The organism is Delftia sp. GW456-R20, from assembly GCF_001622915.1.
GTDB lineage: Bacteria > Pseudomonadota > Gammaproteobacteria > Burkholderiales > Burkholderiaceae_C > Comamonas > Comamonas acidovorans.
Genome location: NZ_LWCN01000004.1, coordinates 1 through 54,729, shown reverse-complemented (window position 1 = coordinate 54,729; position 54,729 = coordinate 1). Strand labels below are relative to the sequence as shown.

The window sequence follows — 54,729 nt, the reverse complement described above, 5'->3', positions numbered from 1 at the left end:
GCCTTCATCATCTCGCCCCGGCCGCGCTCGCGCGTGCCGCTGCGTGAGCAATGGCTGGCTGCGGGCGCGGCCCTGGGCAACTTCCTCAACGCCGCCCACCATTTGGGCTTTGGTGCCATCGTGCTCAGTGGCGAGCGCTGTTTTGACCCGGCCCTGCATTCAGCGCTGGGTTTGCGCGAGGGCGAGCATCTGGCCGGCTTCATCAGCCTGGGCACCATCACCAGCCAGCCATCCCCGCGCGCAACGGTGGCGCCCTCTTCCATGCGCACGGCATGGCAGGCTGAGCAGGCAGCAGCGGTCACGGCACAGGCCCTTCTCCAGCCAGACGGCAACCACGACAGCCACGGCAGCGATCTTTGAAGCCGCAGCCAGCGCGTGCAGGTTGGCGCACAAGTGGCGCACAAGTGGCGCATGAGTGGCGCGCAGGTGGCGCACTGACTGCGCGGGGCGGTTAGAGTTGCGGGGCTGCTGCGCCCTCTTGCACCCTCTTGCGCCCTCTTTTCCATCACGGAACAAGCTTTCATGATCATCCGGCCCCGCCCCCACTGGCTGCGCATGCTCTTCGTGCTGCGCGGCTCGGTGCTGCCCGACATCCTGCCGCAGTTGATGGCTGCCACCTTGTTCGCCGTGCTGGTCACGGCACTGCACGGCCAGCTGTTCGCCTGGAAGGTGCCGCTGAACTTCGTGCCGTTTTCGCTGATCGGGCTGACGCTGGCCATCTTCCTGGGCTTTCGCAACAGCACCAGCTATGCGCGCTATTGGGAGGCGCGCACGCTGTGGGGCACCCTGCTCAACGAGACACGCACCCTGGTGCGCCAGGCCCGGACCTTGACCGATGCACCGCAGCACGCCCCGGCCCTGGCCATGGTGCTGGCGGCCTTTGTGCATGCGCTGCGCCACCAGTTGCGCGGCACCGATGCCGCGGCCGACATGCACCGCCTGCTGCCCGCCGCCGACTGCGAGCGCCTGGCCACGGCGCGCTTCAAGCCTGCCGTGCTGCTGCTCATGGCCGGCGAATGGCTGCAGGCGCGCCGCCAAGACGGCAGCCTGCAGCCGGTGCTGGTGCCCGCCATGGAGGCGCCGCTGTGCAAGCTGGCCGAGGCACTGGGCGGCTGCGAACGCATTGCGGGCACGCCGATTCCCTTCACCTATGCGGTGATCATTCATCGCACCATCTATCTGTACTGCCTGCTGCTGCCCTTCGGCCTGGTGGATTCCATCGGCTTCATGACGCCGGTGATCGTGGCCTTCATCGCCTACACCTTCTTCGCGCTGGAGGCGCTGGGCGCCGAGCTGGAGGAGCCCTTCGGCACGGCACCCAACGACCTGGCGCTGGACGCCATGTCGCAGATGATCGAGGCCACGCTGCGCGAGCTGACCGGCGAGGTGCTGCCGCCTGCGCCGCAGCACAAGGATGTGCTGTTCCTGACCTGACCCTGCCTGCCGGCCCGGACAGCGCCAGCGCCAGCGCCAGCGGCACAATCTGCCACCCGCATCACAGAAAAAGGACAAGCGCCATGACGGAGACAAGCAAGGTCAAGGGACCGGCCTCGTATTTCCCTTCCATCGAGAAGACCTACGGCCAGCCGATCGCGCACTGGATGGACCTGCTGCAACAGCAGGACACCCGCAAGCACATGGAACTGGTGGGCTGGCTCAAGGCCCAGCACCAGATGGGGCACGGCCATGCGAATGCGCTGGTGGCCGTGTTCCTGGCGCAGGCCTGACCTGCAGCCAGCAACCCTCAGCCGATGGCCGTGCCGAAAGCCTGGCGCACGGCAGCACCCGCTTCGTCAAACAGGCGGCGTGATGCCGGCGCCAGCCCCAGCATGTGCATGCAGGCGTGCACCATGCCGGGCAGGCGCACTAACTTCACCGCAACACCTGCCTGGGCCAGCCGCTGCGCATAGGCTTCGGCCTCGTCGCGCAGCGGGTCGTATTCGCAGCTGATCACCGTGGCAGGCGGCAGGCCTGCCAGGTGGTCCGCGCGCAGCGGAGAGACAAGTTCGTGCCGCCCCGAGGCCGCATCGCCCAGGTACGCGCCATAGCAGTACTCCATGGCCGCACGCGTGAGGTAGTGGCCCTGGCCGAACTGCTGGAACGACGGCGAGTCCATGGCCGCGTCCAGTGCCGGGTACAGCAGCAGCTGGTGGGCGATGGCCGGTGCGCCCGCCGCTCCCCAGCCTTCTTGCTGCCGCGCCAGCAGGCAGGCGGCGGCCGCGAGGTTGCCGCCCGCGCTGTCTCCGGCCACGCCGATGCGCCTGCGGTCCAGGCCCAGCGCATCGGCCTGTTCAAAGGTCCAGGCAATGGCATCGCAGAAGTCATGCAACGGCACGGGAAAGCGGTGCTCGGGCGCCAGCCGGTAGTCCACCGAGACCACGACGGCGCCCGTTGCCGCGGCCAATGCGCGGCAGGGGTTGTCGTAGACCTCCAGCGAACCCAGGCACCAGCCGCCGCCGTGGGCGAAGACCAGGACGGGCTGGGGCGTGGGTGTGTCCGAGGCCAGCGGCCGGTAGATGCGCACGCGCAGCGGCGCACCGTCGCGCGCGGGCAGCGTGAAGTCTTCGGTGCGGGCCACGGCCTCGGCCGGGCCGTGCAGGGCGCGCAGCCCGGCGTCGGTGGCCTCGCGCAGCGCTGCCAGCGTGGGCGGGGCCACGGCCTGGGTTGCCTGCGCCAGCTCGGCGAGATAGCGCGCAATGTCAGCGTCCAGGCCCATGGTCACAGCGTCCTTTGCAGGAACGGCAGCAGCTCGGCGATGAAGGGCTCGGCGGCTTCCTCCATGATGAAGTGGCCGCAGCCCGGCACGATCACGCCCGACAGGTCATCGGCATGGCCGCGCAGCGTGGCCAGCGGCGCATCGGCCGTGGCATGCTCGGCGCCAATGGCCAGCACGGGCATGGCCAGCGGGCGCAGCGCACGCTCGCGGTTCTGGCGGATGGTTTCGGGAATGGCGCGGTAGTAGGCAAAGCCGCCGCGCAGGCCACCGGGCGCCGCATAGGCATCGACATAGACGTCGACGGCCACGCGGTCGCGCCGCAGCGACCAGCGGTTGAACATGAATTCCAGGTAGGCACGCTCGCGCCCCGCGATCAGGGTCTCGGGCAGGTCGGCCAGCTGGTTGAACATGAAGTGCCACAGGAAGATGTTCTGCTCTGGCGGCGCAAAGATGCTGGGCTCGGGCGCCAGGCCGGGGATCACGGCCTCGGTCAGCGCCAGGGACTGCACGGCCTGCGGCTGGTCGCTGGCCAGCGCATAGGCCACCCACATGCCCACGTCGTGGCCGGCGACCTGGTAGCGCTCATGGCCCAGCGCCAGCATGGTGCGGTGCAGGGTCAGCGCGATGGAGCCCGTGTCGTAGCCGGTGTCGGGCCGGTCCGAAAAGCCCGTGCCCGGCGGATCGACGGCAATGGCCTGGAAACCCTGCGCAGCCAGCGCCTGCATGACGTGGCGCCAGGCATACCAGGTCTGGGGCCAGCCCGGGATCAGCAGCACGGGCGCGCCCTGCCCGGCCGTGATGCAGTGGATGCGGCGGCCCTCGATGCGCACGTAGTCGTGCGAGAACTCGTGGGCCTGGTCTTCCTGCTTGCGCAGGGCGTTCGATGTGAAAGCGTTCATTGTTGGATTCTTTTTGAGGTTCTTTGGCTGCGGGCGTGCTCAGGCGATGCCGAGCATGGCGTTGATCTGGCGCTGGTCCACGGGGGCGCCGGCGAAGTCGTCAAAGATCTTGTCGGTCACGCGGATGATGTGGCGGTTGATGAAGTCCACGCCCTCGCGCGCACCGTCTTCCTGGTCCTTGAGGCAGCACTCCCATTCCAGCGAGGCCCAGCCCTGGTAGTCGTACTGGGCGAACTTGGAGAAGATGGCCTTGAAGTCCACCTGCCCGTCGCCCAGCGAACGGAAACGCCCTGCCCGCTCCAGCCACGAGGAATAGCCGCCGTAGATGCCCTGGCGCCCGCTGGGCAGGAACTCCGCATCCTTCACATGGAACATGCGGATGTGCTCGCGGTAGATGTCGATGTAGTCGAGGTAGTTGAGCTGCTGCAGCACGAAGTGGCTGGGATCGAACAGGATCTTGCAGCGCGCGTGCTGGCCCACCAGTTCATGGAAGCGCTCGAAGCTGGTGCCGTCGTGCAGGTCTTCGCTGGGGTGGATTTCGTAGCACAGGTTCACGCCCTGCTCGTCGCAGGCGTCGAGGATGGGGCGCCAGCGGCGCGCCAGCTCCTCGAAGGCGGTTTCGATCAGGCCGGCCGGGCGCTGCGGGAACGGGAACAGATAGGGCCAGACGAACGAGCCCGAGAACGTGCCCATGTCGCTCAGCCCCATGCGGCGCGATGCACTGGCCGACAGCTTGAGCTGCTCCAGCGCCCAGGCCGTGCGTGCGGCCGGATTGCCGCGCAGCGCCTCGGGCGCAAAGCTGTCGCACATGGCGTCGTAGGCCGGGTGCACGGCCACTAGCTGGCCAAAGATGTGCGTGGTCAGCTCGCTGGCCACCAGGCCGTGCGAGGCCAGCATGCCGTTGACATCGTCGCAATAGGTCTGGCTGCTGGCGGCCGTGGCCACGTCGAACAGGCGCTGGTCCCAGGCGGGAATCTGCAGGCCCTTGAAGCCCACGCCGGCCGCCCAGCGTGCGATGTCTTCCAGGGAATTGAACGGTGCCTTGTTGTCGGCGAATTGCGCCAGATGAAGGCTTGGGCCCTTGATGGTCTGCATGTGTTTTCCTTGCGTTGAGCTATTATTTGTTGATCGACAAAGAATAGTATCACGCCAATGCGGCTGCTTTTGCGAAGCCGATGCAAGACAGCATCACGGCGCCGCTAAGATGCCGCCCTGACTGTTGAGAAGGATGAGGAAGATGGCCGGAAGACCCAGGGAATTTGACCGAGACCAGGCGCTGGAGCGCGCCATGCTGGCGTTCTGGCGGCGCGGCTACGAGGGCACGTCCATGGCCGACCTGGTGCAGGCGCTGGGCATTGCGTCAGCGCGCATCTATGCGGCCTTCGGCAGCAAGCAGGACCTGTTCCGCGAGGCCGTGCAGCGCTACGAGGCCGGTGATGGCGGCTTTGCCGACCGCGCCATGGCCCAGGAGCCGCGTGTGCGCGACGCCCTGGCCCGCGTGCTGCGCGATGCCGTGGCCACCTACACGGACGATGCCCATCCGCTGGGCTGCATGGTGGTCACCGCCGCCACCAACTGCGCCGAGGAAAACGAGGCAGTCGCCGCCTGGCTGGCCGAACACCGCCGCCAGCGCACGCAGTCCCTGATCGACCGCCTTCAGCGCGCGCTGGATGAAGGCGAGTTGCGCGCCGGCACCGATGTGCAGGCGCTGGGGGATTTCTATGCCACGCAACTGCACGGCATCTCGGTGCAGGCCCGCGATGGCGTGCCGCGCCAGCGGCTGCTGGCTGCAGTGCAAACCGCCTTGCTGCTGCTGGACACGGCGCTGGAGCCCGCTGCCAAGGCGGGCTGAGCCGTCAGGCGCCGAGCTTTTGCAGTTTTTGCAGCTCGGCGCGCAACTGGATCACGCTGGGTGTGACGATGGGGATGAAGGCCGATTCACGCCAGCGGCGGGCAAAGCCATCGTCCGCATCCAGGCTGTAGGCACGGCCGCCGGCCGTCTGCAGCTCCAGCTGCATGGCCTGCTGCACGCAGTCGTGCAGGGCCAGGCGCAGCGCGAAAAGCCGCTCGGGCGCCTCCACGAAATCGCCGGCCTCGACACCGGCCTTGAGTGCCGCCACCGCCTGCTCCAGATGGCTGCGCGTATCGTCCAGCGGCTGCTGCAGCACATGCCCGCCCCGCCCCATGCGCGAGGCGGCCTGCGCACAGGCCGCGCGCGCCAGGCCGATGGACAGGCCGCATTGCATGCCCAGGAAGGCCGGCCGCACACGCGGCAGGAATCCGCCGGCGCGCTCGGCCAGCAGATCGTCTTCGGTGATGGCCACGTTCTTGAGTTGCAAGGCGGCGGTGTTGGTGCCGCGCAGGGCAATCAACTCCAGATCCGGCGAGCGCTCCAGGCCGGGACGATCGGACGGCAGGGCCACGATCATGGGCGGCGCGCCGTCGTCGCGCGCCACGGCAATCGCGGCCAGAAAGCGGGGGCCTCGCAGGTTGGTGCACCAGGGCACGCTGCCGTTGAGCAGCCAGCCGCCGCCTTCCCGGGCCGTGGCGCGGATGTTGAGAGCCTCCAGCCCGCTGAGGAATTTCATGATGTTGGACAGCCCCGAGGCACCGGCCGCATCGCCCGCCAGCAGCGCGGGCAGCCAGCGCTCGCGCAGGGCCGCATTGCCGGTGTTCGCCAGCATCTCGATCAGCACGCGCTGGCCCCAGAAGGCAAAGGCGGCGGACATGGAGTGCGTGGCCACCTGGGCAATCGCCTCGATGGCATCGCCGGCGCTGCCGCCCTGCCCGCCCAAGGCATCAGCCAAGCCGTGGCCCAGCAGCCCGGCTTCGGCCAGGTAGGGCACGACGGCGGCCGTGGCCTCGCCGTTGCCGGCATCCAGCGCCTGGGCACGTGCATCCAGCCATTGGCGGTTGGCGCCGGTCAGCAGGGGGAAATCGGGTATGTGGCTTGTCATCTTGCGGGTCACCATAAAAAAAGGGACCGCTGTGGGCACAGCGGTCCCTTGCCATCCTAGCGCAGCGCACAGGCTGCGCAGATGACGCAGCGCAGGCTCAGTGCGCCGCCACCTTGCCGGGGCGTGTTTCCTCGCGCAGGGCCTTGACCTTGTCGCTCAGGCCGGGCCATGGCTGCAGGCCGTACTGGCTGCGCATGGTGTTGAGCAGCGTGGCGATCTGATCGTCGCTGAGGTTGTGGCGGAAGGCAGGCATGGTGCCCAGCTGCGGGCGCGCCGGTTGCGTGATGCCGTTGAGCACCACATGGATGGCGTTGGTCGGCGAATCGCTGTACAGGTTGGTGTTCAGCGACAGCTGGGGGCGCACCCCGAAGCTGCTGCCGGCCAGCACGCCGCTGGGGTCGGCGCGGTGGCAGGCCATGCAGGCGCCCTGGTACAGGCGGTAGCCCTGGGCGTCGACCGGCAGCTTGGCAACCTCGGTCTTTTCCTTCACCAGCGCCTGGGCGTCCCCTGCGCCAGCGGCGTCTGCCACGGGCTTGCGGTACGACATCAGGTAGGTGGCCATGGCGTTGATGTCCTCGGCCGACTGGTGGGACAGGCCTTCGATCACGGGCGCCATGGGGCCGGCGGCCACGCCGTGGCGCTCCGAGAAACCGGTCTGCATATAGCGGACCAGGTCTTCTCGCGTCCAGGGCAGCGGAGCCACGGCCTTGTCGTTGAGCGCGGGCGCATCCCAGCCGTCGATGAAGGCGCCGGCCAGGTGGTCGGCACCCTTTTTCTCGGCGCCGAACTGGTTGCGCGGCGAGTGGCAGGCAGCGCAGTGGCCCAGGCCTTCCACCAGGTAGGCGCCGCGAATCCACTCGCCCGACTGGTTGGCGGGCGCGGGCTGCTCGCCCGGCTCCAGGTACAGCGCATTCCACAGGGCCAGCCCGCGGCGCACGTTGAACGGGAAGTTCAGCGCGGTCTTGGGTGCCTCGTTGGAGACAGCCGGCTCGGTCATCAGGAAGGCATACAGCGCCTTCATGTCCTCATCGGTCACGCGGGTGAACGCCGTGTACGGGAAGGCGGGGTACAGGTAGTTGCCCTCGCGGTCCACGCCATGGCGCATGGCGCGCTCGAAGGCCTCGTACGACCAGCGGCCGATGCCGGTTTGGGCATCAGGCGTGATGTTGGTCGAGTAGATGGTGCCGAAGGGGCTGGGCATGGCCAGGCCGCCTGCGTTGCGCTGGCCGCCCGGGGCCGTGTGGCAGACAGCGCAGTCGCCCATGTGCGCCAGGCGGCGCCCCTGGTCGATCTGCTGCTGGCTGAATTCCTGCACCGGGATCTGCTGCAGGGGCACGATCTCGCTGCGGCCCGTGGCCAGCCAGAAGGCGGCGCCGGCCACGGCGGCCAGGCCGACCACGCCGAGGGTGATTTTCTTGAGTGTGTGCATGTTCCGGTCCTCCGCTCTCAGTTCTGTGCCTTGTCGGCCGGGGCTGCATCGGCAGCCTTTGCCTTGAGTGCGGCCAGCACGCGTGCCGGGGTGAATGGCACTTCGCGCAGGCGCACGCCGGTGGCGTCGAACACGGCGTTGGAGACAGCTGCGGCGCTGGGCACGGAGGCGGATTCGCCAGCGCCCATGGGGTCTTCGCCCGGGCGCTCGACCAGTTGCACGTCGATCTCGGGCAGCTCTTCAAAGCGCAGGATGGGATAGCCGCCCCAGTCCAGCGAGGTCACGCCCTTGCTGTCGAAGGTCACGTACTCCTTGAGCACGCGGCTGGTGGACTGGATGATGTTGCCGTGCACCTGGTGGCGCACGCCGGCCGGGTTGACCATCTCGCCGCAGTCATGGGCCACGAAGACCTTGTCCACCTTGATCACGCCGGTCTCGCGGTCCACGGTCACGTCGCAGATCCAGGTGGCCCAGGCCGCGCCGTAGCCAGGGAACTTGCTGTGGTAGTAGCGGGCATAGGCAAAGCCGCGGCCCTTGACCAGGCGCTGGTCGGCCGGCGCGGGGTTGCGGTGGGCCGGGCCGTCCTGCCAGCCGGCCTGCTTGTGCGCAGCGTGCGTCAGCGCCACGGCGCGCGGGTCCTTCAGGTAGCGCAGGCGGTAGGCCAGCGGGTCTTCACCGGCCAGGTAGGCACATTCGTCGATCCAGCACTCATGGGCAAAGACGTTGGGCAGGGCCGAGACGCCGCGCATCCACGACGCGCGCACGATGGGCGCCGCATCCTGCGAGACCACGCGCATCTTGGGGTACTCGTACTGCGGGATGGCCGTACGGTCGCCCATCTGCAGCACCTTGGGCTTGTTGGGCACCTTGCCCGTCAGGATCAGGGCCAGGGCTGCCGCGTCGTTGGACGGGTAGCAGGTCTTGAGCTCGTAGCCCAGCACGGCATGGTTCTCGTCCAGGCCGCCGCGCACGCGGATCAGCTGGCCCGTGCCCTTGGGCTCCCAGGCGGCTTCCTGCTCGCGCATCAGCTGCACGCGCACCGGGCGGCCCACGGCCTGCGACAGCAGCACGGCGTCGGATGCCACGTCGTCCGCGCAATTGCGGCCATAGCAGCCCGAGGCTTCCAGGCGCGTCACATTGATCTGGTCGGCCGCCATGCCGGTCAGCGTGGCGATGTCCTTGCGCACGTCGTGCGGGTTCTGCGATCCGGTCCAGACCTGGATCTGGCTGGCGGACACCTCGGCCACGGCGCAGGACGGGCCGATGGAGGCATGCAGGTGGTAGGGCCAGACGTAGTCGGCCTCGATCACCTTCTTGGCGCCCGAGAAGGCCTCGTCAATGCCCGCGTCCTCGCGCAGCATGCGGTCGGTCTTCTCGTGCTTGACCAGGGTGTCGTGCATGGCGTTCAGCGACAGGTCGGGCACGCCGGCCCAGTCCTTCCACTTCACCTCCAGCTGGCGCATGGCGGCAATGGCCTGCTCTTCGCGCTCGGCCACGATGCCCACGAAATCGCCCTGCACCACCACCTTGACGATGCCCGGCAGATGAGCGACCGACTGCTCGTTCACAGAGATCAGGCTGCTGCCCAGCGGCGCCGACGCATCGGCACCGCCATAGGGCGGGCGCACCACGCGGCCGTGCAGCATGCCGGGCACGCGCACATCGTGCACATAGGCCAGCGCGCCCAGCACCTTGGCCGGAATGTCCACGCGCTGCACGGACTTGCCGATGTAGTTGAAGCCGCCGGTGCGCAGCGGCACTTCCTTGTCCAGCGCAATGTTCAGGTCCTGGCCCTGGGCCAGTTCGCCGTAGCCGATGCGTCGCCCGCCCTTGGCCACCACCGCGCCCTTGGACGTGGTCAGTGCGGACACGGGCTGCTGCAGCTTCTCGGCAGCCAGGCCCAGCAGCAGCTGGCGCACCTGCGCGGCGGCCTTGCGCATGGGGATGGCATCCACCTGGATGGTGTTGCTGGCAATGGTCGGGCCCTGGTTGGGCGTGCGGCCCGTGTGGCCCAGAACCATGGTGATGCGTTCGAACTCCACATCGAGTTCATCGGCCACCAGCTGCGCCAGCGAGGTACGGATGCCCGTGCCCAGGTCCACGTGGCCGTGGTAGGCCGTGACGCTGCCGTCCGCGCCAATGGCGATGAAGCTGCTCACCCGGTCGATGGGGGGAATGGGGAAGGCGCCGGCCACGGCGGGCGCCGTACCCGTGCTTTCGGCCACCAGGCCAGCGGCCGCCACCGAGCTGACCATAACCATGCCGCCCAGCTTGAGCAGGTTGCGGCGCGTCAGTTGAAGGGGGTTGGATGCACTCATGCTGCACCTCCCTGGGCGATCAGCACGCGGGCGCGAGCAGCCGCACGCATGATTTCCACATGCGTGCCGCAGCGGCACAGGTGGCCGGACAGGGCCTGGGTGACTTCCTCGTCGGTGGCCGTGGGCTTGTGGTCGAACAAGGCCACCAGGGCCATGACCATGCCGTTGGTGCAGTAGCCGCACTGGGCGGCCTGCTCGTCGATGAACGCCTGCTGCACAGGGTGCAGTCGGTAGACGGCCTTGCCCTGTGCATCGGCTGCCGGCTTGCCGGCAGGCATGCCCGGCACGGCGGCCGGATGGGCTGCTTCCCAGTCACGCGCCACGCGGGCGTGCTCGGCCTGGGTCGCGTCCTGGGACAGGCCTTCCAGCGTCGTGACCTTCATGCCCTGGACCACGCTCACGGGAACGGAGCAGGAGCGGGCCACCTTGCCGTCGATCAGCACGGCGCATGCGCCGCATTCGCCCAGGCCGCAGCCGAACTTGGGACCGTTGAGCTGCATGTCGTTGCGCAGCACATAAAGCAGCGGCGTCTCAGGGCTCACGCCCTGGATCTCGACCTCTTGTTGGTTGAGAGTGAATTTCATCGTGTGCAAACCTTGTGGTTGACAACAGGTGCAAACCATAGGTGCGCACTGAAAAATCAGGCGACGGGCTCGCCGTGGCCAAGCCCGAAAAAGAAAGCCCACCGCCAACGGGGTGGGCTGTTTTCACGTGGTTTTTAGAGGCAACTCTGATAGATGACTGCCTGTTGTATGCAAACGATTCTATGCCTCGGACTTGCCCATCACTGCCAGCCAGCGTCCATCCAAGGACCTGCACAGACCCGCAAACTCCGTGGCTTTTTGCTCACATAACTCACCATATAGATCGGAAATATCCACAAAAACACAGCGCTACCAGCCGATCCGGAAACCTGCACCAAGCCCCGAAAGATGTGCACCACCACAATGCACAAAGGGCAGAAATCCTTGCATCACGGCCCCGGCCCAGTCTTGCAGCCATGCACGGCTGGGCATAAAGACAGCAGGCCACCCTGGCAGCCGGCGCATCGGCCCGGCCATCACACCAACCAAGCAAAACACTCGGCTTTTATCTGCATCAAATTCCAGTGAGAACGCTTGAAATTCCCGAGCACGCCATGCACAGCACCCGTAAAACACGCGCCCGCCTGCAGCATCGATGAACACAAGGCGCGGACCAGCGGCCCAGCCGTCAACGGGTGCCCGGCGTGATCTGGATGGTGCCCAGGCCCGAGCCCACGGCCTCACGCCGACGAGGTGCCAGCCAGTGCACCCAAAGCCCCTTGAGCCAGCCCAGCGCAAAGGCGCCTGCCAAGGCCAACATGCCCCACTGCCCGGCCAACAGGGCCACATATATCCAGTAAGGCATGCATCCCAGGCCGAGAAGGCAGGCCCACCGCCGCAGGGCAACGGAACGGGACTGCGACAGCCAGACGGCAAGGACTGCGGGGAGTGCGAAGGCGATCTGATCGATGCTCATGGCCGCATCATACTGTATGAATAAACAGTTTTGTAGGCAAAAACGCGCGTCTTTCGCGAAGGATGTCACGGGACCACCAGCACCCTCATCTTTCGCTTGCAGTCCGCTCGCCACCCTCCCCACAACCCCACGCAAAAAACCGTTGGCAAACAGCGTACAGACTGGGTTTCAAGAATTTCCAATGTGCGGTGCAGTTTGATCACGGCATCGCCTTTCACATCCCCTTCAATAAGCCCAAACTCCTTCGCAGCCGGTCACTCACTCCTGTGAACCACCGCGCTTCAAACCTGAAAGCGAGGGCATACAGGATTTTGAAGGGCTCCGGAACATACAGCACCCCATAACTACCGGCTCTTTACATGGCCTTTACCTGGCGTTGATCGGTCATTTTGAACACGGTCAGGACGGCCAATGGCAGTCATAGGAGAAAATGATCGAAAGCATGCAAACTTGTTCTTAAAAAACCGTTAATATTCGCGCTTCAATCCATGAAAGGCAAACTACCGTGAACACCACATACAAAGAACTTCTGGCACAGCGCGAGGCACTCGAGGCCCAGATCCAGACAGCACGCAAGCAAGAAGTCAGTGATGTGATCGCCAAGATTCGCGGTCTGGTTCAGGATTACGGCCTGACTGCAGACGACATCTTCACGGCACGCCGCGCCCCCTCCACCGTGGCCCCCAAGTTCCGCAATCCCGAAACCGGTGACACCTGGACCGGCCGTGGCAAGCCCCCCGCCTGGATCAAGGACAAGGATCGCGCCCAGTTCGCCATCTGAAGCCTGGATAAACGCCTCCATGAAAACAGCCTGCAGTTCTCTGCAGGCTTTTTTCATTCTGGCGGCACTTGCTGCCACACCTGAATTCCCGGGCTTGGGCTTCCAAGGCCAGGCGCCGCGCAGGTGAAACAAGAATGCTCTATGGACATGTCCTTAAACATGCACCATGGATGGATGCCGTGGTCCAATCTTACAGCCGGATCTGAAGCCTCCAGCGAGTGACTGGCTGCAGATGCCGGCTCCAGATGCTCGGCCACCCATGAAAAAACAGACATCCACCTTGGACAGTGCACCCACACCATACCGTTCTGAAAAGTTCTCGACTGCCGCCGAATCGATAACCACCACAGAAGAGCCCCTCTCCTCCGCTTTGTCATTTTCAGGCGAGCAGGTTTTGTTCATCTCGTCATCCGATGAACTGCACGCCCATCTGCTCCCGCACCTCAAAAGTTGGGGCCTGGCGACCACGGCCTGCCACCATCCCATGGCCATTCGCCAGGATCGCCTCCAGAAGTTCCAGGTTGTTGTGCTTTGCGGATCGAAAACGTCCTGGAATCCCAAGGATGAAAACCGCCTGGTGGCAGGAGCTGCAAGCATCATCGAATGCGAGGCTGATCACCCCCTGCAACCCAAGGTGATCAACGCCCGCATCATCGAAGTCTCCTGGCGTTCGCTGCAGGGCCTTTTTGATGCACTGCAACTGGCCGTTCAGCCCCGGCCTGCCAACAGCGGCCGCATTTCGTCGACCGATGACGTCGCCCATTTTCAACAGATCCCGGCCCCCATCAGAACGGCCTTTCTGGAGTCTGCACGTTCGTCGCTGGCGATCATCAAATCCAGCAAAAATCGCAAGGATGTGCAAAGAGAGCTGCACAATCTTTCCGGTTCACTGCGATTTTTTGACCTGACTGAGCTGTCAATACGCTGCGCCGGCCTGGAAAACGGCATCAACCATGATGGGCTGATGCACCATGCGCATTCGCTGCTGGCGCTGGAACTGCAGCTTGACCAGCTCCTGGAAGAAATCCAGACCTTGAACGGCAGATAAAGAACCGGCCGTTATTGAGATCTCGATGAGGTCACCCATCCGCATTCAAGGGCATACTTCATCAGATCAATGTCTCGTTCAATTCCAAGCTTGTGCATGGCCTTGACTTTCTGGGTACTGATGGTTTTCTTGCTTCTGTTCAGCTTGGCCGCGATCTCGTCGATACGCAAACCGGCCGCATAAAGCCTTACCACCTCCGATTCCTTGGGACTGAGCACCCCCGGCGATTTTCCTTCGCCTCCCATGACACCCGCATTCATTTTTTCCAGTCGCTCGGAAATGGCGGGAGAGAAGTAGGTCCCTCCTGTATAGGCTGCGTGGATGGCCGGAACCAGATGCAGGACCGGGTCCGCCTTGCTCACGATGCTGATGTTCGACACCTTGCCCAGCGCCTGGAGAATGGCCGAATTATCCAGCATGGTCAGAACCACCAAACCCAGGTTCGGAAATCTTCTGGATATATAGCCAAACAGATTCAAGCCATCTCCGTATTGACCCGTAGGCATGGAGTAATCCGACACAAGCACGTCAAAGCCACCCTCATCCAACTTTTTCACCAGATCGGTTGAATTTGAAACGCTGGCTTTCAACAGAATTTCCAGCTCGGAAGACAGTTCATGCCGGATGCCTGAGATGATTCCAGGATGATCATCGGCCAGCAGTACGGATATATTCAAATCTTTTCTATGATTCATATTGGAAAACATGATTTGGCACCATCAACGGAACAAACACAATCGTTCAGTGCAGCATCATTGCACCATGGCTCATCAGATATCTTTCAGGTTCTCCAGCAGGTCAGTCAGGGCATCATCCACTGCATGGAGGTGCCGCATATTGACAAGAGATGACAATCGGTCCATATCTTCCACTCTATCCTTCAGGCCAGCCACCGCAAATGACCCTTTCATGGCATGAATTTCACGGTGAACAGCCATCAGATCACCTTGCAGCAAATGCTTTTTCAACGCAGCCAATGAGTTTTCGGTTGCTGAAATCAATACATCACGATAAGGCAATCTGCTGCCCGGAACTTCCGCAGCTTCAGCGACACCCTTGCCAGACTTTCCTATATTTTTTCCAATGAATTCCTTGAGGTTTTTCAAGGAGGCCGGCTTGACAATAATATCTGCGATGCCAAATTTTGCACATTTGAATTTTTCCTGCTTGCCTGCATGTGCCGTTATTGCTCCCACAGGAACTCCCGGATAACTCTGCTTGATGCGCTGAGCAAGCGCATAACCGCTCATTCCAGGCATTTGCAGGTCCGTAAGAACCAGGTCATAGATATTCTGCGACATCATTCGCAATGCGGATTCCCCGCCTTCTGCAGATTCCGCCTCGAAGCCGAGGATTTTCAGCTGATCCAGAAGCAGCAGCCTGTTGACCGGGTGATCATCGACGATGAGAATCCTTGCGCAATAACCTGCGCTTTCATCGTCTGCAAGCATGACATCGCCATCGTCCCACCCCAAGGAAGCAGGAACAGGCTGGGCGTGACATGCGGGCAAAGTCAATTCGAAAATGCTGCCCTTTCCCGGCACGCTGAAGAACCGGATTTCCCCGCCCATGAGATGTGCCATACGCTGACACAGCGTCAGGCCCAGCCCCGTACCACCAAATTCCGCCGCTATATCCGAGCCTGCCTGCTTGAATGCGTCAAAGATGAAGGGGTGCTGTGAGGGATGGATGCCTATCCCGGTATCTGACACTTTGATCTTGAGCTCACCGGCCCTGTCTGATGCAAATACGTCAATCTTGCCAGCCTTGGTGAATTTCAAGGAGTTGCTGAGAAGATTGTTGAGGATTTGCTTTATTCTCTCGCCATCTCCTATATATCCCTCCCTCAACGAATGGTCAATGATCAGGGAAAATCCTATACCTAATTCCGCAGCCAGCGGTTTGTAAATGGCAGCCACCTGCCGGATTACAGACTTGAGATCAAAGCTGGCCAATTCCACACTCATCTGACCAGACTCGATCTTCGAGAAGTCGAGAACATCATTCAGCAGCGTTAAAAGAGAATGGGATGAAGATGATATGGTGGTTAGCCTGGTTTGCTGCTCTTCTGACATGGAGCTTCTTCCCAGTATTTCCAGATTGCCCAATATTGCATTCAGTGGCGTGCGTATCTCGTGGCTCATGGCAGCAAGAAAAGAAGATTTTTCCTGGTTTGCCTCTTCTGCCGCCTTTTTGGCATCTTCCAGATTTCTTTGCACCTGCTTGTGCGCAGTGATATCGGCAAATCCACACAGCAGGACATGCCGCCCCTGATATTTGGCCTTCACCATGATCACTGAAAGCTCTGCAACCGTTCCGTTGTAAGAGATCACGACTTCGCTGACTACCGGCAAATATTCAGTCTTTTTTCCACTCAGATATTTCTCACCGTAGAATCTGAGAAAATATTCAATCAACCGCTCACCAGCAGACTTATCATCCAACACCATGCTTTCTTTGTACTTGTACATCATGCTGTTTTCCAACAGCATCTTCTTTTCCTTGAAATCAAGAAGACCAAGTCCATAAGGCGCCATGGCAATGATGGTGCGGCTCAGATGTTCCGTGTCGAACACATTCTTGGCTTTCCCATATATTGGAATAAAAACCCTATCATAAAAATATATCAGAAAACACCAGAAAAAAATGATGAATATCAATGAAAACAGCAAATATACAAGAGACTTCCCATTTAAATACACAGCATCTTTCCAGGAAAACACCTGGAGAAGTATCATGTTCGTATTTGATATCCTCGAATAGTAATAAAAATGTCCATTTCTATAGACTGCACCATACTTGCTCAAAATATATCTACTTATCAGACCTCCGTGAAATTTCGACGCCTCGATATCAAAAAAATCCCCTATTGCATCGCCGATCTCCCCCCACCCAGCGCAACGTTGCCTTGAGAATCAATAATAAACAAGGAGTTCCTGCCTTCACCTTGCTGCATAAGGCTCTCAATATATTGAGTCGGCATGTCGCTCACCACCGTGAGAAATGGCTTTCCATCTTGGAAAGCCGAGACAACAATCTGAAATGACATCTCCCCGGTCAGAATGCTTTTACTCGGAGGCAGCCATATGGGATGACGCAGCTGGACGGACGGAATGATGGTGCCGCTATCCTCAGGCAAAGTCGAAATCTGTTCCCTGAGTTTCAAGAGCATGTCTTTTCGCTCATGCTCGTTTGGCACCTGCGGCACAAGGACGCCTATGAACGATCTGTCCGGACTGAAGACATAGGCAGATATTGCTCTTCCATTTTGAAGAAAGCTGGAATTTGCCAAATATGCCAGCTCTCCCAACATATCTCTGTAGTGCTTGTGTACATTCTTGTTGATCTTATTCTCAAGCAATACTACAGGGCTCACCCCTGCCATCACAGCATCTGTCCCGGCAAAGACACCGGGATGAGATGTGTGCGTCTGCCCCAAAGCAACTCTGATGCAATGATTCCTCGCATCATAATGACTTGCTTTGTTTCTATTTCCACCAGAACCCGGGTTCTCTTGCTCTGGAATACTGCTCTTCTTTCCTCCATGAAGTCATTGAGCTCGAACAGGGCCGCAAGCATTGCCAAAACAATGATAAGAAGAGAGAAAACCAGGCCACCGCCAAAAAGCAGTGTCTTGTTGTATTTGGTCAGAAGGTGGAGCTCTTCCTTTTCTCCAGCCTCTTTTTTATATATTTCCATCTGGGCATCAAGATACAACCATCGATCAGGCTGTGGATCTCCTCATGTAATAAAAGAAATCTTTGCAAGAAAGCTGCGGATGGCATGGAGCTTGGTCGGATCGTCTGCGGCAATGACGATGCATTTCTGCACCTATTTTCTTACGTCAATCCAGCCCATCTCAATTCCATAGCGAATGAGATCAATGTCCTTGCGTATACCCAGCTTGTTCATGACAGCCACCTTGTGCGTGCTGACCGTCTTGATACTGCGATAGAGCTTTTTTGCTATCTCGGACACCGTCATGCCAGAGATGAAAAGAAGCAGAACCTCTTCCTCCCGCTTTGAGAGTTCTATCGATGTCCGCACCGCACCCAGCCATTCTCCTCCCAGCAGCTTGCTTGCACTGGGAGATATGAATTGACCATCCGTGTATGCAGCGTAGATGGCGGGCAGCAGACTTCCCAAGGAATCCGTTTTATGGACAATTCTGTAGATTCCTTGGTTGGTAAGAGATTTGATGATTCCAATATTCTCGATCATTGTCAGCATGACGATCTTGACACTTGGAAATCTTTTACGAATGACATTCAGCATCACCAGACCATCACCGTAGGTTCCACCGGGCATGGAGTAATCAGTTACCAGAACATCACATTCGTTTTTCTTCAGAAAACTTATGATTTCCGTGGAGTTTTTCGCTCGACCTACAATCTCTATTTCATGCTTATCCTCCAAAACACTTTCTATGCCTGCCAGAACTGCCGGATGGTCATCGGCAATTAATATCCGCAAGACGAAATTTTTCATGACTCAAAAAATTAAAATAAGTCGCACGAAGAACATTCCTATTCTAGGCAGCCGGCTACTAGGATTTAATTGGATTTGTCTGATTTTTCAATCCAAAAATCTAAGATTTGTCTGATTTGCAAGATTTATTGCCGAAAAATCGGGTATCAGTCCTAGGGCCCACTCCTAGAATTCAACAGACAGTTGAACCAATGGTTGAATGGATTCGGGCTAGATGCCGCCGGGACCTGAAGCGCCCGATCTGCGGGAAGGCGCGAGACCTGTGCGGGAGGAGATCACCGAGGCGCTTGGCGGGCGGCTGAAGAGATGGCGGAATCCCGGCACAATCGAGGGATGCGAATCCTCCACACCATGCTGCGCGTTGGCAACTTCCAGCGCTCCATCGATTTCTACACACAGGTTCTTGGCATGCAGCTGCTGCGGACCTCCGAGAACCCGGAGTACAAATACTCCCTGGCCTTCCTGGGCTTCGAGGGCGGCAACCCGGCCCAAGCTGAGATCGAGCTGACCTACAACTGGGGCACCGAGGCCTATGACATGGGCTCGGCCTATGGCCACATCGCCATTGGCGTGCCAGACGCGTATGCCGCCTGCGAGAAGATCAAGGCGTCCGGCGGCAACGTGACGCGCGAGGCAGGCCCCGTCAAGGGCGGCACCACGGTGATTGCCTTTGTGACGGATCCGGACGGCTACAAGATCGAACTCATACAAGAGAATTCGCGAGCCCATGCCGGGACCCAGCCTGACGGCGACGCGAAGTTCGACCCGCTGCGCAATTCCTGATCCACGCAGCCGTCAAAAGAAAAGGCCCGGAGCGATTGACGCTCCGGGCCTTTTCTTTTTGGCCGTTTACAGCGGCAAGGCTGAGGCTCAATCCACCAGGATCACTTCCACGCGGCGGGCTTCGGCGTTGCTGCCGTCAGCCTGCAGCTGCTCGGGCTTCTTGAGTTCGACCTTTTCCTCAGCCACGCCCAGCGCGGACAGGGCGGCCTGGACTGCCAGGGCGCGCTTCTTGGCCAGTTCGGCGTTGAGTTCGGCGCTGCCCGTGGCGTCGTGGTAGCCCGAGATCACGGCGCGCTTGCCGCCCTTCACACCGGCGACCACGTCGGCCAGCGCTTCATTGGCGCCCGCGGCCAGCTCGGCCTTGGCCGATGCGAAGTAGAACTTGACCACGCCGTTTTCGACAACGACGCGGGCCACATCTTCCTCCAAGACCACGGGCACCATTGCTGCCACAGGGGAAGCGCCGCCAGCCATCTTCGCCGGGCCATGCGCAATGCCGCGCTGGTAGACGACGACGCCAACGACCGTGGAGACGACGAGCGCAATCAGCGCGAACAGGAAACCCAGGGCAAAACGTTGTTGGCTGTCGTCGTCGGAATGACTGAAGGACATGAAGCACTCTCCGTGAATGAGCTGTTGGATGAAAACCAGAAAGACTGCGAAAAACCGGTGGATTGTAGAGGGCCACCGTCGAGGGCCCCGTGCCACGCCCAAACCCCGCGCTGACGGCCGGCAAAAACTGTGGTGCGGCGGAGACAGAAGACCGGCCCTGCAAGGGCAAAGCACGCGCTTGTGCACCGTTTGGGCGTCCAGGCGTTAAAACGTCATTGTTCTTTCATGCTGTCGCGCCCATGTCCGCCCTGCCAGAATTTTCATTCGCCCGCCGAGAGTCACAGCCCATGCTGGACGAGGCGCTGCACCGATGGGGCGGGAGCGATGACCTCTGGATCTTTGGCTACGGCTCGCTGATCTGGCGGCCGGATTTCGATTTCTGCGAACGTCGCACGGCGCGTGTCTTTGGCTGGCACCGGGCGCTGAAGATGTGGAGCACCATCAACCGCGGCACCCCCCAGAACCCTGGTCTGGTCTTTGGCATGCTGTCCGGCGGCAGCTGCCAGGGCATGGTGTTCCGCATTCCCCGGCACCACGGCCATGACGTCATGAGAAAGCTGTGGCAGCGCGAGATGGCCAATGCCGTCTACGACCCCCGCTGGCTGCCCTGCCGCACCGGCCAGGGCACGGTCCAGGCCCTGGCGTTCACGCTGTCCCGTCAAAGCCCCAATCACACGGGCGAGCTGGCGCCCGAGGACTATCGCCGCATTTTCAGCGAGGCCAAGGGCATCTACGGCAGCACGCATGACTATGCGCGCGCAACCTTCGATGAGCTCAAGCGCCTGGGCATCCGGGACCGCGCCTTGCAACGCCTGCTCAGCTACGCGGGCCAGCCCGACGCAGGCGCGCGGCAAGGCTCCGTTTGACGCCATCGCCGCGCACGGCCACAGAACGCTGTGCTCTCCGACATGGCCGCCGTATCGCACGCTGCATGATGGCGGCTGCGCGCCATGCGCCTCCGTGACTTTTCAGTTCCCATTCCAACCAGGAGATTGCCGCCATGCCTTTGAACGCTTCCCAATCCAGCCACGCCGCCACTTCGCAGCCCTCCACCCCGTCCACCGCCGTGAAGCTGTTGATGGCTGCCGGCATGGTGCTGGCCCTGGGCGCCTGTGGCAGCCAGCCCAAGCCTCCTGCCGCAGCCTCCGCCGCGACCCCGGCAGCCGTCACGACAGCGCCCGCCTCCCGCAATGTGGCCATGGCACAGCTGCAGCCCACGCAAGGCAGCAAGGTCAGCGGCAGCCTGCAGTTCACCTCCCAGGCCGACGGCAGCGTGCGGGTGCAGGGCTCGGTCCAGGGGCTGGCGCCGAACAGCGAGCATGGCTTTCATGTCCATGAGAAAGGCGATTGCTCCAGCCCCGACGGCCTGAGCGCTGGCGGCCACTTCAACCCCACAGGCCAGGCCCATGGCCGATTCGATTCCGCGGCCCACCACACGGGCGACCTGCCCAGCCTGCGGTCCGATGCGCAGGGCACGGCCACCATAGACTTCGTGTCGCGCGGCCTGGCACTGGATCAGGGACCCAACAGCGTGGTGGGCCGCGGACTGATCGTGCACAAGGACCCGGACGACTACACTACGCAGCCCACCGGCAATTCGGGAGCGCGCCTGGCCTGTGCGGTGATCACGCGCGGATGATGTGCTCGGCCGGGTCTGCGTTCAGCGCAGGCAGTCGCGCAGCCACGCCGCGCACTGCTCGGCGCGCGCGCCCGGCCATTGGACGCTGACCGTGGTATCGCCACGGCGCAGCTCTACATGAATGGTGTCGGCAGCGCCCGCGCTGCCCTCACCGCTCAAGCTGCCGATTAGCCGCCCCCACCAGCCACGGCCCCGCAGGTCTTGGGCCGTGGAGGAGAGCTCCGAAGCTGGCGCTGGTGCTGGCGAATTCCGGGCTTGCACCACCGTTTCCCTGGCTGGCTCGGAGGCCGGCGCGGGCGCGACAGGTGCAGGCGCCTGCATGGTCGCCTCGCCCGCAGCGCGCTCCCCTCCCCCGCCTTCGAGCCGCGCGGCCAGATTGTTACCGAACTCCTCCCATATTCGGTCGGCCTTGGTCTTCATCACGCTCAGGCCGAAGGCGCCCAGACGGCCCAGCAGGTCCACGTCGATCTTGATGCGCAGTTCGGTGCCTCCATCCGGCGTGGCGCTCAGGAAGATTTCACTGCGCTGCTTGAGCGAGCTGGCCACCGAGGTGTCTTCTCCCGTTCCTTCCACGCGCAGATACTCGGGAGCGCGTTGCTCGACGATGCGTGTGCGCAGCTTGAATCTGGCGCTGATGAAGGAGATCTTCTGGTGCATCACCGCCACGTATTCGGTGGGGCTGACCACTTCGATGGACTGCATGCCCGGCACGGCACCTCCCATGACCTGGGGATCGAGCAACAAGGCCCATACCCGCTCTCGCGAGGCAGAAACAGTCAGGGTTTTCTCAATTTCCATGCATTTTCTCCGCGGCCACAAGGACCGATTCCACGATCTGGGTGTAGCCCGTGCAACGGCACAGGTTGCCGTTGAGGCCATGGCGAACTTCGTCCGCGCCGGGAAGGGGGTTACGCCCCAGCAGATCGCAGGCGGCCATGATGAAGCCCGGTGTGCAGTAGCCGCACTGCAGGCCGCCGCATTGCATGAAGCTTTGCTGCAGCGGGTGCAACCGTTGTGACGGGTCTGCGCCCGCACCCCCAGCAATACGGTCGGCCAGGCCTTCGATGGTGGTGAGCGCGCGGCCCTGGACCTGCACGGCCAGCAGCAGGCAGGACTTCACCACTTCGCCATCCAGCAGCACCGAGCAGGCGCCGCACACGCCCGTCTCGCAGCCGCGCTTGGTGCCCGTCAGGTGCAGGTCATCACGCAGAAAATCCGACAGCAGCCGGCGCGCAGGCACGTCCACGCTGCAGGGCTCGCCGTTGACGGTGCATTCGATGCGATGTCGGCTCATGCCAGCTCTCCTTGTTCCAGTGCCAGGTCCAGGCCAAACAGTTCGGCCACGGTGCGCCGCACGTTGACGCGCACCATTTCTCGGCGGAAATCCGCCGAGCCGCGCAGGTCCGAAACCGGTGTGATGTCGGCCGCGACGATGTCACCCGCCTCGGCCGCCAAGGCCCAGGTGAGGGCACGGCCTTCAAGAAAGCCCTCGGCGCGCCGCTGGCGCACGGGTATGGGCGTAGAGGCGCCCACGACGAGACGCGCGTCGCGGCAGATGCCCCCGGCGGTGTGCGCCACCAGGGCCACGCTGGCCAGTGGCCGGTGTTCGGCCGCTGTGCGCAGAAAGCGCGTGTACACACCGCTGCGCAGGTCGTCTCCTTGCCCCATGGGCGGCACGCGGATCTCGCTGACGATCTCGTCGCCTTCCAGCGCCGTGGCGTAGTAGTCGACCAGGAAGTCCTCGATGTCCAACAGGCGCTCGCCTCTTGCGCTGGCCAGCACGATCTGGGCGCCCAATGCCATCAGGCAGCCGGGCGGGTCGGTGGAGGGGTCGGCATAGCAGAGATTGCCGCCCACCGTGCCCTGATTGCGCACCTGCGGGTTGGCCATGCGCTGCGCCATGCCGGCCAGGACAGGATAGTGATGCGACACCAGCGGCGAGGCCGCCAGTTCGGCATGGCGCACCAAGGCGCCGATACGCAGGCCACGCACCGGGTCGAAGTCCAGGCCGCGCAACGCATCGATGCCAGCCAGCGAGACCAGGTGCGTGGGCGCGAGCATGCGCTGGCGCATGCCCAGCATCAAGGCCGTGCCGCCGGCGATCACGCGGCAGTCCTCGCCCAGTTCGGCCAGCAACCGGCTGGCCTCCGCCACCGAGGTGGGCTCCAGAAAGTCGAAGTCATGCATGACGGCCCTCCTCGGCGCGTGCGCGCAGCGCCGCCAGGATTTTTTCGGGCGTGATCGGCAGATCGCATATGCGCACGCCGATGGCGTCGTACACGGCGTTGGCGATGGCAGGCGCTCCCGGCAGGATGGCGGTTTCGCTGGCCCCTTTGGCGCCATAGGGGCCGTTGGGGTCGTTGGACTCGACAAAGCCGCCGCGCAGCAAGGGCACGGCGTCGGCCGTTGGCATGGTGTAGTCGGCGAAGTTGCCGTTGGCCAGGCGCCCGCCTTCCAGGTGCAGTTGCTCGTAAAGGGCCCAGCCCATGGCCTGGACGGTGGCCCCGTTGGTCTGCCCATGGATGGCGACGGGGTTCAGCGCCTTGCCGCAGTCGTCGGCCACATAGCTGTCAAGCACCCGGACCTGGCCGGTTTCCGTATCGACCTCGACCTCCACTGCCTGGGCCGCGAAGGAATAGGCCGGCGCGATGTTGCCGTGCAGCTGGGCGTCGTGCATCTGCGTCTGGGCATCCCAGGTGTGGCTGACCTGTATGCCCTCGCCGCCATGGCGCCAGATGTGCTGGCGTGCGAGCTCGGCCATGCCTGCCGCACGGTCGGTGCCGCGCACGCGCACCTGACCATCGGCCAGCTCCAGGTCGTCGACCTGCGCCTCCAGCACGACGGCGGCCAGGGCCAACAGCTTGCTGCGGGCCGCCTGCGCGGCACCTATGGCGGCATTGCCTGCAGCCATGGTCACGCGCGAGGCCAGCGAGCCTATGGCGAAGGGCGTGCTGTCCGTGTCGGGTGCGGCCACGCGGACCTGCGACAACGGCAGCGTGAGTTCATGGGCGACGATCTGGCTGAGCATGGTGGCCGCGCCCTGGCCCATGTCGCACTCGCCACTGAGCACAAGCACCTGGCCATCCTCATGGATGCGCACCACCACGGTGGAGCCGTCCCAGTTGCCCATGGTGCGGTTGCCGCTGACATGCATGGCCGCGGCCATGCCCACGCCCCTGCGGCGGGCGCCAAGGGCCTGGCGGGGGCGGGCGCGCTTGCCGCGCCAGTCGATGGCATCGGTGGCCTGGTCTATGCACTCCTTGAGGCCGGCGCTGCCGATCTTCCAGCCATGCACTGTCACGTCGCCGGCTTCCACTGCATTGAGCTTGTGGACTTCGGCCGGATCCAGCCCCAGCTGCTCGGCCATGATGTGGATGTGGCTGTTGAGCGCGAACAGCATCTGCGTACCGCCAAAGCCGCGGAACGCGCCGTGCGGCGGGTTGTTGGTATAGACCAGGGTGGCGTGCGATCGGACGTTGCCCTGCCTGTGCATGTTGTCGCTGCGCATGGCACTGACGTGCATGACCTCGGCCGACAGACCCGCATAGGCACCGCACTCGGCAACGATGTGCACCTGCTTGGCGAGGATGCGGCCATCACGCGCCATGCCCAGCTTGAGCGTGATGCGCTCGGGGACGCTGGAGCAGCAGGCCAGGAAGTCCTCCAGCCGGTTGTTGACCAGGCGCACGGGCCGTCCGGTGCGCAGGGCCAGCAGGCCCGCCACGAGCTGGTTGTCGTCCTCGACGATCTTGCCGCCAAAGCCGCCGCCCGTGGTGGCCTGCACCACGCGGATGGCGGACACCGGCAGCTCCAGCGCCGCCGCCAGCCGGGCACGCGCCAGGAAAACCGACTGCGTGGAGGTCTGTATCAACAGGCGGCCATCGGCGTCGATGGAGGCCAGGGTTGCCATGGGTTCCAGGTAGCCCGGGTACTGCGCATGCGTGGTGTACGTGGCTTCGTGAACCAGATCAGCTGCGGCGAATCCGGCATCGGCATCGCCGCGCTCGAAGCGGATCTCGTGGGCGATGTTGCCCCGGCCCGGATGAACGCCGGGCGCTTCTTCATCCAGGGCTTCCTCGGGCGACAGGATGGCGGGCAGTTCTTCGTACTCGACCTCGATCAGGTCCAGCGCATCGCGGGCGATCTCTTCTGTGGCGGCAGCCACGGCTGCCACCTCTTCCCCCGCAAAGCGCACCAGGCCGTCGGCCAGGATGCGCCGCTCCTTGTGGCTCACGCCCCAGGGCGTGCGCGGTGCATCTGCCCCGGTCAGCACGGCTTTCACACCGGGCAGCGCACGCGCTGCAGCAATGTCGATGCGCACGATGCGCGCATGCGGATAGGGGCTGCGCAACAGCTTGGCATGCAGCATGCCCGGCAGCTTGAGGTCGCCCGCGTACTGGGCACGACCTAGTACCTTGGACAGCGCCGTGACCTGGGCCGTCTCGCGGCCCAGCGTGGAATTCGAGGTATTCATGTCATTCAGCGGTGATGCCGAGTTCGCGGATCACCTTGCCCAGGCGCTCGTAGTCGGCAGCGTTGACATCGGCCAGCACCTGCGGCGACCCGCCCACGGGCACGGCACCGAAGGTGGCCATCTTTGCCGCCACCTCCGGCATCCTGAGGATCTCGTTGAGATGGGTGTTCAAGGTCTGCACCACGGCGGCCGGCGTGCCCTTGGGCGCGAAGAAGCCATTCCAGGCACCCGCGGCGATGTCCCTGTAGCCCAGTTCCGCCAGCGAAGGCACATCGGGCAGCAGGGGCGAACGCTTCGAGTCGGTCACGGCCAGCGCGCGCAGCTTGCCCGCCTGGATGTACTGGGCCACCGGCCCCAGCGTGACGTAGGCCAGTCCTACATGGCCCGCAGCCACATCGTTGACGGCCGGTGCCACGCCGCGATAGGGCACATGCTGAATGCTCACTCCGGCAGCGCGGTTCAGCCACTCGGCACCTATGTGCATGGGCGAGCCTGCGCCGGGACTGGCGTAGCTGAGCGTCTTGCCGGCCTTGGCCGCAGCCACCATGTCGGCCACGCTTTTGAATCCCGTGGAGGGATGGGCCACGAGCAGCACGGCCTGGCTGGCGGTCTGCACCACGGGGGTGAAACCTTTCAAGGGGTCATAGGTCGCGGCAGGAGGGAGCCTCATCACCATGGGGGCGATGGTGAAGGGGTTGGGCGTGAACAGCAGCGTGTAGCCATCGGGCACGGCCCGCGCAACCAGGTTGTTGCCCACGGTGCCGCCCGCCCCGGGCCGGTTGTCCACCACCACGGGCTGGCGCAGACGCAACGTGAGCTTTTCGGCGAACAGGCGCGCCATGGCGTCCGTGTCACCACCTGCGGGATAGGCGACCACCACGGTGATCGGCCTGGCGGGGTAGTCCTGTGCAAATGCCGGACCACAGACAGCGGTGGCAAAAGCCAATGCTGCAATGGTCAGGCCTTGCCGACGATGGGGTGTCATCACTGGCTCCTTTGAAAGCGCGGACATGCATCGGTCAGATACGGGCATGGCAGCTGGGGCTGGCTATGGGATGAATTCATACGATTCACCTATGAAATATTGATCCTCAAAAGAATCAATGACGATTTTCTCCAGTAAGTTGATGAATCAACTTACTGAAAACACCGATTGACCTCTATTGATTTCTCTAAAGAAATTCCACAAGACAAACGTCAGGCAGCCTGTGAAACAATTGATGGGAACATGTCCATCCCACCTTCTCCTCTCCCTGTGCCCAGCACGCCCGCAGGCAATCCCTGGACCCACCTTGACGAGGCAGGCAGCAGCCTGACCGTCGATGCCTTTCTGACCACGCTGATGAGCCAGGTGGGCAATGCGCTGCGGCGCACCATCACCGTGCCCTATGCCGATACGGCGGGCTTGACGGTTTCGGAGTGGCGGCTGTTGGCCCTTGTCGCGCATGCAGGCGAGTTGCCGTTCAGCGCGCTGGTGGTGCAATCCACTTCGGACAAGGCCCTGGTGAGCCGGGCGCTGCGGCTGCTCGAGGAACGCGGCCTTGTGGCCCTGCTGGCGCAAGGCTCCACTCCACGCAAGAAGATCCTGTGCTCCATCACGCCTGCGGGCCGGCAGTTGCATGACGAGGTAATGCCCGTGGCCCGACAACACCAGGCCGCTGCTCTGCTGGCGCTGACGCAGGAGGAACGGGAGGTGATGTATCGGGCCTTGCTCAAACTGCGCGGTTATTGCCAAGGCAGCCAAGCCGACCCAGCGACCGAAGGCGGCCCCGCTACGGCAGACGGCGAAGCCTGAATTCAGCCCACTTCAGGCCGGTTCTGCAGCAGCACCTCAGCGCGCGCCAGATCGTCCAGCGTATCGATGTCGGTGAGCACACCAGCATCGTCCACATCGACCTGAACCACATGTCCGGCTTCGCGCAGCGCCTTCAGCACAGGCGCCCCGCCCTTCTCTCCGCTCAACGCCATGAGCGCCGCGCCGCATGCGGCGCCGAAACCCACGGGATGTCCACGCTCGCCTTGATGGACAGGCTGGGCGGCTCGGGCCCCTGCATGCAATGCATCGGCCACTTTCAGCAAGGTCTGTGGACTCACCAGCGGCAGGTCGGCCGGCAAGACCAGCCAGCCTGGCGCATCGGCTGTGGCACGCACGGCCGCAGACAGCGAATCGCCCATTCCGGGGTGGCCCGCATCTTCCAGATGCCAGGGCAGGCCGCTGGCGCGGACGGCGGCCAGTGTGTGTTCCAGCACGGTACTGCCGCCCAGCGGCGCGGCGAGCTTGTGCATGGTGCCGCCCGACGCGCGGAAACGCTCGCCACGGCCCGAGGCGAGGATGATCACGCAGGGGCGGCCTTTGAAGTCTCTGAGCATGCGCAACTCTAGCGCAGCAAATGGGAGGTCGGGCGCAGGCACAATGCAGGCCATGAGCAGCATTTCCACCTCGATCGCCGATCTGCGCAAAAGCTACGAGCGCGCGGAACTGAGCGAATCGGCCTCCCTGGCCGATCCGCTGCAGCAGTTTGACCAATGGCTGCAGGAAGCCCTGAGCGCCCAGGTGCCCGAGCCCAATGCCATGACGCTGGCCACCGTGGGCGGCGACCTGCGGCCCAGCACGCGCATCGTGCTCATCAAGGGCTATGACGAGCGCGGCCTGGTCTGGTACACCAACTACGACAGCCGCAAGGGCCAGCAACTGGCGGGCAATCCGTTTGCAGCGCTGCAGTTCCACTGGGTGGAGCTGGAGCGCGTGGTGCGCATCGAGGGCCGCGTGGAAAAGGTCAGCGATGCCGAAAGCGACGCCTACTTCAACAGCCGCCCGCTGGACTCGCGCATCGGTGCCTGGGCCAGTCCGCAAAGCCAGGTCATCAGCGGCCGCAGCGTACTGGTGGCCAATGCGGCCAAGTACGGCGCGCAATTCCTGCTGAACCCGCCACGCCCGCCGCATTGGGGCGGATTCAGGCTGGTGCCTGAGCGCTGGGAATTCTGGCAAGGCCGCAAGAGCCGCCTGCATGACCGCCTGTGCTACCAGCTGGAATCTGGAACCTGGCTGCGCCAGCGCCTGGCGCCCTGATCCCCTGGATTGCCGGCGCTGCTCCTGCTGAAAGCCGTCAGCCCAGCAGACGCTGGGCCAGCCACAGCATCAGCGGCACGGTAAGCAGGGCCAGCGCCGTGGACACCGCAATGCTGGCGGACACCTCCTCCTGCATCACGCCATAGCGCTGCGTGAACAGGAACACGTTGGCCCCCACGGGCAGTGCAGCCGCCGTGAACATCACGGCCACTGGCAGGCCGCCCAGACCGAAGGCCCAGGCCAGCGCAAGCAGCAGCAGCGGATGCACCAGGTTCTTGACCAGCGCGATGCCCACTGCCTCGCGCAGGTTCTGGCCCACCTTGGTGTACGCCAGGGTCACCCCCACCAGCAGCAGCGCCATGGGGCCCAGTGCCTGGCCCAAGACCTGCAGGGAGCGATCCACCACGCCAGGAAGAGCCAGCCCGGTCTGTGCGAACAGCAGGCCGGCGAGTATGGGCAGCGGCACAGGATGGACGATGCCGTTGCGCACGGCCTGCAGCACCGTGCGCCACATGGGGCGCGGCGCGCTCTGGCCCGACCGCTGGTGCTCGCGAGCCTCGGCCAGCTCGAACACGATGGTGGCCGCCGTGAGCAGAATCAGCGCGTGCAGCGAAACGAGGGTGAACAGCGTGACCAATCCGTCCTCCCCGTAGACCAGCCCCACCAACGGCACGCCGATCATGACGGTATTGCTGAACATATTGGCCAGCCCCCGCGCGGCCGAACGCGTGGAAAAACCGCCCAGGACCATGGACACCCCGAAGATCAGCGCAGTCGCCAGGAAATACAGCGCCACGGGCTGAAAGTCCAGCTCCTGTACCCGCACCGCGCCCATGGTGCGGAACAGCAGCGCCGGCGTGAGCACCAGGAAAACGAGGTTGGACAAATCCTTGATGGCGGCGGCCCGCACCCAGCCCAGGCGGGCGGCGAGAAAGCCTGCGCCAATGCAAAGAATGACGGGGATGAGGGAGGCAAAGACGGGAGAGTTCACTGAAGCGGGATCGGGAAGCTGCGCCTGCGCAGGTTGGCGGCGCGCGCAGATTATGCGCCGCAGGCCAGGCCCTGCCTCATTCAGGCTTCTTCCAGGGCCTCGAAGGCCTGGGCCAGATGGTCGATGAGCAGCCGCACGGCGGGCAATTGCCCGCGCCGGGATGCGTACGCGCGGGTGATGGCGGATCTCGGCAAGGGCACCGTCCGGGCCGTTGAGCACCCATCGGTGCTCATTCTGCGGCTGCCCCAGGTCTATGCTGGGCAGGCGCTCCAGGTCGGCGGGACCCGTGGGACGGCCATGTGCCTGCAGCAACGCGGGGCTGGCAACCAGGCACTGCGCCCTTTCGGCCAGCACGCGCAGCATGGTCATTGTTCTTTATTCAGAACGATGAAGGCAAATTTTGCTATCTACCGCGTTCATCGTTCAAATCCTAAGATTCTCCCATGTGCAAAAAGTGGCTGGCGCTAACGCTGCGGCAGCCACGATTCCCAAGGAGAAGCAAATGCTCAAGAAGATGCTCGGCGTCTACAGCGCTCCCCGTGCCCATTGGGTGGGCGACGGCTTTCCCGTGCGCTCGCTGTTCAGCTATGGCAACCATGGTGCGGCTCTGAGCCCCTTTCTGCTGCTGGACCACGCTGGCCCCGCCAGCTTCGAGCCGGCTGCCCAGCCTCGCGGCGTGGGCGTGCATCCGCACCGCGGCTTCGAGACCGTGACCATCGTCTATGAGGGCGAAGTCGAGCATCGGGACTCGACCGGTGCTGGCGGCCTGATCGGCCCTGGCGACGTGCAGTGGATGACGGCCGGCTCGGGCATCCTGCATGAGGAATTCCATTCCCATGCGTTCACCGAACGCGGTGGGCGGCTGGAGATGGTGCAGCTGTGGGTGAACCTGCCCGCCAGGGACAAGTCGGTTGCGCCTGGCTACCAGACCCTGGTGGATGGACAGATCCCGTCCGTGGAACTGCCAGGCGGCTCGGGCCGGGTGCGGGTGATTGCCGGAGCCTTTGGCAACAGCCAGGGGCCGGCGCGCACCTTCACGCCCATCAATGTCTGGGACCTGCGCCTGAAAGCCGGCAGCAGCACCGAGCTGCGCGCCAAGCCCGGACATACGCTGGCCCTGGTCGTGCTGCATGGCACGGTGCTGGTCAACGACGGCGAGGTTGTTCGCGAAGGCCAGCTGGTGCACTTCGATCGCGAGGCTGATCTGGTGCGCCTGGAGGCCAACAACGACGCCACCGTGCTGTGGCTGGAGGGCGAGCCCATTGCAGAGCCCGTGGTGGGCCACGGCCCGTTCGTGATGAACAGCGAGGCCGAGATCCGCGAGGCCATTGCCGACTTCAACGCTGGCCGATTCGGGCGCATGGCGGCTTGACCGTGGCGGCCCCTGTCCTGAAGGCAGGGGCCGCCTTCTGCCCTCCCCTTGCCTCCCCTGGACCAGCGCTTGCGATCACCAGCGCGCAGAGCCAGCGCGGGTGCTTGAAAGTGCACAACACACTCTGGAGACGTGCCAAGGACTCGAATCCAGGCCGAACGGCCCTTTTTCTGGCGACTTGTCGCCACTGGTGTTCATCAGTCGATAACAAGGTTGCCGCTTGACTTCATGTAAGTTACATTGAACAACTCCATTGGTTGACTCGTTTTGTTCTCAACGCCCATGACTTCATCACCATTTCAGGCACCCGCTGCCGGCAAGCCGCCGTCCACTGTCCCCGACGGGCTGGCCCTGTTCCGGCATTGGCTGGAAGCCGAGGGCGCCAAGGGCTGGGACGCCCTGGACACGGCACCCGACAGCGGCTACGAAAAGGTATGGCGTGCCTGGCTGCGCAGCCTGGGCGATGCCGGCTTGTCAGCCAAAGAAGGTCCACCCTCCCCTGCCACGCCGAAAGGGAAAGTCAAGGCGAAGGCCCGCGCCTGGCAACAGGCCACCGCCGTTGATGTCCAGAATTTCCTGCGCCCGCGCGAAGGCCAGTTGTCGGGCCACCAGCCCGGCCGCCGCATCAGCGAGGTCACGCGCAGGCGCTACTGGCGATTGCTGGAACGCATTTACGACCATGCGCTGGACCACGGCTGGGTCAGCGCCAATCCCGCCGCAGGGCTGGCGCCGCAGGAACGCCCGCCTGCCGAAGACGGCCAGGGCCATTGCCTTCCCGCGCCGCTGTGGAATGCCCTGCCCCGCCACATACCGATGGCCGACGGCTTTCAGTCGGCGCGCGACCGCGCCATCTTGCTGCTGCTGTACGAACTGGCGCTGGCGCCCGAGGAGGTGCGCGGCCTGTGCTGGCGCGATGTGCAATGCGCCGGACCAGGCGATGGCCTCCCCTGTCAATTGCATATCGATGGCGCACGCGCCGCGCAGCAGCGCACGCTGGATCTATCGGAAACGGTGGTGAAGGCGCTGCAGGACTGGAAAGGCTTCAGCGCCGGCCAGCGCGGGCCGGAGGCCGTTCAACCCGATGCCACGGTCTTTTATTCGCGTGAAGGGCAGCCGCTGTCGGTGCGCGTGCTGTTCCATGTGGCGTCACAGCTGATACAGCGCGCCCATGCAGCGCAGCCTGCCTCGGCGCAGCAGGCGCCGCTGCACCGTGTCGGCCCGCAGGTGCTGCGCAACACGGCCATCGTGCATTGGCTGCGCGCGGGCCGTGCCGAGACCGAAGTCGTGCAGTGGATAGGCGTTGACAGCGCGCGCGCCCTGCGCCATCTGCAGCATTACCTGTAGCAGACGGCGCTGGTGCGCAGCGGGCAGTTCGCCCTGGAGTGCGTTCTTAGAACGACACCTTCACGCCCACCGTGATGTTGCGCCCCATCAGCGGCGCAGCGTTCTTGATGAACGAGGTGTGGGCGAAGGCCAGGCGGTTGGTCAGGTTGTTGCCCTTGATGAAGAACTGCCAGGGCATGCCACCCGAGGTGCGCAGCGTGTAGCTGGCAGAGACGTTGAGCATGCCGTAGCCGTCCGTCTCGGTCTCATAGGCCGTGACGCGGTTCTGGCGCAGCACCTGCACCCATTCGGCCTGGGCATCCCAGCCCTTGTAGAAGGTGTCCACGCGCAGGCCCACGCGCGCCGCGGGGATGCGCGGCAAGGCGGAGCCGTCTTCCAGCCGCGCACGCACGGCGTCACCGAACAGGGTCACGCCCCACTGGCGCGACAGCTTCTGGCGCACCTGGCCCTCCACGCCGGTGAAGCGCGCATCGGCCTGGGTGTACTGCAGCAGTTGCAGGCCGTCATGCTCATCCAGCGTGGCGCCGTAGATGTAGCCCTTGACGCGATGGTGGAAGGCATTGACGCTGAACGTGGTGTCGCCTGCCGTCTTGCGCAGGCCGATGTCCAGCGCCTGCGAGCGTTCGCGCTTGAGGTCGGCATTGCCGCGCTCGTAGGTGGAAGTCGCCATGTGCAGGCCGTTGGCGTACAGCTCCTCGGCCGTGGGCAGGCGGTTGCCCTGCGTCAGCGAAGCCGAGAGGCTGTAGCCCGGGGTGAACTTCCACACCGAGCCCAGCGAGAACGATGTGCCGCTGTGGCTGCGCGAGATGCCGCTTTGCTGGGCGTCCACGGTCTGGCGCTCGTGGCGCAGCGCAGCCTGCCAGCGCCAGTCTTGCCAGCGGTATTCCTCCAGCAGGTAGATGCTGTTGCGGCGGGTTTCGGTGGGCTGCACATAGGCCTCCTCACCCTCGGCACTGAATTTGCGCTGCACGGTCTGCAGGCCGATGACGCCGCGCCAGCCGGCGATGGGCTCCAACTCTGCCTCCACGCGCAGGTCATGGGCGCGGTTCTTGAACGTGGTCGAGACCTGGCCGTCTTCGATCTCGTCATGGCGATAGTCGGTCCAGCCACCGCGCACGCGCAGCGCCGCGATGCCAGCCGTCGGATTGCGCCATTCGCCGCGCAGATCCCAGCGCTCGCTGTTGAGATCGACCACCGGCACGCTGCCATGGTCGTGATCGTGTTCGTCGCCGCCATGGTCATGTCCGTCCTCGTCGCCGTGGTCATGGCCGCCGCAGTGCAGATGGTCGCCATGGGTGTGGCAGCCCTCGAAGCTGTGGTTGTGGCCTGGCAGGCCATAGCGCGCGGTCTGGCGCGTGTAGGCCAGGCCCAGGTAGCCTTGCGTGCCGATCCAGGAAAGGCCCAGGCTGCCCGTGTCCGTGCGGTTGAAGCTGCCGCCCACGCGCCCCTGGGACTGGCCGTTGGGCGCCCAGCCGCTGCCCACGCGGTAGTCGCCGGCATCGCGCGCCATGCCCTCGGCGTGGATGGCCAGCTGGCCGGCGCCGCCCGTCAGCGAGAAAGCGCCCGCCGTCTCGCCCGCGCCGGTGCTGCCGCGCAGCTGGGCCGAGCCCGTGATGCCGTTCTTGGGAATGGACGTGGGAATCTTGTCGTCCAGGATGTTGACCACGCCGCCCATGGCGCCACCGCCGCCGTAGATCAGCGCCGAGGGGCCGCGCAGCACCTCGATCTGCGTGGCCAGCATGGGCTCGCTGGCCACGGCATGGTCAGGGCTGATGGTGGAGGCATCGTGCAGCTCGGAGCCATCGCTGAGGATTTGCACGCGCGGGCCGTCCATGCCGCGGATGATGGGCCGGCTTGCGCCTGCGCCGAAATGGCTGGCATGGATGCCGGGCTCGCCGTCCAGCGTCTCGCCCAGCGTGGCGGCCTGGCGCAGCGTGAGCACGTCGCCTTCCAGCACCGTGGCCGGCGTGGACATGTCGGCCGAGGTCAGGCCCAGGCCGCTGGCCTTGACCGTCACCTCATTGAGCACGGGGGCATCACTGCGCGGCGCGCCCGCCTCGGCGGCAGCTGCGGCTGCGGGTCCTGATGCGGGTACGGGGTCGGCAGGCTCTGCCGCCATGGCCAGGCCGCCCGTCGCCGGGCCGAGCACGCCTGCCAGCAGCAGTTGCTGCAGCAGCGGGCGCAGTTTCGTCCTCTCCCCCTGCGCCTTGGCGTCCTGGTGGTATTGCTTTGTTGTCACTCTCATCACTGGTCTTCCCGGCAGCGGCCGGCCACGGCCCTGCGGGGCGTGGAAATCCGGGCGCTGCAAAAAATGGCGTCGGAAGCGGACGGCCACGGCGCGCCCTGCAGGCGCATGCGGCCATCCGATCGGATATGCATTCAAGGAACTGCCGGACCTGGGCACGGCGCCTTGTTGCGATCAATGCAGCAAGGCGCGGCCAAACGGCTGTGCAGGGCCGGCGCATGCAGCGCCAGTCCCGGAGATTCAAGCCGCCAGGTAGACAGTGATGGGATGCGGGGGACCCCGCGCATCGAAGAAGGCCGCCAGCATGCGGCCATCGCGCACGACGACCGGCTGGACGGGTTCGGCCTGCTCGCCCCAGAAAGGCGGCAGCACCACGGCGGATGGCGGCCCCGCCATGCCTTCGTGCAACTGGTCCAGCAGTTGGCAATCCGCCGGGCCGTGGCCCGAGAACAGCGCATGGACCCAATCGACAGGTGCATTGCAGGAAGTGGCAACCACCTCCACCGGGCCATGGAGCGTGGCTGCAGCCAGGCCACCCGCGTGCACCACGCGGTGCATCTGGCCCAGCAACGGCGCCAGGGCAATGGACCAGACCAGCAGCCAGGCCACCAGCCAGGCCCGACCCGGCACGGCGCCGCGCAACGCAAGCCTTGAGGCCTGCGCTGGCAAGTGACGTTCCGGGGGTTGCAAGGGCATGGAGGGATCAGGGGCTGGATGGGCAGCGCAGAGTGTATGCGCCAATTTGCGGGGCAGATTTCACCATCTCGTCACAAAGACTGGCGATTGCTCACGGCGCCACACGGCGGGCAGGACCGCACTCAATGCGCATGGCGCATGCCGCAGAACTTGCCCAGCGCCAGGCCCTTGCAATCGGCCTGCAGTTGCTTTTGGCATTGTTCGTGATCGCGGCCGGCGGCCAGGCACTGCGCGGCGGCTTCGTGGGCCTTGGCCATGGCGCGATGGCGTTCCATGTCGGCCCGGGCATGGGCATCGAGCGGCGCCGAGGCGCCCTGTGCCTTGGCGTCCGCCTGGGCTTTCGCGTGGTCGTGGTCATGTGCCTGGGCTGCTGTGGCCAGGAAGACAGCGGCCAGGATCAAGGAAACGGAGCGCAATGGTGCAAGGGTCATGCGAAATCCTGAAGAGCTATGCAAGAGAAGAAAGGGGCTAGGGCGATCGCCTCAGGCAGACGGAGCATTTCGGGATGGCCCTGCACTGGTGCAGTCCTGGCACAGCCCTGTCACCGCCACATCGATGGCCCGGCCCTGCAGGCCGCTGGCGGCCAGCGCCTGGCGCAGCTGCAGCAAAGCGGCCTGCAGCGGCTCGCCGCCCCCACCGCCCTCGCCGCCCAGCCGAAAAGCGCTGTGGCAATCCGCGCATTCGAAATGCGCAGCGGCATCGGCCTGCCTGGTCGCGCCCGGCACGGACCGGCCGTAGCGGGCCACGCGGGCAGCATCCACGCTGCGGCGCAACACACCGGCTGCCGCCAGGCGGTCCAGCAGCCGGTAGACGGTGACGCGGTTGACCTGCACGCCCTGGGCGTGCAGGGCCGCTTCCACATCGGCTTCGCTCAGGAGTGCGTCGGCCCGCGACTCCCACATCGCCAGCACGGCCCGCGTGGCACGCGTCGAACGCATGCCGGCAGGTATGGGCAGGGAAGTGGGGATCGGCAAGGACATGGGTGATCAAAGGTCAGGCCGCTGAACACGGCAGGGCAGCCAGGCGGCATTATCGCAACCGGGTTGCATTATGCCCGCGAATCACAACCGCTTACATCACGCGCCGCCCGCTCACGGCTTGACCCAGCGCGCAAAGGCTCCCCGGAACTTCTGCACCTTGGGCCCCACAACAAAGGCGCAGTAGCCCTGGTTGGGATGGTTGAGGAAGTAGTCCTGGTGATAGTCCTCTGCCGGCCAGTAGCTGGCCAGGGGCTGCACCTCGGTGACGATGGGCGCGTCGTAGGCGCCGGCCTGCGTGAGTTCGGAGATCAGCGTGCGCGCCACTTCGGCCTGTTGCTCATTCGTGGTGTAGATGCCGCTGCGGTACTGCGTGCCCACGTCGTTGCCCTGGCGGTTGAGCGTGGTCGGGTCGTGCGTGCCGAAGAACACCGTGAGCAGGTCGCGCAGCGGGATCACGGCAGGGTCGAACTGCACGCGGATGACCTCGGAGTGGCCGGTCTCGCCGGTGCAGATGTCTTCGTAGCTGGGATCGTCCAGATCGCCGTTAGCGTAGCCGCTTTGCACGTCGCTCACGCCGCGCACGCGGTCGAAAACGGCTTCGGTGCACCAGAAACAGCCGCCGCCCAGATAAATGGTTTCAGTCGCCATATGCGCCTTTTCTGTGAAGAAATCGAAAAAATGACCACACGCAATGCATGCGGGCCGTCGCTCCTACAGGTTAGCCCATGCACAAGCCAGGTGACGACGAACGGTTCTGCGGTTACGATAACTAACCCATCAGTCATTAATTTTCCGTGACCGACTCCCCCGCCTCTTCACCCGCCCCCGCCGAGCCTTCCGGAAAGCGCAGCCGCCGCAAGCAGGAGCGTCCCGGCGAGTTGCTGGAAGCGGCACTCGACCTCTTCGTGGAAAAGGGCTACGCCGCCACCCGCGTCGAAGAAGTCGCCGCCCGCGCCGGGGTCTCCAAGGGCACGCTGTTCCTCTATTTCGCGAGCAAGCAGGAGCTTTTCAAGGCCGTGGTGCGCCACAGCATCGCGGGCCGCTTCGGCGAGTGGAGCGAAGAGCTCGACAACTACTGCGCGCCTTCAACCGATCTGCTGCGCTACTGCTTCAAGTCCTGGTGGGAACGCATCGGCAGCACCAAGGCGTCGGGCATCACCAAGCTCATGCTCAGCGAGGCGGGCAATTTTCCCGAGCTGTCTCAGTTCTACCACCAGGAAGTGGTTCTTCCAGGCCATGAGCTGATCCGGCGCATCCTGCAGCGCGGCGTCGAGCGCGGCGAGTTCCGGCCCATGGATCTGGACCTGTCCGTGCACTGCGTGGTCGCCCCGATGATGTTTCTGATGATCTGGAAGCATTCGCTGGGCGGCTGCCTGCCCCATGGCGACTTCGATCCCGAGCAGTTTCTGGAATCCCAGATCGACTATCTGCTGCATGGCATGTGCCAGCCCCTTGCAGCCACCACACCACCCTCCTCCCCGCCCACACCATGAAGCGTCGCACCGGCTGGCTGATCGGCCTGGCCTTATTGATCGCCATCGGCGCCAGCGTATGGCGCGCCGCATCCACCCGGCACAGCAAGCAAAGCGCCATCGCCGCAGCCACCCAGCCGCGCGAGATGCCGGTGCGCGTGGGTCCGCAGGAAGTGGTGCAGCTGCAGCCGCGCCAGCTGCAATTGACCGTGCCCGTCAGCGGCGTGGTGCAGGCCGTGCGCAGCGCCGTGGTCAAGGCCTATGTGGCCGGCGAGCTGCGCGGCCTGCAGGTGCGCGAGGGTGACAGCGTGCGCAAGGGCCAGGAACTGGCCCGCGTGGACGCCACCGAGGTCGAGGCCCGCTGGCGCCAGACCCGCCAGCAGGCCGATGCGGCCCAGGCGCAACTGCAGCTATCCCAGCGCCAGCACGACAACAACCAGGCCCTGGTCACGCAAGGCTTCATTTCGACCACGGCGCTGGCCACCTCCCAATCCAACCTCGACGCCGCACGCGCCAACCTGGCCGCCGCCCAGGCCGCCGCCGATGTGGCCCGCAAGAGCGTGACCGACAGCGTGCTGCGCAGTCCCATGGACGGGCAGGTCGCGCAGCGCCTGGTGCAGGACGGCGAACGCGTGGGCGTGGAAACGCGGGTGCTGGAGATCGTCGATCCGTCCGACCTCGAAGTCGTGGCCCAGCTGGCGCCCGCCGATTCGGTGCGCGTGCAGGTCGGCCAGCAAGCCCAGTTGCAGGTTCAGGGCGCGGGCGACGATGTGGCCGCCGTGCCCGCGCGCGTGGTGCGCATCAACCCCAGCGCCCAGGCAGGTTCGCGCAGCGTGGCCGTCTATCTGCGCGTGCAGGCTGCACCGGTCAACGCAGGCGCCGCCGGCAGATCCATCCCCATCGTGCGCCCGGGCCTGTACCTGCAGGGCAGCATTGTCACGGGGCAGACCGAACAGCTGGCCGTGCCCCTGACCGCCGTGCGCACCGACCAGCCCCAGCCCTATGTACAGCTGCTGCAGCCTGCGGGCGAGTCCGAAGCGGACAAGACCCTGCTGCGCGTGCAGCACCGCCCGGTCACGCTGGGCAGCCAGAGCGCGCAGGATGGCGCCACCTGGATCGCCGTGTCCAGCGGCCTGCAGGCCGGTGACAGGGTACTGGCCGGCAGTGTGGGCGGCCTGCGCGCAGGCACGGCCGTGCAGTTGCAACCGTTGCAGCAACCCCAGGCTGCGCCAGCCCCCGGAGCCCGCTGACCATGTGGTTCACGCGCGTCAGCCTGGCCAACCCTGTGTTCGCCACCATGCTCATGCTGGCCCTCATGGTGCTGGGTGTGTTTTCCTACCAGCGCCTCAAGGTGGACCAGTTCCCGAATGTGGACTTCCCCGTGGTCGTGGTCACCGTGGACTATCCGGGCGCCTCGCCCGAGATCGTGGAGTCCGAGGTAACCAAGAAGATCGAGGAAGGCGTCAACTCCATTGCCGGCATCAACGCGCTGACCTCGCGCAGCTATGAGAGCACCAGCGTCGTCATCATCGAATTCCAGTTGCATGTCGATGGCCGCCGCGCTGCCGAAGACGTGCGCGAGAAGGTGGCCTCGGTGCGCCCCACCCTGCGCGACGAGGTCAAGGAGCCGCGCGTGCTGCGCTTCGATCCGGCCAGCTCGCCCATCTGGTCCGTGGCCGTGCTGCCCCAGGCCGATGCCGGCGCCAAGGCGCCCGATGCCGTCGCGCTGACCAGCTGGGCCGACCAGGTCCTCAAGAAGCGGCTGGAGAACGTGCGCGGCGTGGGCGCCGTCAACCTGGTGGGTGCCACCCCGCGCGAGATCAACATCTACCTGCAGCCCGAGGCGCTGGAAGCCTATGCCATCACGCCCGACCAGATCGTGAACGCCGTGCGCAGCGAGAACCAGGACCTGCCGCTGGGCGCCATCCGCTCGCGCGAGCAGGAGCGCGTGGTGCAGATCGACGCACGCATGAAGCGCCCTCAGGACTTCGAGCGCATCATCGTCGCCCAGCGCGGCGGCGCGCCCGTGCGGCTGGGCCAGCTGGCCCGCGTGCAGGACGGCGCGGGCGAACTGGAGACCGTGGCCCTGTACAACAGCAGCCGCACCCTGCTGCTGTCCGTGCAAAAGGCCCAGGACGAGAACACCATCGAAGTCGTGGACGGCCTGAACGCCACGCTGCGCGAGATCGCCGCCGAAGTGCCGGCAGGCGTGCGGCTGGAGCCGATTGCCGACAGCGCCCGCCCCATCCGTGTGGCCGTCAACAACGTGCGCCAGACGCTGATCGAGGGCGCGGCACTGACGGTGCTCATCGTCTTCCTGTTCCTGAACTCCTGGCGCTCCACGGTGATCACGGGGCTGACGCTGCCCATTGCGCTGATCGGCACCTTTTTGTTCATGTACTGGTTCGGCTTCTCGATCAACATGATCACGCTGATGGCGCTGTCGCTGTGCGTGGGCCTGCTGATCGACGACGCCATCGTGGTGCGCGAGAACATCGTGCGCCACGTGCAGATGGGCAAGGATGCGCATGCGGCCGCGCTCGACGGCACGCAGGAGATCGGCCTGGCCGTGCTGGCCACCACGCTGTCCATCGTGGCGGTGTTCCTGCCCATCGGCTTCATGGGCGGCATCATCGGCAAGTTCTTCCACGAATTCGGCATCACCATCGTGGCGGCCGTGATGATCTCCATGTTCGTGAGCTTCACGCTGGACCCCATGCTCTCCAGCGTCTGGCATGACCCGACCATCCACGCCCACGGCGACAAGCGCGGCAACAGCCTCTACGACCGCACGCTGGGTCGGGTCACGGCCTGGTTCGAGCGCGCTACCGACTCGCTGTCCCACTTCTACCAGGACGTGCTGGGCTGGGCGCTGCGCCACAAGATCACCACGCTGGCGGCAGCGCTGGCCATCTTCGTGGCCAGCATCTTCCTGGTGCCGCTGCTGGGCACGGAATTCGTGCCCAAGGCCGACTTCTCGGAAACCACGGTGAGCTTCAACACGCCCGTGGGCTCGTCCATCGAGGCCACGGAGGCCAAGGCCCGCCAGGTCGATGCCATCATCCGCGCCCTGCCCGAGGTCCGCTACACGCTGGCCACCATCAACACCGGCACGGCCCAGGGCAAGATATACGCCAGCATCTACATCCGCTTGCTGGACCGCCACCTGCGCCAGCGCAGCGGCGATGAACTGTCGGGCGTGCTGCGCGAGCAGCTGCAAAGCGTGCCCGGCATCACCGTCACCCATGTGGGCCAGCGCGAACCCGTGGGCGGGCAAAAACAGGTCGAATTCTCGCTGCAGGGCCCGGACCTGGGCGAGCTGGAGCGCCTGAACCGCGTGGTGATGGAACGCCTGCGCGGCATTCCCGGACTGGTGGACCTGGACAGCAGCCTCAAGCCCGACAAGCCCGTGATCGACATCACCGTGCGGCGCGATGCGGCCGCCGACCTGGGCCTGTCGGTAGGCTCCATGGCAGCGGCTCTGCGCACCTGGGTGGCCGGCCAGACCGTGGGCAACTGGCGCGCCAGCGACGACCAGACCTATGACGTCAAGGTGCGCCTGGCGCCCGAGTCGCGCAGCACGCCCCAGGACCTGGAGCGCCTGCCCTTCGCCCTGCCCTCCACCTCGGGCGACGGCGGCATGCGCATCGTGCGGCTGAACCAGGTGGCCACCGTCACGCCCGCCACCGGCCCCAGCCAGATCAACCGCCGCGACATGACGCGCGAGGTCGCCTTCAGCGGCAACGTCTACCTGCGCTCCAGCGGCGAGGTCTCGGCCGACATCCGCAATGCCCTGGCCGACATCGCCCTGCCGCCCGGCTACCGCACGCAGTTCAGCGGCGCCACCAAGAGCATGAACGAATCGTTCGGCTATGCGGTGTCCGCCCTGGCGCTGGCCATCATCTTCATCTACATGATCCTGGCCAGCCAGTTCAAGAGCTTCCTGCAGCCGCTGGCGCTGATGACTTCGCTGCCGCTGACGCTGATCGGCGTGGTGCTGGCGCTGATGATGTTCGGCTCGGCCCTGTCCATGTTCTCCATCATCGGCGTGGTCATGCTCATGGGACTGGTCACCAAGAACGCCATCTTGCTGGTGGACTTCGCCATCCGCGTGCGCGGGCCGCACAGCGACCCGGACACCGGCCAGATCCGCGACGGCCTGCCGCGCGAGCAGGCCCTGCTGCTGGCAGCACGCGTGCGGCTGCGCCCCATTCTGATGACCACGCTGGCCATGATCTTCGGCATGGTGCCGCTGGCCTTCGCACTCAGCGAAGGCTCCGAGCAGCGCGCGCCCATGGGCCAGTCGGTGATCGGCGGCGTGGTCACCTCGTCGCTGCTGACCCTGGTGGTCGTGCCCGTGGTCTATTGCTACCTTGACGACTTCTCCCAGTGGCTGCGGCGCCTGTGGAACGGCAACCGGCACGACGCGGCACCCGGCCAAGGCGCCGCCAGCGCCCCGACCCCGCCGCGAGACTCGTAGAATCAAAGGTTTGTCCTGACAAGTCTTTCTCCGGAGATACCCCATGAGCCTGCCCCTGAACAGCCTGCCCGAACACCACAGCGCCCAAGCGCACGCGCGCTACAACATGATCGAGCAACAGATCCGCCCCTGGAACGTGCTTGATGAAGAAGTGCTGGCGCTGCTGGGCAAGGTGCACCGCGAGAATTTCGTGCCGCCCGAGCATGCCGGCCTGGCCTTCATGGACCTGGAAATCCCCCTGGTCGCCCCGGCCGAGGAAGCCGCCGCCAAGGGCTGGTGCATGCTGGCCCCGCGCATCGAGTCCCGCATGCTGCAGGACCTGAAGATCAAGCCCACCGACCGCGTGCTGGAAATCGGCGCCGGCTCGGGCTACATGGCCGCCCTGCTGGCCGCCCAGGCCAAGGAAGTCGTGACACTGGAAATCGTCCCCGAGCTGGCCGAGATGGCCCGCGAGAACCTGCTGGGCGCCGGCATCACCAATGCCGAGGTCAAGCTGGCCGATGGCGCCACGGCTGCGGCCGCTCTGGGCCAATTCGACGCCATCGTGCTCAGCGGCTCGGTCGCCCAGGTGCCGCAGACCCTGCTGGCCCAGCTCAACGACGGCGGCCGCCTGGCAGCCATCGTCGGCCAACTGCCCATGATGCGTTTCACGCTGGTGCAAAAGAACGGCCACCAGTTCGAAACCAGCCAGCCCTGGGACGTGGTGACCGCACGCCTGGCCAACTTCGAAGAGCCTTCGCGCTTCACGTTCTGAAATCCGCCACGGCGGCCGGGGTCCAGAGGATTTCGGCCGCTGCGGCAACTCCACTCCATTCCGCAAGGATCTTTCCGATGCTTCCCCAAGTGCCTCCCGCGCAACTCAACGATTGGCTGAACCAGCACTCCAGCGGCTCCGATGCCCTGCCCCTGGTGCTGGACGTGCGCGAGCCCTGGGAAGTGGCCCAGGCGAGCGTACGCCCCGAGGGCTTCGAGCTGCGCTGCATCCCCATGGGCGAGATTCCCTCGCGCCTGCAGGAACTCGATCCGGATCACCCCACAGCCTGCCTGTGCCATCACGGCGCACGCAGCATGCATGTCGCTGCCTTCCTGATGAACAACGGCTTCGAGACCGTGGCCAATATCAGCGGAGGCATCGATGCCTGGTCGCGCGAGCGCGACCCAGGCGTGCCGCGCTACTGAGCGGCAACACGCAAAAGAAACCCGGGACACGGCGGCACACCCGCCGTCCCCGGTGCTTCGTGACGACTGTGTTTTGATTCGAGGACCTCTATGCCCCTGCTTCGGCCCCTTGCCCCTGTCGCTTCCGCCCTGACCCGCCCATACGCCTGGCCCCTGCGCCACAAGGCCTTGCTGCTGTGCGCGGCGGGCATGGGCTCGGCCCTGGCACAGGCTCCTGCCCCAGCCGTCCTTGCGCCCGCCTCTGCGGCCCCACAGTCTGCCCTGCCCTCTCTGACAGCCTCTGCGGCCACGGGCCAGAACCTGTCCGAACTGGTGGCCAAGGCCCGCGGCTACGACGCCCAGTGGCAGGCCCAGCAGGCCGACGCCCAGGCCGCCGCCAGCCGCGCCGAGCAGGCACGCTCGGGCCTGTTGCCCAGCGTGGGTCTGCAGGCCGGTGCCAACACCTCGCATGTGGAAGTCAGCGTGCTGCCAGGGAGCTTTCGCTCGCCCCAGCAGAACCTGCAGCTCAGCGCCCAACAGCCGCTGTACCGCCCGGCCAACAAGATCGCCTACGACCAGGGCCAGCGCGGCGTGGACGTGGCGCGCGCCCAGTTGGACAGCGGCGAGCAGAGCCTGCTGGTGCGCGTGGCCCAGGCCTACTTCGATGTCCTCGGCGCCCAGGACAGCCTGGCCGTGGTCAAGGCACAGAAGGCGGCCATTGCACAGCAGCTGGAATTTGCCAAGCGCAACTTCGAGGTCGGCACGGCCACCATCACCGACTCGCGCGAAGCCCAGGCCCGGTTCGACCTGGCCGGCGCGCAGGAAATCGCCGCCGAGAACGATCTGCGCGTCAAGCGCCTGGTGCTGGACCAGATCGTTGGCGCCGTGGGCACCGTGCCCCGCCCCCTGGCCCAGCCGCTGCAGTTGCCGGCCCTGATGCCCTCCGACGCCCAGGCCTGGGTGGACACCGCACTGCAAGGCCAGCCCCAGCTGCGCCAGGCCCGCCTGGCGCTGGACATCGCCCAGCTGGAAACGAAGAAAGCCGAGGCCGGCCACAAGCCCACCGTGGACCTGCAGGCCGGCTACGTGGTCAACCGCTATCCCAATGGCTCGGTCACACCGCAGATCGGCACCAGCTACCGCACCAATGCCGCCAGCGTGGGCGTGGTCATGAACCTGCCCCTGTTCGCCGGCTTTGCCGTGCAAAACCGCATCAAGGAAACCCTGGCGCTGGAAGACAAGGCGCGGGCACAGCTGGACGACGCCCAGCGCAACGTGGAGCAGAGCACGCGCACGGCCTTCTTCGGCGTGCAGTCGGGCCAGGCCCAGGTCAAGGCGCTGGAGGCCGCGCTGGCGTCCAGCCAGAGCGCGCTGGACGCCAACAAGCTCGGCTACGAGGTCGGCGTGCGCATCAACATCGATGTGCTCAACGCACAGAGCCAGCTCTACCAGACCCAGCGCGACCTGGCCCTGGCGCGCTACCAGGTGCTGCTGGGCCAGCTCAAGCTGCGCCAGGCCGCCGGCACGCTCAGCGACGACGACCTGCGCGCCATCGATGCGCTGTCGCTCCGCGCGCCAGCCCCTTGAATCCCTGAAGCGCCCGCACGGCCGGCAGTGCCCCGGGCTGATGCCCGGCCGCCGCGGGCCGCGCGCCTGGCGCCGCAGCCCTGTGCTCTGGCAAAGCCGAGGCACGCAAACCCGCCACGACCAGCATCCAGGCAGCCAGCGCGCACAGCACCGCCAGACGGCTCGGCAAGGAACAGCGGGAGAGTCTTGGCATGCGCGCCTTGCCTTCGTGGGAGTTGTCGAGCGGGCCACTGTGGCAAACCAGCCTGAAGACCTGCCCCGGCTTTCCTGAAGGGATGCTGAAGCGCTTCGTCCCCGCCTTGACCGATACTCGCGGCAGCCCTCCCGCAGGCGCCGGTCCGCGGCATGGGAGCGGCACAGGAAACACACGATGAGACTGCTGCTGGTGGAGGACGATCTGGATCTGGGCAATGGCGTGCGCATCGCATTGGGCGATCACGCCATGGACGTGGTCTGGGTGCGCCGCCTGTCCGACGCGCTGCGCACGCTGGAGCAGCAAAGCTTCGAGATGGTGCTGCTGGACCTGGGCCTGCCCGATGGCGACGGCATCAGCCTGCTCACGCGCCTGCGCCGCGAATGGCGCCGCCTGCCCGTGCTGATCCTGAGCGCACGCGACAGCCTGCACGACCGGCTGCACGGCCTGGACAGCGGCGCCGATGACTATCTGGTCAAGCCCTTTGCCCTGGCCGAACTGGTGTCACGCGTGCGCGCCCTGGCACGCCGCAGCTATGGGCAGGGCGACGGAACGCTGCATCTGCGCGGCCTGTCGCTGCACGAGCCCACGCGCCGTGTCAGCGTTGCAGGCCAGAACGTCGAGCTGTCCCGCTGCGAATTCGACCTGCTGGCCCTGCTGCTGCGGCGCATGGACCGCGTGGTCACGCGCAGCGGCATCGAGGAGGAAGTCATCCCGGGCGGCAGCGCCAACGGCAGCAATGCGCTGGAGGTCCATGTCTCCAACCTGCGCCGCAAGATCGGGCCGGGCTTCATACGCACGGTGCGCGGCATTGGCTATGTCATCGACTCGCAGCCGATGGCCCCCCTGTCCTGACCATGACATCGCACACCCTGCAGGGGCAACAGGCCAGCCCGAGATGGCGCCGCTGGCTGCGGCCCACCCTGGGCCGGCGGATGCTGCTGGCCCAGATGGGCGTGCTCACCGCGATCTGGACCGCGTTGCTGGTGGCAGCCATCTACATGGCCCACTTCCACAATGAATTGCTGGTCAGCAAGCCTGTCTACGAACTCGTCATGGCTGTGGCCGAGGACCTGGCCGACCTTCCGGACCGCCAGCAGCACAGCCTGGCCGCGCTGGACACGGCCCTGCGCCATGAGTACGGCGACGGAGACGACGACATCCGCTTCACGCCCACGCTGCTGGTCTGGCAGCGCGGCCAGCTCCTGTACCGCTCGCCCACGCCGGCACCCACGCTGCGCAACCGCGTGCTGGACACGGTCGAGGACATAGATTTCGAAGGGCAGACCTGGCGCATGAGCACGCTGCGCTCGGCCTCGGGCCAGACCGAAGTCACGCTGATGCTGCCGTCCTTCAAGGAACTGCTGATCACCCTCAACACCCGCAGCTACTACCTGCTGCCGCTGCTGATCAGCCTGCCCTTCCTGGCCTTTCCTGCCTGGTGGTCGGTGCGCGCGGCGCTGCGCCCGCTGCGCCGCGTGGGCGACGAGCTGGCCACACGCGGCCCCGACAACCTCAGCGCGCTCACCTATGCGCCGCCACACGCCGAGCTGCGGCCGCTGGTGCAGGACATCAACGCCCTGCTGGCCCGCGTGCGCTCCAGCAGCGAGCGCGAGCGCAACCTGATTGCCGATGCAGCCCACGAACTGCGCACGCCGCTGGCAGCCATGCACGTCAACGTCGAGGCCCTGCTGCGCCTTGGCAGCGAACCGCGCCAGCAGGAACTCATGGACAGCCTGCTGCGCAGCAACCAGCGCGCCAGCCGCATGGTGGCCCAGCTGCTGCAACTCATGCGCAGCGAGACCGAAGCGCCCGGCATGGCCATGCAGCCGCTGCGCCTGGACCTGCTGCTGGAGGACCGGCTCGCCGCACTCGACGCCCTGGCCTGCCGCCGCCCGGTGGAACTGGCCCTGGAAGCCAGCGAGCCACTGAGCGTGATGGGCGAACGCGAAGGCCTGGTCTCGCTGATCGACAACCTCGTGGACAACGCCATCAAATACAGCCCCGCGCACGCCACCATCAGCGTGCGCCTGCAGCGCCAGGGCGACCGGGCCGTGCTCCAGGTGCGCGACCGTGGCCCGGGCATCGCCGAGGCCTGGCGCCAGCGCGTCTTCGACCGCTTCTTCCGCGTGCCCGACCAGAGCCAGAGCGGCAGCGGCCTCGGCCTGGCCATCGCCAGAACCGTGACCGAGCGGCACGGCGGCAGCATCGAGCTGCTCAGTGCGGAGGATGGAGGGCTGATGGCGAGTGTGAGCCTGCCCGTTCTGCAGGAAGGATAGGGCCCTTGATGCGTGCATGGACCCAGGATTGCAGAGCCAACAGTCCAGGAACTAGACTGGGCCTGTAACCCGTGAGCGAAGGAGCGCAATCATGAAATCCTGGCCTGTGCAAGATGCCCAAGACCACTTCAACGAGCTTCTCGAAGCCTGCCTGACCGATGGCCCGCAAGTGTTGACCCGGCGTGGCGCAGACACTGCCGTGCTCGTTCCGATGCAAGAGTGGCGCCGCCTGCATCCCGCTGCCGAACCTGCTTCGCTCAAGGAACTGCTGCTTTCGGAAGCGGGCCGCGCAGACCTGCTGATCCCGCCGCGCGGCCAGGCACACCGCAGGCCCATCGAACCCGCCAACTGAGTGCGCCAGAAATGTATTTGCTGGACACCAACATCATTTCAGAGCTGCGGCGCCCCAGGCCCCACGGAGCCGTCCTGGCCTGGCTTCAATCCCTGCCTGAGCCGGAGCTCCATCTGTCCGCGGTCAGCCTGGGCGAAATCCAGGCGGGCATAGAGCTGACCCGGCAACAGGATGCTGAGAAGGCCCAGGAAATCGAACGCTGGGCAGATCTGGTCTCCGCCTCCTACAACGTGCTGCCGATGGATGCCGAGACCTTCCGCATCTGGGCCCGGCTGATGCACGGGCGCTCCGATGCGCTGTATGAGGACGCAATGATTGCAGCCACGGCCATCCGCCACAGGCTGGTCGTGGCCACACGCAACATTCGCGACTTCGCGGATTTTGGCGTGGCGCTTGCCAACCCCTTTGAGTCGCCCTTTCGCTGAACGGGCAAAAGCCCTTTTGCTGCGCAGTCTTGCCTGCCCGCCCCTGGCACAGGAGGATCAGGCGAGCGACCGCAACAGCCCGGTCACCGCCTGCGCCGTGGCCTGCGCGGCCCCGCGGTGCTGGTCCAGGAAGCCGCGCGCCTGGGCCACGGCATGGGCGTGGGACTGGCGGTCCCCGGCCAGGTCCACGGCCAGGCGCAGCCCGTGCTCCAGGTCGGGCGCCCGCAGCGCGGCGCCGGCTTCGCAGGCCAGGTCCGAGGCTTCGCTGAAGTTGAAGGTATGCGGCCCCAGCACCACGGGGCAGTCGCAGGCCAGGGCCTCGATGAGGTTCTGGCCGCCCAGCGGCGCAAAGCTGCCGCCCATGAGCGTGGCGTCGGCCAGGCCGTAGTACAGGGCCATCTCGCCCAGCGAATCACCCAGCCAGATGTCGATGTCATCCGCCGCAGCCCCGCAGGGCGGGCCACCCACCCACTGGCTGCGGCGCGAGACATGCAGGCCGCCGCCAGCCAGCAGCGCCGCCACTTCGTCAAAGCGCTGCGGATGGCGCGGCACGACCAGCCATTGCACGGCCCGGCCTGCCGGCCCCAGCGTGCGCAGGGCGGACAGCAGCATGGCCTCCTCGCCCTCGCGGCTGCTGGCCAGCAGCACCACAGGGCGGGACAGGCCGGACTTCCACTGCCGGGCGCGCTCCAGCAGCGCGGCGTCCGGACGCGCATCGAATTTCAGGTTGCCGAGCACGCCGCGCACGGGCGCACCCAGCAGGCGCAGGCGCCGGGCATCGTCCTCGGTCTGCGCCCAGGCGGCGGCCAGGGCGGCATAGGTGGGCCGCGCCAGCGGCGCCACGCGCAGCGCCTGGCCCAGTGATTTGTCGCTGAGCCGTGCGTTGGCCAACGCCAGCGGCACGCCTTCTTCGCGGCAGATGGCAACCAGGTTGGGCCACACTTCGGTCTCCATGAGCACGCCGACTGCGGGCCGGAATTGCTGCACGAAGCGGCGCACGGCCGCTGGGGTATCCCAGGGCTGCCAGACCTGCAGGTCGCCGGACTGCAGCAGCCGGCGGCCTTCGGTGCGGCCCGTGGCCGTGCCATGGGTCAGCAGCAGGCGCATACCGGGCAGGCGCTCGCGCAGCGCGGTCAGCAAGATGGCGGCAGCGCGCGTCTCACCCAGCGATACGGCATGGATCCAGATCCACCGGCCGCGTCCGTCCTGCCCCAGCGTGGCCGGCTGGTAGCGGCCAAAGCGCTCGGGAATGTGCTCGGCATAGACGGGCTCGGCCTCGGCGCGGCGCAGCAGCTTGCGGCGCAGCAGCGGTTGCGCCGCCCAGGTCACGGCGCTGTACAGCGCGCGCGCCCAGGACGTGGGAGAGCGTGAAGTCATCGCCTGGCGCGCAAATCAGTGCGCGGCGCCGCCAACCTGCGCGCCGGGCTTGACGCGCTCCAGCAGCGCCAGCATCTGCGCCTCGATGCGCGACAGCGCCTCCTGGGTCTGGCCCTCGAAGCGCAGCACCAGCACGGGCGTGGTGTTGCTGGCGCGGATCAGGCCGAAGCCGTCGGTCCAGTCCACGCGCAGGCCGTCGATGGTACTGACCTGGGCCGGTGCGGCAAAGGTCTCGGCGGCCAGGGCCTGCAGTTCGGCGGCCAGGCGATGGGGCTCGCCCTCGGCGCAGGCCACGTTCAGTTCAGGGGTTGAAAAGCTGGTGGGCAGCGCGTTGAGCAAGGCGCTGGGGTCGGCCTCGCGGCTGACGATCTCCAGCAGGCGGCAGCCCGCGTAGGTGCCGTCATCGAAGCCATACCAGCGCTCCTTGAAGAAGATGTGGCCGCTCATCTCGCCGCCCAGCGGCGCGTCCAGTTCCTTCATGCGGGCCTTGACCAGGGAGTGCCCGGTCTTGAACATCACGGGCTCGCCCCCGGCCTCGCGGATGGCGGGCGCCAGGCGCTGCGTGCATTTCACGTCGTAGACGATGCTGCCGCCCGGCACGCGCGAGAGCACGTCCTTGGCGAACAGCATCATCTGGCGGTCGGGGAAGATGTTCTGGCCGTCCTTGGTGACGATGCCCAGGCGGTCGCCGTCACCGTCGAAGGCCAGGCCCAGTTCGGCGTCCGAGGTGCGCAGCGCCTCGATCACGTCGCGCAGGTTCTCGGGCTTGCTGGGGTCGGGATGGTGGTTGGGGAATTCACCGTCCACTTCGGAGAACAGCTCGATCACCTCGCAGCCCAGGGCGCGGAAGATGCCGGGCGCCGAGGCCCCGGCCACGCCGTTGCCGCAGTCCACCACGATCTTGATGGGGCGCGCCAGCTTCACGTCGCCCACGATGCGCGCCTGGTAGTCGGCCTGCACATCGGCGCGGCGCACGCTGCCGGTGCCCGTGATCGTCCAGTCATCGCTCTCGACACGGCGGCGCAGCGCCTGGATTTCCTCGCCGTAGATGGCGCGGCCGGCCAGCACCATCTTGAAGCCGTTGTAGTCCTTGGGGTTGTGGCTGCCCGTGACCTGGATGCCCGAGCGCGCCAGTGTGCTGGCCGCGTAGTACAGCATGGGCGTGGTGGCCAGGCCGATGTCGATCACCTCGATGCCGACCTCGGTCAGGCCGGCGATCAGCGCCGCGGACAGCGAGGGTCCCGACAGGCGGCCATCGCGTCCCACGGCCACCACGGTCTCGCCGGCCGCCAGGGCCGCCATGCCGAAGGCGCGGCCCACGCCAAGTGCGACCTCCTCGTTGAGCGTGGACGGCACGATGCCGCGGATGTCATAGGCTTTGAAGATGGAAGATGCGACCTGCACGTCGAAAACGCTTTCTCGTCGGTTGAAAACAGGGCGCCGCAGCCCGGAACCTGGCCCGGCTGCGGCCCAAGCCGCAATTGTAGGCGCGGCAGGCAGGGGCGCCGGCGCACATCACCCCGGCCGCAAGCGGTTGCGGCGCGCGCCCTGCCTCACAGCTGCTGCTGCACCTGGGCCAGCGCCGCCGGGTCTTCCATGGTGCTGAGGTCGCCCGGGTCGCGCCCCTCGGCCACGGCCTGCATGGCGCGGCGCAGCAGCTTGCCGCTGCGCGTCTTGGGCAGCGCACTGACGAAGACCACGCGCGAGGGCCGGGCCACGGCGCCCAGCCGCGCATCGACCAGCTTCATCACATCGGCCTGCAGCGCCGCGCGCTCGGCCTCGCCCTCCAGCGCCGTCCGGGGCACGGCAAAGGCCAGCGCCACCTGGCCCTTGAGCGTATCGGCCACGCCGACTACGGCGACTTCGGCCACCTGGGGGTGGGCGGAGATGCATTCCTCGATCTCGCGCGTGCCCAGGCGGTGGCCGGCCACGTTGATCACGTCGTCCGTGCGGCCCAGGATGAAGAAGTAGCCGTCCTCGTCGCGAATGCCCCAGTCGAAGGTGCTGTAGACCATGCGGCCCGGAATGCTCTTCCAATAGGTATTGACGAAGCGCTGATCGTCACGCCAGACGGTCTGCATGCAGCCCGGCGGCAGCGGTCCTTCGATGGCCAGCACGCCCTTTTGCCCGGCGCCGAGCAGTTCCTCGCCCGTGGCCTCGTCGATCAGTTTCACGTCATAGCCATAGACGGCCTTGCCGGGGCTGCCGAAGCGCGTAGTCTGCTGCTCCACGCCGTTGCACAGCGTGAGGATGGGCCAGCCGGTCTCGGTCTGCCAGTAGTTGTCGATGATGGGCTTGCCCAGGGCCTGGCTGATCCACTGCGCCGTGGGCTCGTCCAGCGGCTCGCCGGCCAGCCACAGCGCCTTGAGGCTGGAGATATCGTGGCGGTGCAGGTACTCGGCATCGTGCTTCTTGAGCACGCGGATGGCCGTGGGCGCCGAGAACATGTGGGTGACCCGGTACTTCTCCACGATGCTCCACCAGATGCCTGCGTCGGGGCGTATGGGCAGGCCCTCGTAGAGCACGGTGGCCATGCCTGCGATCAGCGGCGCATAGATGATGTAGCTGTGGCCCACGACCCAGCCGATGTCGCTGGTGCAGAAAAAAGTCTGCCCTGCCTCGGCCCCGAAGATCAGCGGCATGCTGGCGGCCAGCGCCACCGTGTAGCCGCCCGTATCGCGCTGCACGCCCTTGGGGCGCCCCGTGGTGCCGCTGGTGTAGAGCGTGTAGCTGGGGTCGGTGGATTCCACCCAGGTGCAGGGGACCTGGGCATCGGCGTGCAGCGCACGCAGGCTGGCCCAGTCGTGGTCACGCCCGGCGCGCATGGGTGCAGGCGCCAGGCCACGGTCCACGATGAGCACGGCCGCTGGCTTGTGGCTGGCCAGTTGCAGGGCCTCGTCCAGCAAGGGCTTGTAGGCCACGACGCGCCCGCCGCGCGAGCCCGCGTCGGCACTGACGATGACCTTGGGCTCGGCATCATCGATGCGCGAGGCCAGCGCCGCCGAGGCAAAGCCGCCGAACACCACCGAATGGATGGCGCCCAGCCGCGCGCAGGCTAGCATGGCAAAGGCCGCCTCGGCAATCATGGGCATGTAGATCTGGACGCGGTCGCCCTTTTGCACGCCCAGCGACTGCAGCACGGCGGCCATGCGCTGCACCTCGGCATGCAGTTCGCGGTAGGTGTAGACCTTTTCCGTGCCGGTCTCGGTGGAGATGGCGATCAGCGCGTTCTGGTCGGGGCGCTCGGCCAGGTGCCTGTCCACGGCGTTGTGGCAGAGATTGGTCTGCCCCCCGACAAACCATCGTGCAAACGGCGGATTGTCGTAGTCGCAGATGCGCTGGGGCGGCACATGCCAGTCGATGCGGCGGGCCTGCTCGGCCCAGAAGGCATCGCTCTCCTCGATGGAGCGGCGGTGGAAATCGTCGAAACGCGGGGCCATTGTCTGTCTCCTGTCGTTGTCATGGATTGGCGGCTTCTGAATTCATAATTATTCATAATGCGCTTGCCAAAAGCTGACAACTCCGCGCTGCGCGGGCAGACAGGCCCCCTTCAAACTCAGAAGCTGTAGCGCAGGCCGACCGAGATCTCGCTGGAACTCAGCTTGGCGCGCATCTGCTCATCCTGCAGGCCACGGACATTGGTGAAGTTGTTGGCGCCGCTGTGGGTCTTGCCCAGGCCCACATAGCGGTAGCCCAGGTCGATGCTGACCTTTTGAATCGGCGAGTAGCTGACGCCAAAGCCCAGCGCATAGGCCAGATTGTTCTGGGAATCGCTGAAGTACTGGCGATTCGGATTGCCTTGCCAGCCGCTGGACTGCAGGTGGGCCAGGCCCAGGCCCGCCGTGCCGTACACGGAGAACTGCGCGTTCAGGGGGAAATCCTTGTACGCATTGATCATCAGGCGCTGAGAACGGATGCTGTGGTGATTGAAGCTCGTGGGAAAACGCGTGGAGCCGCTGGTGAATTCGTTGCTCCTGGGCAGGGTGTATTCGGCTTCCAGGCGCCAGTCCGACGGGAGCTGATAGCCCAGGGCCAGAGAGCCGCCTGTAGCGCGGCGGCTTTCATCACCAGGCACGAACTGCCCCAGCCCGGGGCGGGCGCTGGAGTCCATGTCGTGGGCCTTGTAGTTGGCGGAATTGATGCGAACGGCGCCATAGAAATGGTCGGCAGCCAAAACGCTGCCCGAGGCGGTCAGGATCAGGGCGGTGAAGGTCAGAACGTGCTTCATACAGTCTCTCTTGGGGGAATGCCGCCACTGTAGAAAAACGCCCTGCCCGCGCCTATTCGGCCGGCTACGCACGCAGCTCCGTAGAACTACGCGGTGCAGCGACAGCCCGCCTCCCAAGAAGAGGCCGGTCACCATGAAAAAAGGCGCTCCAAAGAGCGCCCCAAGACGGCGGACCCAGGAACCCGTGCCTTACTTGACCAGGGCAAGCAGCTCCTTGAAGGCCGGATGCTCGCAGCTGCGCAGCCACTCGAACGCCACCATCTCCGTGGTCACCAGCTCGGCACCTGCTCCGGCCAGGCGGTCGAAGGCGGCATCGCGGTTGCGCTCGGTGCGCGAGCTGCAGGCGTCGGTCACGACCCAGACATCGAACTCATCTTCCAGCAGCTCCAGCGCCGTCTGCAGCAGGCAGACATGGGCTTCACAGCCGGCAATCACCACCATGCTGCGCTCGGGCGCCTGCTGCTGGGGCTTTTGCAGGTGCTTGGGCAGGCTGCGTGCATTGCCGCCCTGGGGCCGTGCAGGAGGACGCAGCCACTCGCCCAGGCCCTCGGCCACGGCGCTGAAATGCATCTTGGACAGGGTCCGGTCGCACAGCGCGCGCAGTTCGGCGTCGTTGGCGCCCAGGCGCGAGGGGTTCTGCTCGGTGCCGAAGACCGGCACGTCCACCAGCTGCGCCAGGCGCGCCAGCTTCACGGCATTGGCCAGAACTGCCGGTCCCTCGAAGATGGCCGGCATCAGGCGCTCCTGGTAATCGACGAGTACGAGCTGGGAGTCGGTGGCTTCAAGCAGCATGGCGGATCTTTCTTGGGAATATGGGGCGGCGCGGGCCGCCCTTC

54 protein-coding genes (1 of these 54 only partly in view) are annotated in these 54,729 nt (G+C 65.3%); 23 read left to right on the top strand and 31 right to left on the bottom strand.

Annotated features, from left to right (window positions below):
• From A4F85_RS29280 to A4F85_RS06035, 3 genes are all read left to right on the top strand, one after another.
• Positions 1–360, top strand: the end of a protein-coding gene (locus tag A4F85_RS29280) for a nitroreductase (RefSeq protein WP_082848120.1). The gene continues 543 nt to the left of window position 1, outside the view; the window shows 360 of its 903 coding nt (coding positions 544–903); the start codon falls outside the window, past its left edge; it ends in the stop codon at positions 358–360.
• Between the two features lie 162 nt (positions 361–522).
• On the top strand, positions 523–1,434 hold the full coding sequence (locus A4F85_RS06040) for a bestrophin family protein (protein WP_063326004.1): 912 nt from the start codon (positions 523–525) through the stop codon (positions 1,432–1,434).
• Positions 1,435–1,517: 83 nt separating this feature from the next.
• Positions 1,518–1,727 (top strand): DUF4287 domain-containing protein, encoded by a 210-nt coding sequence (locus tag A4F85_RS06035; protein ID WP_013802290.1) that lies wholly within the window; start codon positions 1,518–1,520, stop codon positions 1,725–1,727.
• Positions 1,728–1,744: 17 nt separating this feature from the next.
• On the opposite strand, the gene A4F85_RS06030 is transcribed toward A4F85_RS06035, so the two are convergent.
• The 3 genes from A4F85_RS06030 to A4F85_RS06020 are packed head-to-tail and all read right to left on the bottom strand — an operon-like array spanning position 1,745 to position 4,710.
• Complete coding sequence (locus A4F85_RS06030) at positions 1,745–2,716, bottom strand: alpha/beta hydrolase (RefSeq protein ID WP_063326003.1); 972 nt, start codon at positions 2,714–2,716, stop codon at positions 1,745–1,747.
• 2 nt (positions 2,717–2,718) lie between these two features.
• Positions 2,719–3,615: an alpha/beta fold hydrolase gene (locus A4F85_RS06025; protein ID WP_063326002.1), complete on the bottom strand. Its 897-nt coding sequence runs from the start codon at positions 3,613–3,615 to the stop codon at positions 2,719–2,721.
• 39 nt (positions 3,616–3,654) lie between these two features.
• A complete protein-coding gene (locus tag A4F85_RS06020; RefSeq protein ID WP_013802287.1) occupies positions 3,655–4,710 on the bottom strand; it encodes a sugar phosphate isomerase/epimerase family protein in 1,056 nt (351 codons plus the stop codon).
• Positions 4,711–4,852: 142 nt separating this feature from the next.
• Here A4F85_RS06020 and A4F85_RS06015 point away from each other — a divergent pair, with 142 nt between their 5' ends.
• Entirely contained in the window at positions 4,853–5,467 is a 615-nt protein-coding gene (locus tag A4F85_RS06015; protein WP_063326001.1) for a TetR/AcrR family transcriptional regulator, read from the top strand.
• 4 nt (positions 5,468–5,471) lie between these two features.
• On the opposite strand, the gene A4F85_RS06010 is transcribed toward A4F85_RS06015, so the two are convergent.
• The 5 genes from A4F85_RS06010 to A4F85_RS05990 form a co-directional block, all read right to left on the bottom strand.
• Positions 5,472–6,587: an acyl-CoA dehydrogenase family protein gene (locus A4F85_RS06010; RefSeq protein ID WP_063326000.1), complete on the bottom strand. Its 1,116-nt coding sequence runs from the start codon at positions 6,585–6,587 to the stop codon at positions 5,472–5,474.
• 82 nt (positions 6,588–6,669) lie between these two features.
• On the bottom strand, positions 6,670–8,001 hold the full coding sequence (locus A4F85_RS06005; protein ID WP_063325999.1) for a c-type cytochrome: 1,332 nt from the start codon (positions 7,999–8,001) through the stop codon (positions 6,670–6,672).
• A 17-nt stretch (positions 8,002–8,018) separates the two neighbouring features.
• Complete coding sequence (locus A4F85_RS06000) at positions 8,019–10,319, bottom strand: xanthine dehydrogenase family protein molybdopterin-binding subunit (RefSeq protein ID WP_063325998.1); 2,301 nt, start codon at positions 10,317–10,319, stop codon at positions 8,019–8,021.
• Positions 10,316–10,903, bottom strand: coding sequence for a (2Fe-2S)-binding protein (locus tag A4F85_RS05995; RefSeq protein WP_013802282.1), 588 nt, complete (start codon positions 10,901–10,903; stop codon positions 10,316–10,318). Before A4F85_RS05995 ends, A4F85_RS06000 begins: the two co-directional genes overlap by 4 nt.
• A 628-nt stretch (positions 10,904–11,531) precedes the next feature.
• Positions 11,532–11,819 carry a hypothetical protein gene (locus tag A4F85_RS05990; RefSeq protein ID WP_043782035.1) on the bottom strand — a complete coding sequence of 96 codons (288 nt, stop codon included), beginning with the start codon at positions 11,817–11,819 and terminating at the stop codon, positions 11,532–11,534.
• A 505-nt stretch (positions 11,820–12,324) separates the two neighbouring features.
• On the opposite strand from A4F85_RS05990, the gene A4F85_RS05985 reads away from it, so the two are divergent.
• Positions 12,325–12,600 carry an H-NS histone family protein gene (locus A4F85_RS05985; RefSeq protein ID WP_013802280.1) on the top strand — a complete coding sequence of 92 codons (276 nt, stop codon included), beginning with the start codon at positions 12,325–12,327 and terminating at the stop codon, positions 12,598–12,600.
• Positions 12,601–12,859: 259 nt separating this feature from the next.
• Positions 12,860–13,648 carry an Hpt domain-containing protein gene (locus A4F85_RS05980; RefSeq protein ID WP_231890452.1) on the top strand — a complete coding sequence of 263 codons (789 nt, stop codon included), beginning with the start codon at positions 12,860–12,862 and terminating at the stop codon, positions 13,646–13,648.
• An 11-nt stretch (positions 13,649–13,659) separates the two neighbouring features.
• On the opposite strand, the gene A4F85_RS05975 is transcribed toward A4F85_RS05980, so the two are convergent.
• From A4F85_RS05975 to A4F85_RS05965, 5 genes are all read right to left on the bottom strand, one after another.
• Entirely contained in the window at positions 13,660–14,355 is a 696-nt protein-coding gene (locus A4F85_RS05975) for a response regulator (RefSeq protein WP_081816131.1), read from the bottom strand.
• Positions 14,356–14,418: 63 nt separating this feature from the next.
• Positions 14,419–16,386 (bottom strand): ATP-binding protein, encoded by a 1,968-nt coding sequence (locus A4F85_RS05970; RefSeq protein WP_231890451.1) that lies wholly within the window; start codon positions 16,384–16,386, stop codon positions 14,419–14,421.
• Positions 16,387–16,514: 128 nt separating this feature from the next.
• Positions 16,515–17,033, bottom strand: coding sequence for a hypothetical protein (locus A4F85_RS31000; protein ID WP_231890450.1), 519 nt, complete (start codon positions 17,031–17,033; stop codon positions 16,515–16,517).
• A complete protein-coding gene (locus A4F85_RS30995) occupies positions 17,033–17,347 on the bottom strand; it encodes a hypothetical protein (protein WP_231890449.1) in 315 nt (104 codons plus the stop codon). The genes A4F85_RS31000 and A4F85_RS30995 overlap by 1 nt, the downstream gene beginning before the upstream one ends.
• A 132-nt stretch (positions 17,348–17,479) precedes the next feature.
• The gene (locus A4F85_RS05965; protein WP_013802276.1) at positions 17,480–18,136 is read right to left on the bottom strand and encodes a response regulator transcription factor; all 657 of its coding nucleotides are present in this window, start codon (positions 18,134–18,136) and stop codon (positions 17,480–17,482) included.
• Between the two features lie 333 nt (positions 18,137–18,469).
• Here A4F85_RS05965 and gloA point away from each other — a divergent pair, with 333 nt between their 5' ends.
• The gene (gene gloA, locus A4F85_RS05960) at positions 18,470–18,919 is read left to right on the top strand and encodes a lactoylglutathione lyase (protein ID WP_043796127.1); all 450 of its coding nucleotides are present in this window, start codon (positions 18,470–18,472) and stop codon (positions 18,917–18,919) included.
• Positions 18,920–19,006: 87 nt separating this feature from the next.
• On the opposite strand, the gene A4F85_RS05955 is transcribed toward gloA, so the two are convergent.
• Positions 19,007–19,531: an OmpA family protein gene (locus A4F85_RS05955; protein ID WP_063325997.1), complete on the bottom strand. Its 525-nt coding sequence runs from the start codon at positions 19,529–19,531 to the stop codon at positions 19,007–19,009.
• Positions 19,532–19,770: 239 nt separating this feature from the next.
• Between A4F85_RS05955 and A4F85_RS05950 the strand changes: the two genes are divergently transcribed.
• Both A4F85_RS05950 and A4F85_RS05945 read left to right on the top strand, forming a co-directional pair.
• The gene (locus A4F85_RS05950) at positions 19,771–20,397 is read left to right on the top strand and encodes a gamma-glutamylcyclotransferase (RefSeq protein ID WP_013802273.1); all 627 of its coding nucleotides are present in this window, start codon (positions 19,771–19,773) and stop codon (positions 20,395–20,397) included.
• Between the two features lie 134 nt (positions 20,398–20,531).
• The gene (locus tag A4F85_RS05945; protein ID WP_043820451.1) at positions 20,532–21,170 is read left to right on the top strand and encodes a superoxide dismutase family protein; all 639 of its coding nucleotides are present in this window, start codon (positions 20,532–20,534) and stop codon (positions 21,168–21,170) included.
• Positions 21,171–21,191: 21 nt separating this feature from the next.
• Here the strand turns inward: A4F85_RS05945 and A4F85_RS05940 are convergent, their stop codons facing one another.
• The 5 genes from A4F85_RS05940 to A4F85_RS05920 are packed head-to-tail and all read right to left on the bottom strand — an operon-like array spanning position 21,192 to position 26,629.
• Positions 21,192–21,968, bottom strand: coding sequence for a CoxG family protein (locus A4F85_RS05940; RefSeq protein ID WP_063325996.1), 777 nt, complete (start codon positions 21,966–21,968; stop codon positions 21,192–21,194).
• Positions 21,958–22,464, bottom strand: a complete 507-nt coding sequence (locus tag A4F85_RS05935) for a (2Fe-2S)-binding protein (RefSeq protein WP_016447071.1) — start codon at positions 22,462–22,464, stop codon at positions 21,958–21,960. The genes A4F85_RS05940 and A4F85_RS05935 overlap by 11 nt, the downstream gene beginning before the upstream one ends.
• Positions 22,461–23,357, bottom strand: coding sequence for an FAD binding domain-containing protein (locus A4F85_RS05930; protein ID WP_063325995.1), 897 nt, complete (start codon positions 23,355–23,357; stop codon positions 22,461–22,463). Before A4F85_RS05930 ends, A4F85_RS05935 begins: the two co-directional genes overlap by 4 nt.
• Entirely contained in the window at positions 23,350–25,644 is a 2,295-nt protein-coding gene (locus A4F85_RS05925; RefSeq protein WP_063325994.1) for a xanthine dehydrogenase family protein molybdopterin-binding subunit, read from the bottom strand. Before A4F85_RS05925 ends, A4F85_RS05930 begins: the two co-directional genes overlap by 8 nt.
• 1 nt (position 25,645) lies before the next feature.
• Positions 25,646–26,629: a Bug family tripartite tricarboxylate transporter substrate binding protein gene (locus A4F85_RS05920; RefSeq protein WP_063325993.1), complete on the bottom strand. Its 984-nt coding sequence runs from the start codon at positions 26,627–26,629 to the stop codon at positions 25,646–25,648.
• A 243-nt stretch (positions 26,630–26,872) separates the two neighbouring features.
• On the opposite strand from A4F85_RS05920, the gene A4F85_RS05915 reads away from it, so the two are divergent.
• Positions 26,873–27,439 carry a MarR family winged helix-turn-helix transcriptional regulator gene (locus A4F85_RS05915; protein ID WP_013802266.1) on the top strand — a complete coding sequence of 189 codons (567 nt, stop codon included), beginning with the start codon at positions 26,873–26,875 and terminating at the stop codon, positions 27,437–27,439.
• A gap of 2 nt (positions 27,440–27,441) precedes the next feature.
• Here the strand turns inward: A4F85_RS05915 and A4F85_RS05910 are convergent, their stop codons facing one another.
• The gene (locus A4F85_RS05910; RefSeq protein ID WP_063325992.1) at positions 27,442–28,014 is read right to left on the bottom strand and encodes a nucleotidyltransferase family protein; all 573 of its coding nucleotides are present in this window, start codon (positions 28,012–28,014) and stop codon (positions 27,442–27,444) included.
• A 52-nt stretch (positions 28,015–28,066) separates the two neighbouring features.
• Between A4F85_RS05910 and pdxH the strand changes: the two genes are divergently transcribed.
• The gene (pdxH, locus tag A4F85_RS05905; RefSeq protein WP_043796748.1) at positions 28,067–28,714 is read left to right on the top strand and encodes a pyridoxamine 5'-phosphate oxidase; all 648 of its coding nucleotides are present in this window, start codon (positions 28,067–28,069) and stop codon (positions 28,712–28,714) included.
• 37 nt (positions 28,715–28,751) lie between these two features.
• Here pdxH and A4F85_RS05900 read toward each other — a convergent pair whose 3' ends face one another.
• Positions 28,752–29,705, bottom strand: a complete 954-nt coding sequence (locus tag A4F85_RS05900; protein WP_063325991.1) for an AEC family transporter — start codon at positions 29,703–29,705, stop codon at positions 28,752–28,754.
• Positions 29,706–30,207: 502 nt separating this feature from the next.
• On the opposite strand from A4F85_RS05900, the gene A4F85_RS05895 reads away from it, so the two are divergent.
• Positions 30,208–31,077, top strand: coding sequence for a pirin family protein (locus A4F85_RS05895; RefSeq protein ID WP_063325990.1), 870 nt, complete (start codon positions 30,208–30,210; stop codon positions 31,075–31,077).
• A gap of 282 nt (positions 31,078–31,359) precedes the next feature.
• A complete protein-coding gene (locus A4F85_RS05890) occupies positions 31,360–32,421 on the top strand; it encodes a tyrosine-type recombinase/integrase (protein ID WP_063325989.1) in 1,062 nt (353 codons plus the stop codon).
• A 46-nt stretch (positions 32,422–32,467) separates the two neighbouring features.
• Here the strand turns inward: A4F85_RS05890 and A4F85_RS05885 are convergent, their stop codons facing one another.
• The 5 genes from A4F85_RS05885 to msrA all read right to left on the bottom strand — a co-directional run bounded on the left by A4F85_RS05885 (position 32,468) and on the right by msrA (position 36,990).
• The gene (locus tag A4F85_RS05885) at positions 32,468–34,666 is read right to left on the bottom strand and encodes a TonB-dependent receptor domain-containing protein (protein WP_063325988.1); all 2,199 of its coding nucleotides are present in this window, start codon (positions 34,664–34,666) and stop codon (positions 32,468–32,470) included.
• A 240-nt stretch (positions 34,667–34,906) separates the two neighbouring features.
• On the bottom strand, positions 34,907–35,362 hold the full coding sequence (locus A4F85_RS05880) for a hypothetical protein (RefSeq protein ID WP_063325987.1): 456 nt from the start codon (positions 35,360–35,362) through the stop codon (positions 34,907–34,909).
• 122 nt (positions 35,363–35,484) lie between these two features.
• Positions 35,485–35,793 (bottom strand): hypothetical protein, encoded by a 309-nt coding sequence (locus A4F85_RS05875; RefSeq protein WP_063325986.1) that lies wholly within the window; start codon positions 35,791–35,793, stop codon positions 35,485–35,487.
• 51 nt (positions 35,794–35,844) lie between these two features.
• The gene (locus A4F85_RS05870) at positions 35,845–36,342 is read right to left on the bottom strand and encodes a Fur family transcriptional regulator (RefSeq protein ID WP_231890448.1); all 498 of its coding nucleotides are present in this window, start codon (positions 36,340–36,342) and stop codon (positions 35,845–35,847) included.
• A 111-nt stretch (positions 36,343–36,453) separates the two neighbouring features.
• The gene (gene msrA / locus A4F85_RS05865) at positions 36,454–36,990 is read right to left on the bottom strand and encodes a peptide-methionine (S)-S-oxide reductase MsrA (protein ID WP_034394147.1); all 537 of its coding nucleotides are present in this window, start codon (positions 36,988–36,990) and stop codon (positions 36,454–36,456) included.
• A gap of 146 nt (positions 36,991–37,136) precedes the next feature.
• On the opposite strand from msrA, the gene A4F85_RS05860 reads away from it, so the two are divergent.
• The 10 genes from A4F85_RS05860 to A4F85_RS05815 all read left to right on the top strand — a co-directional run bounded on the left by A4F85_RS05860 (position 37,137) and on the right by A4F85_RS05815 (position 48,288).
• Positions 37,137–37,835: a TetR/AcrR family transcriptional regulator gene (locus A4F85_RS05860; protein WP_013802244.1), complete on the top strand. Its 699-nt coding sequence runs from the start codon at positions 37,137–37,139 to the stop codon at positions 37,833–37,835.
• Positions 37,832–39,064, top strand: coding sequence for an efflux RND transporter periplasmic adaptor subunit (locus A4F85_RS05855; RefSeq protein WP_063325984.1), 1,233 nt, complete (start codon positions 37,832–37,834; stop codon positions 39,062–39,064). The genes A4F85_RS05860 and A4F85_RS05855 overlap by 4 nt, the downstream gene beginning before the upstream one ends.
• A 2-nt stretch (positions 39,065–39,066) precedes the next feature.
• The gene (locus tag A4F85_RS05850; protein WP_063325983.1) at positions 39,067–42,294 is read left to right on the top strand and encodes an efflux RND transporter permease subunit; all 3,228 of its coding nucleotides are present in this window, start codon (positions 39,067–39,069) and stop codon (positions 42,292–42,294) included.
• A gap of 43 nt (positions 42,295–42,337) precedes the next feature.
• Positions 42,338–43,048, top strand: coding sequence for a protein-L-isoaspartate O-methyltransferase family protein (locus A4F85_RS05845; protein WP_063325982.1), 711 nt, complete (start codon positions 42,338–42,340; stop codon positions 43,046–43,048).
• Between the two features lie 77 nt (positions 43,049–43,125).
• Complete coding sequence (locus A4F85_RS05840) at positions 43,126–43,473, top strand: rhodanese-like domain-containing protein (protein ID WP_012205782.1); 348 nt, start codon at positions 43,126–43,128, stop codon at positions 43,471–43,473.
• A 90-nt stretch (positions 43,474–43,563) separates the two neighbouring features.
• The gene (locus tag A4F85_RS05835; protein WP_063325981.1) at positions 43,564–45,039 is read left to right on the top strand and encodes a TolC family outer membrane protein; all 1,476 of its coding nucleotides are present in this window, start codon (positions 43,564–43,566) and stop codon (positions 45,037–45,039) included.
• 370 nt (positions 45,040–45,409) lie between these two features.
• A complete protein-coding gene (locus A4F85_RS05830) occupies positions 45,410–46,087 on the top strand; it encodes a response regulator (protein ID WP_013802240.1) in 678 nt (225 codons plus the stop codon).
• 2 nt (positions 46,088–46,089) lie between these two features.
• The gene (locus A4F85_RS05825; protein ID WP_063325980.1) at positions 46,090–47,511 is read left to right on the top strand and encodes a sensor histidine kinase; all 1,422 of its coding nucleotides are present in this window, start codon (positions 46,090–46,092) and stop codon (positions 47,509–47,511) included.
• Between the two features lie 91 nt (positions 47,512–47,602).
• Positions 47,603–47,863 carry a type II toxin-antitoxin system Phd/YefM family antitoxin gene (locus A4F85_RS05820; protein WP_016451713.1) on the top strand — a complete coding sequence of 87 codons (261 nt, stop codon included), beginning with the start codon at positions 47,603–47,605 and terminating at the stop codon, positions 47,861–47,863.
• An 11-nt stretch (positions 47,864–47,874) separates the two neighbouring features.
• On the top strand, positions 47,875–48,288 hold the full coding sequence (locus A4F85_RS05815) for a type II toxin-antitoxin system VapC family toxin (protein ID WP_063325979.1): 414 nt from the start codon (positions 47,875–47,877) through the stop codon (positions 48,286–48,288).
• A gap of 57 nt (positions 48,289–48,345) precedes the next feature.
• Here the strand turns inward: A4F85_RS05815 and A4F85_RS05810 are convergent, their stop codons facing one another.
• The 5 genes from A4F85_RS05810 to A4F85_RS05790 form a co-directional block, all read right to left on the bottom strand.
• Positions 48,346–49,665: a 3-deoxy-D-manno-octulosonic acid transferase gene (locus A4F85_RS05810; RefSeq protein ID WP_063325978.1), complete on the bottom strand. Its 1,320-nt coding sequence runs from the start codon at positions 49,663–49,665 to the stop codon at positions 48,346–48,348.
• 15 nt (positions 49,666–49,680) lie between these two features.
• Positions 49,681–51,069, bottom strand: coding sequence for a phosphomannomutase/phosphoglucomutase (locus tag A4F85_RS05805; protein WP_063325977.1), 1,389 nt, complete (start codon positions 51,067–51,069; stop codon positions 49,681–49,683).
• Positions 51,070–51,218: 149 nt separating this feature from the next.
• Complete coding sequence (locus A4F85_RS05800) at positions 51,219–53,105, bottom strand: propionate--CoA ligase (RefSeq protein ID WP_063325976.1); 1,887 nt, start codon at positions 53,103–53,105, stop codon at positions 51,219–51,221.
• A 116-nt stretch (positions 53,106–53,221) separates the two neighbouring features.
• Positions 53,222–53,893: an outer membrane protein gene (locus tag A4F85_RS05795; protein ID WP_063325975.1), complete on the bottom strand. Its 672-nt coding sequence runs from the start codon at positions 53,891–53,893 to the stop codon at positions 53,222–53,224.
• A 189-nt stretch (positions 53,894–54,082) separates the two neighbouring features.
• A complete protein-coding gene (locus tag A4F85_RS05790; RefSeq protein WP_063325974.1) occupies positions 54,083–54,685 on the bottom strand; it encodes an isochorismatase family protein in 603 nt (200 codons plus the stop codon).
• Between the last annotated feature and the right edge of the window lie 44 nt (positions 54,686–54,729).

What these genes read in the sequence shown, in the direction of transcription:
- A4F85_RS06040 (WP_063326004.1), top strand. Translation starts at nt 523, where the DNA reads ATGATCATCCGGCCCCGCCCCCACTGGCTGCGCATGCTCTTCGTGCTG.
- A4F85_RS06035 (WP_013802290.1), top strand. Translation starts at nt 1,518, where the DNA reads ATGACGGAGACAAGCAAGGTCAAGGGACCGGCCTCGTATTTCCCTTCC.
- A4F85_RS06030 (WP_063326003.1), bottom strand. Translation starts at nt 2,716, where the DNA reads ATGGGCCTGGACGCTGACATTGCGCGCTATCTCGCCGAGCTGGCGCAG.
- A4F85_RS06025 (WP_063326002.1), bottom strand. Translation starts at nt 3,615, where the DNA reads ATGAACGCTTTCACATCGAACGCCCTGCGCAAGCAGGAAGACCAGGCC.
- A4F85_RS06020 (WP_013802287.1), bottom strand. Translation starts at nt 4,710, where the DNA reads ATGCAGACCATCAAGGGCCCAAGCCTTCATCTGGCGCAATTCGCCGAC.
- A4F85_RS06015 (WP_063326001.1), top strand. Translation starts at nt 4,853, where the DNA reads ATGGCCGGAAGACCCAGGGAATTTGACCGAGACCAGGCGCTGGAGCGC.
- A4F85_RS06010 (WP_063326000.1), bottom strand. Translation starts at nt 6,587, where the DNA reads ATGGTGACCCGCAAGATGACAAGCCACATACCCGATTTCCCCCTGCTG.
- A4F85_RS06005 (WP_063325999.1), bottom strand. Translation starts at nt 8,001, where the DNA reads ATGCACACACTCAAGAAAATCACCCTCGGCGTGGTCGGCCTGGCCGCC.
- A4F85_RS06000 (WP_063325998.1), bottom strand. Translation starts at nt 10,319, where the DNA reads ATGAGTGCATCCAACCCCCTTCAACTGACGCGCCGCAACCTGCTCAAG.
- A4F85_RS05995 (WP_013802282.1), bottom strand. Translation starts at nt 10,903, where the DNA reads ATGAAATTCACTCTCAACCAACAAGAGGTCGAGATCCAGGGCGTGAGC.
- A4F85_RS05990 (WP_043782035.1), bottom strand. Translation starts at nt 11,819, where the DNA reads ATGAGCATCGATCAGATCGCCTTCGCACTCCCCGCAGTCCTTGCCGTC.
- A4F85_RS05980 (WP_231890452.1), top strand. Translation starts at nt 12,860, where the DNA reads ATGAAAAAACAGACATCCACCTTGGACAGTGCACCCACACCATACCGT.
- A4F85_RS05975 (WP_081816131.1), bottom strand. Translation starts at nt 14,355, where the DNA reads ATGTTTTCCAATATGAATCATAGAAAAGATTTGAATATATCCGTACTG.
- A4F85_RS05970 (WP_231890451.1), bottom strand. Translation starts at nt 16,386, where the DNA reads ATGATACTTCTCCAGGTGTTTTCCTGGAAAGATGCTGTGTATTTAAAT.
- A4F85_RS31000 (WP_231890450.1), bottom strand. Translation starts at nt 17,033, where the DNA reads ATGGCAGGGGTGAGCCCTGTAGTATTGCTTGAGAATAAGATCAACAAG.
- A4F85_RS30995 (WP_231890449.1), bottom strand. Translation starts at nt 17,347, where the DNA reads ATGGAAATATATAAAAAAGAGGCTGGAGAAAAGGAAGAGCTCCACCTT.
- A4F85_RS05965 (WP_013802276.1), bottom strand. Translation starts at nt 18,136, where the DNA reads ATGAAAAATTTCGTCTTGCGGATATTAATTGCCGATGACCATCCGGCA.
- gloA (WP_043796127.1), top strand. Translation starts at nt 18,470, where the DNA reads ATGCGAATCCTCCACACCATGCTGCGCGTTGGCAACTTCCAGCGCTCC.
- A4F85_RS05955 (WP_063325997.1), bottom strand. Translation starts at nt 19,531, where the DNA reads ATGTCCTTCAGTCATTCCGACGACGACAGCCAACAACGTTTTGCCCTG.
- A4F85_RS05950 (WP_013802273.1), top strand. Translation starts at nt 19,771, where the DNA reads ATGTCCGCCCTGCCAGAATTTTCATTCGCCCGCCGAGAGTCACAGCCC.
- A4F85_RS05945 (WP_043820451.1), top strand. Translation starts at nt 20,532, where the DNA reads ATGCCTTTGAACGCTTCCCAATCCAGCCACGCCGCCACTTCGCAGCCC.
- A4F85_RS05940 (WP_063325996.1), bottom strand. Translation starts at nt 21,968, where the DNA reads ATGGAAATTGAGAAAACCCTGACTGTTTCTGCCTCGCGAGAGCGGGTA.
- A4F85_RS05935 (WP_016447071.1), bottom strand. Translation starts at nt 22,464, where the DNA reads ATGAGCCGACATCGCATCGAATGCACCGTCAACGGCGAGCCCTGCAGC.
- A4F85_RS05930 (WP_063325995.1), bottom strand. Translation starts at nt 23,357, where the DNA reads ATGCATGACTTCGACTTTCTGGAGCCCACCTCGGTGGCGGAGGCCAGC.
- A4F85_RS05925 (WP_063325994.1), bottom strand. Translation starts at nt 25,644, where the DNA reads ATGAATACCTCGAATTCCACGCTGGGCCGCGAGACGGCCCAGGTCACG.
- A4F85_RS05920 (WP_063325993.1), bottom strand. Translation starts at nt 26,629, where the DNA reads ATGACACCCCATCGTCGGCAAGGCCTGACCATTGCAGCATTGGCTTTT.
- A4F85_RS05915 (WP_013802266.1), top strand. Translation starts at nt 26,873, where the DNA reads ATGTCCATCCCACCTTCTCCTCTCCCTGTGCCCAGCACGCCCGCAGGC.
- A4F85_RS05910 (WP_063325992.1), bottom strand. Translation starts at nt 28,014, where the DNA reads ATGCTCAGAGACTTCAAAGGCCGCCCCTGCGTGATCATCCTCGCCTCG.
- pdxH (WP_043796748.1), top strand. Translation starts at nt 28,067, where the DNA reads ATGAGCAGCATTTCCACCTCGATCGCCGATCTGCGCAAAAGCTACGAG.
- A4F85_RS05895 (WP_063325990.1), top strand. Translation starts at nt 30,208, where the DNA reads ATGCTCAAGAAGATGCTCGGCGTCTACAGCGCTCCCCGTGCCCATTGG.
- A4F85_RS05890 (WP_063325989.1), top strand. Translation starts at nt 31,360, where the DNA reads ATGACTTCATCACCATTTCAGGCACCCGCTGCCGGCAAGCCGCCGTCC.
- A4F85_RS05885 (WP_063325988.1), bottom strand. Translation starts at nt 34,666, where the DNA reads ATGAGAGTGACAACAAAGCAATACCACCAGGACGCCAAGGCGCAGGGG.
- A4F85_RS05880 (WP_063325987.1), bottom strand. Translation starts at nt 35,362, where the DNA reads ATGCCCTTGCAACCCCCGGAACGTCACTTGCCAGCGCAGGCCTCAAGG.
- A4F85_RS05875 (WP_063325986.1), bottom strand. Translation starts at nt 35,793, where the DNA reads ATGACCCTTGCACCATTGCGCTCCGTTTCCTTGATCCTGGCCGCTGTC.
- A4F85_RS05870 (WP_231890448.1), bottom strand. Translation starts at nt 36,342, where the DNA reads ATGTCCTTGCCGATCCCCACTTCCCTGCCCATACCTGCCGGCATGCGT.
- msrA (WP_034394147.1), bottom strand. Translation starts at nt 36,990, where the DNA reads ATGGCGACTGAAACCATTTATCTGGGCGGCGGCTGTTTCTGGTGCACC.
- A4F85_RS05855 (WP_063325984.1), top strand. Translation starts at nt 37,832, where the DNA reads ATGAAGCGTCGCACCGGCTGGCTGATCGGCCTGGCCTTATTGATCGCC.
- A4F85_RS05850 (WP_063325983.1), top strand. Translation starts at nt 39,067, where the DNA reads ATGTGGTTCACGCGCGTCAGCCTGGCCAACCCTGTGTTCGCCACCATG.
- A4F85_RS05845 (WP_063325982.1), top strand. Translation starts at nt 42,338, where the DNA reads ATGAGCCTGCCCCTGAACAGCCTGCCCGAACACCACAGCGCCCAAGCG.
- A4F85_RS05840 (WP_012205782.1), top strand. Translation starts at nt 43,126, where the DNA reads ATGCTTCCCCAAGTGCCTCCCGCGCAACTCAACGATTGGCTGAACCAG.
- A4F85_RS05835 (WP_063325981.1), top strand. Translation starts at nt 43,564, where the DNA reads ATGCCCCTGCTTCGGCCCCTTGCCCCTGTCGCTTCCGCCCTGACCCGC.
- A4F85_RS05830 (WP_013802240.1), top strand. Translation starts at nt 45,410, where the DNA reads ATGAGACTGCTGCTGGTGGAGGACGATCTGGATCTGGGCAATGGCGTG.
- A4F85_RS05825 (WP_063325980.1), top strand. Translation starts at nt 46,090, where the DNA reads ATGACATCGCACACCCTGCAGGGGCAACAGGCCAGCCCGAGATGGCGC.
- A4F85_RS05820 (WP_016451713.1), top strand. Translation starts at nt 47,603, where the DNA reads ATGAAATCCTGGCCTGTGCAAGATGCCCAAGACCACTTCAACGAGCTT.
- A4F85_RS05815 (WP_063325979.1), top strand. Translation starts at nt 47,875, where the DNA reads ATGTATTTGCTGGACACCAACATCATTTCAGAGCTGCGGCGCCCCAGG.
- A4F85_RS05810 (WP_063325978.1), bottom strand. Translation starts at nt 49,665, where the DNA reads ATGACTTCACGCTCTCCCACGTCCTGGGCGCGCGCGCTGTACAGCGCC.
- A4F85_RS05800 (WP_063325976.1), bottom strand. Translation starts at nt 53,105, where the DNA reads ATGGCCCCGCGTTTCGACGATTTCCACCGCCGCTCCATCGAGGAGAGC.
- A4F85_RS05795 (WP_063325975.1), bottom strand. Translation starts at nt 53,893, where the DNA reads ATGAAGCACGTTCTGACCTTCACCGCCCTGATCCTGACCGCCTCGGGC.
- A4F85_RS05790 (WP_063325974.1), bottom strand. Translation starts at nt 54,685, where the DNA reads ATGCTGCTTGAAGCCACCGACTCCCAGCTCGTACTCGTCGATTACCAG.